Below are 56791 nucleotides of genomic sequence, written 5' to 3'. Positions count from 1 at the left end.
TGTGGTGGTCGCTGTCGCCGAGCGGCAGTTCGACGTACTGGTGCCACCACTCCGACCAGTGCCGGACCCGGCCGTGGCGCAGCAGATGCTCCTCCAGTTCGGCGAAGCGCGGGCGCAGGTCGCCGATCTCCACACCCACGGCGTCTCCGTGCAGCGCGGCCTCCTCCTCCGGCTCCGGCGCGTCCGGCGCTGCCGGTTCGGCGGGGTCCGTGTCGCGTCTGTCCCACTGGAAGACGTGGTCGGAGGAGCGGTCTACCAGGACCAGTTCGACGCCGGGGGTGTCCAGGGCGTACGCGATCGCCTGGTACTCGGCGGACGCCTCGGTGATCGGGGCGACCACCGACAGCGGCGACCAGTCGGCGGGGAAGCCCTCGACCTCGCTGGCGAAGGCCTGGACGGCCACCGGGAGGCGGCAGTTGCGCAGCTCGGACAGGAGCGGAGCCATGTCCTCGCACAGCTCCAGGTAGACCACCTTCGGCTGCTTCTCGCGCAGCCGGCGGGCCATGGCGAGCGCGGAGGCGGGTGAGTGGTGGCAGACCGGGAAGATCTCCAGCGGCTCGCCCACCGCGCGGTCGACGTCGTCGACGATGCCGAGCAGGATCTCCGCCAGCGCGTCGGGTCCTTCGGCGAACGTGGCGGCGGCCTCCTGGAGTTGGCCGCGCAGCCCGGTGAAGGTTCCCTCGTCCACGGCGGTCACGACAGGGTGGCGATCGCGTCGCGGCCGCCCTCGAGGAACTCGGGCCAGGAGCCGCCCTCCTCCTTGCTGCGCGGCTCGACCACTCCGTGCAGGTACTTGTTGAGGATGGCGAGGTCCTCCGGCTCGCGCCGGGCCAGTGAACCGACGAGTGAGGAGGCCAGGTTGTGGGCGGTCAGGGAACGCTCGCCGAAGAAGTTGCTGTGCAGGATCGCGTCCTCCAGCACGCCGATCTGCTCGGCGGTGGACAGCGCGGACTCCAGCTTCTCGTCGTCGCTGGCGGCCGCCGCGGCGGAGGCGCGCAGGTCGGCGAAGCTCTGAAGCAGCACGTCCAGCAGGGTCGGCGGCACGTCCAGCTCTATCCGGTGGCGGCGCAGCAGTTCCTCGGTGCGGAACCGGACGATCTCCGCCTCGCTCTTCTTGTTGGTCACGACCGGGATGCGGACGAAGTTGAAGCGGCGCTTGAGCGCCGAGGAGAGGTCGTTGACGCCCCGGTCGCGGCTGTTGGCGGTGGCGATGATGGAGAAGCCGGGCTGCGCGAACACGATGTTGTCGCTGTTGTCGCTGTCGAGTTCGGGGACGGAGATGTACTTCTCCGAGAGGATCGAGATCAGCGCGTCCTGGACGTCACTGGTCGAGCGGGTGAGCTCCTCGAAGCGGCCGATGGCACCGGTCTCCATCGCCGTCATGATCGGCGAGGGGATCATCGACTCCCGGGACTGGCCCTTGGCGATCACCATGGACACGTTCCACGAGTACTTGATGTGGTCCTCGGTGGTGCCGGCCGTGCCCTGCACCACCAGGGTGGAGTTGCGGGAGATCGCGGCGGACAGCAGCTCGGCCAGCCAGCTCTTGCCGGTGCCCGGGTCGCCGATGAGCAGCAGTCCGCGGTCGGAGGCGAGGGTGACGATGGAGCGCTCGACGAAACTGCGGTCGCCGAACCACTTCTGGGCGATCTCGCGGTCGAGCCCGTCGGCACGCTCGGAGCCCAGGACGAACAGCCGGACCATCTTCGGCGAAAGGCGCCACGAGAACGGCTTGGGGTTGTCGTCGATCGACTCCAGCCAGTCCAGCTCCTCGGCGTACTTGAGCTCGGCGGGGGCGCGCAGCACTTCGGACATGTCAGGCCTTTCTGAGAACACGGCGGACGAAGCCGATAAGGGAGAGGGAGCCAAGGGGTTCGCGCCGGGGCGCGAAAGGGTCCGCGCCGGGGCGCGGCGAAGCCGGGCGGGGGCACGGCCGGCGGCTCAGCCCAGGAACGTCTTGAGCTCCTGGACGAGCTTGCGGATGTGGCCGGACAGCACCGGGGTGCCGAGATCCTTGAACCGCTCGCGGAACCACGGGTTGACGCTGCCGCGACCGGAGCTGGTCACCGAGCCGACCGGTATGAACTTGGCCCCGGAGCGGTGGATCGCCGCCATGGACTCGAACAGCGGCTCGCTGCGCCATTCGTAGAAGTCGGAGATCCACACCACCACGGTGTTGCGCGGCTCGGCGATCTTCGGCTGGGCCAGGGTCATGGCGACCGTGCCGTCGGTGCCGCCGCCGAGGTTGGTGCGCAGCAGCGTCTCGAACGGGTCGTGCACCCACGGGGTGAGGTCGAGCGCCTGGGTGTCGTACGCGATGAGGTGTACGTCCACCTTCGGCAGCCCGGCGAAGATGGACGCCAGGATGGTGCAGTTGACCATGGAGTCGACCATCGAGCCGGACTGGTCGACGACGACGATCAGCCGCTGCGGTGTCGTCTTGCGGGCGGTGTGCCGGTAGAAGAGGCGGTCGACGTAGAGCCGCTCCTCCTCCGGGCTCCAGTTGGTGAGGTTCTTCCAGATCGTGCGGTCGATGTCGAGGTTGCGGAACACCCGCTTGGGCGGGATGGACCGGTCGATCGCACCGACGGTGGCCTTCTCGACCTGGGTGCGCAGCACCTCGGCGACCTCGTCGACGAAGCGGCGGATCAGGTCCTTGGCGTTGGTGAGGGCCACACCGGAGAGGTTGTTCTTGTCGCGCAGTAGCTGCTCGATGAGCGACATGCTGGGGGTGAGCTGCGCGGCGAGCCGGGGGTCGGCCAGCACCTCGCGCAGATGCATCCGCTTGACGAGGTCGGCTTCCAGGTCGCCGAGTTCGGGCCCGATGGCCGGGATCAGTGTGCTCAGGTCGGGGTTGATGCCGCCGCCGCCCGAGCCGGTCGGGCTCGCTCCCGTCCCGGCTCCGCCCAGCCTGGTCCGGCCGCCGCGCAGGTCACCGGGTGTGCAGCCGAGCGCGCGCTCCAGCCAGCCGGCGTCGGACTGCCAGCGGGCCAGCTGTCCCGCGGTCACGGTTCCGGAGCCGGTGGCGAAGACGTTGAGCAGCACCTTGGAGACGAGGGCGGCCCGTCGCACTTCGGCGGCGCGGTCCCGGGTGTCGCGGTCCTGATGCTGTTCTTGGTCCTGATCCGGCTCCGGGCCCGAGTCCTGATCCGTGTCCGGGACCATCAGCCCGTCGAACTCGGCGGCCAGCTCCGGGTGGCGCTGCACGATCGAGTCGACGGACGCCCCGGGGTCGAGCAGCGCGGGCGGCAGCCCGATGTCCTCGACGACGGCGAGGCTCGCCGACTCCAGGGTGGCCTGCTCGTCGTGGGCGAAGAGCCGGGACAGCAGCCGCCAGTAGAGGACCTGCCGGCGGTTGTCGTGTGCCGCCTCGTGCGCGGTCCGCGCGGTCCGCGCGATTCCGTGGTCCTGGTCCGTCATTTGCGCAGCAGCCTTCCCGCGCGCTCGCGCAGGGCGGCGACGGCGTCGGTGGCCGCCTTCTCCGCCTTCACGCCGGCCTTGTCGGTGGTTCCGCCGGCCCAGCCGCCCGCGTGCACCGCGACGCTCTTCTTCCGTACGGTCGTCTCCACTGCCAGGGGCTGGACGCGGAACGCGCCCGCGTCCCAGCGCAGCAGCCCTATGCAGGCCTTAGAGGCGGCGACGGCGGCGGGCGTCAGCGGTCCCGCGGTGGGGATGCGGTCCGTCTCGACGGCGATCGGTGTGCCGGCGACCGTGAAGACCACGGTCGCCTCGCCGCCGCCCTCCGGCGTATTGCGCTCGGTGGCGTACCCCTCCAGGAAGACCGGTACGGCGATCCGGGCCGGGTGGCGGTCCAGGGGTGCGGTGGCCGGCACGGTGGCGGTGGGGAGGGCTACGCGCGCGGTGGCGAAGGCGTCGGCGGGTGCGCCCGCGCTCGCGTGTTCGTCGCTCCAGATCAGGTCGCCGTCGGCGGTGACCGGCATGGCGGTGAGCTCCATGGCGCGGCCCTCGCTCACGGCGGCCAGCAGGGACATGTGCGGGCGCAGCAGCTGCCACACGCCCACTCCGACGACCGTGTCCGGCTTGGGCACCGAGACGGCGGCCCGGACGAGCCGGGGTGTGGTGCCGTCGGCGGGCTCGAACACGGCGTGCACCTGGGCCTGTGCGGCGGTGGCGTGTTCCTGGAGGTCGACGCCGAGGGGCAGCAGCCGGCCGGTCGCCGTGCCGGTCACGGTCCGGGCCACGGCGCCGGGGACGGTCAGGAGCATGGCGCGCGACCACAGGTCGGCCCAGCGGCGGGCCGGGATCCGGTCGAGGGTGGCGCCGGGGCAGGACGCGGCGAGTTCGGCGGCGAAGCCGTCCAGCAGGGTGGCGAGCCGGCGCAGCGCCGGGTCCGGGAGCATGGCGGAGACGACCTGGGCCGATCCGGAGATCATCTCGTGGTCGATGCCCTGCCAGCCGGCGCGGGCCAGGTCGCCGAGCCAGGAGCGCGCGGCCGCGAGGACGTTCGCCCCGGTGGCCTCGGTCGGATCCGGTGCCGGGTCCGTCGTGGCCGTGGGGCGGCCGGAGATCTCGTCCGCGCGGATCAGGAGCGCGTCGTGGACGGAGCCGACGAGTGCGGTGCGGGCGGCGGCGAGGGTGAGGAAGTGCTCCTCGCTCGCGGCACCGGTCGCGGCCTTCTCGGCGGCCTCGGTGACGCGCGCAGCGAGCGGTGTGCCGGCGAGGGCCTGCGCGAACTCGGCGAGCGCGTCCGCCTCTTCGGGCCGGGGACGGAGCAGTCCGCCACGCAGGACGTGATCGAAGGCGTCGACGGCGACAAGCGCCTCACCCAGCCCGTCGATGTCCGGCCCGTCGATGTCCGGCCCGTCGATGTCCGGCCCGTCGATGTCCGGCCCGTCGATGTCCGGCCCGGCGCTGTCCAGCCCGTCGACGCCCCCACCGTCGCCGGATTCACCGGATGCGCCGACGCCCTCCCGCACCTCGCCCCTCGCCGTGACCGCGGCCTCACGCGTCGGCGGGAACCACTGCATCTCCGGCAACGGCGTGGTGGCCGGGGCGAGTTCGAGGTAGGCGAGGTGGCGCAGGAAGCGGCTGAAGACGGCGGCGGCGGCCTTGGCGTCCGCCTGGCCGGGGCGGGTGCTCGTCATGGCGTGGGCGATCGCGGCCTCGCCGAACCCGGCGTCGTCCAGCTCCACGCGGAGATAGCGGGCGACGCGCTCACCGCCGTACTGGAGCGCGGACTCCTTGACCAGCGCCAGGATGTGGTTGCAGAACGTGCCCCGGGCGCCGCCGCAGGGCCGGTTGTTGTTGGTGCTGCACGCGAACGCGAAGCTGCCCGCCGCGACGGACGAGACGTAGACCCGCTCGATGTCCGAGCCGCTGGACACCACCCCTTGCAGGCGCCCGTCGGCCAGTTCCACGAACGGAACCTTCGCGAGCCTGCGTGGTCGCGCGGGTGGCACAACCCGCGCGATGCTCGACTTCTCCCAAGCCGACAACGCACCATCTCCTTTGCGCACACGGGGACTTCCCCACCAGACCGGCGGGAACAAGAACGAACCTACCGGGGGGCACTGACAACACCCCTCACCTGCGGGTTCTCCGGTGTGCGAGCAGAGCTGCGCGCGGGCCTACGCGTTTTCGACGAGGCGGGCCAGGTTGTCGAGGGCCATGCGGGTGCCCGTCTCGTTGTCCGCGGCGGGGACGGCGTCCGGCAGGCCCTCGTGGACGACGACCACGTCGGTCCCGTCTCCCACCGGGATCAGCGTGGTCGTCATCGTCATCTCCCCCTGCATCGCGGGGTCGTCGGTCTCGAACTCCAGGACCTCCACGACCCGCTCGTCGCGCACGAGGCGGGCGAAGCGGCCGTGGTAGGTGTCGGTGTGCGCACCGGACTTGCCTTCCGCGTCCGGGGCCTCGTACGTGAGCGACACGCGGAACGTGCCGCCCTCGCGCGCCTCGAACTCGTGCACCTCGCTGGTCATGCCCTCCGGCACTCGCCAGCGCGCGATGGCCTCCGGGTCGAGCAGCACCCGGTACACGGCCGGGGGCGCGGCCTTCACATGGCGGGAGACACGTGTCGTCTGCATCCCGCCAACATAGTCCCGGCCCCCGATCAGCGCCTGCCGCGCAGCAGCGCGCAGACGAACTCCTCCTGCACGGACCGCAGATCCCGCAGCCTGTCGGGCGTCAGCGACTGGTTGATCTGCGACGTCACACTGAAGGTCAGGGAGTCCCGGCCGTCCGGCGTCGCGGCGATCAGCTGTGTGTAGCCGGGGAAGTTCCCGGTGTGTCCCAGCATCACACCGCACGGCGTGTCGTACCGGAAAATCGCGAGCCCCGCGGTGTTTCGTCCCGGCCCGGCCGGCTCCGAGGCGCCGTTGATCCACGCGCGCTGCTCGCGCAGGACGCGCTTGCCGTACAGCGCGCCCGACGCGTAGCCCCGGATGAAGCGGGTCATGTCGGCGGGTGTGGACACGATGCCGCCGGACGCCCAGACCCCGGACGCGCCGATGATCTCGCTGACGTCCTCCGGCGGGGCGGGCGGGCTGACGTCGTAGCCGTGCAGATAGGGCTCGGGCAGCCGGTAGCCCGAGGGGAGGCTGGTGTTCCGCAGGCCGAGCGGCTCGTGGACCAGCTCGCGCAGCAGCCGTTCGTACGGGGTTCCGGTCACGGCCTCCGCCATGAGGGCGACGGCGATGTTGTCGGAGTTGGAGTACTGGTAGCGCGAGCCCGGCCGGAAGTTCAGCCGTTCCTTCGCCACGTAGTCGAGGAGTTTGCGCGAGTCGAAGCGGTGCCGTGGGTCGGCCGTGAGGACCTCCAGGAACGCGGGTGCCCGCGAGTAGTCCGGCAGTCCGCTGGTGTGGTTGAGCAGTTGCCGCAGGGTGACCGAGCCCCACACGCGCGGGAGCTGCGGCAGGCGCTTGCGCAGCGTGTCGTCCAGGCTCAGGGCGTGCCGGTCGACGAGGGAGAGCGCGACGGCCCCGCTGAAGGCCTTGGCCGTACTGGCGATCCGCATGTGGTCGTTGGGCTGCGGCGCGCGGCCGGTCGTGACGTCGGCGACTCCGGCCCGTACGACACGGGTGTCTCCGCCCCGCTGGAGCACGGCGATGGCTCCGGGCGGGCCGCCGGGCGCCCGCACCAGCTGTTCGAGCCGGCGCTGAAGCGGGTCGTCGTCGTGTCGGGCGTGGGTCGCATGGGTGGCCGCGACGGCGGGCGCGGCCGGGAAGAGCATCGTCAGACAGAGCGCGGCGAGCCGGGCGGTCCGCAGCCGCGGTCTCAGCCGGGCGGGGCGGGAGGGAACGGGAACGGGAACGGTACGAGGGGGCATGGGTGCTCCTGGAGCTGGGCGGTACGGCAGACCCAGCCTCGCCGCGGGTCCACCCACGGGCCGCCGGAGCTGCTGCATCCGGGCCAACGCGCGCCTCGGCCGGCGCCGGCGCCGGACGCCCGGACGCAGGGCCCGCGAGGCCGTTGGACCGTCCCGCCCTTGAAGCACCCCGCCCCACGAACCCACCCGCTTCCGGACCCCGCGCCCTACGGCCGCGCCACCAATGGCCGCGCCACCAATGGCCGCGCCACCTATGGCCGCGCCCCCCTACGGCCGCGCGCCCTCCAGCGGCTCGGACTTCTTCCACGGGCCCACGCCCAGGCGGCCCGTGGTGCCCAGGTCCAGCTCGGGCGTCACCGTCACGGGATCCGCTCCGGACTTGGCCCGTACGGTCACGTAGGGCACGTTCACGGCCTCGCCGAACTCGGTGGTGTTGCGCCACACCAGCGTGGCGTGGGCGCGCTCACCGCGCTTGAGGGTGACGGGCTGCGGAGGGCCGTCGGCTCCGGTGCCCGTGGAGATCTCGCTGCCGCCGTGGAGGATGTCGATGCCGTCGACCGGTTCATGGTCGGCGTTGGCCAGTTCGAGGTCGGGGTAGCCGTTGAGCCGGTACTCGTCGGTGCCGCAGTTCTCCAGGTTGAGCCCGACCACCCGCAGTCCCATGGCGGCGTCCCCTTGGTCCGCGTACACCCGTACCCCCGAGGGCGGGCAGGCGCCGCCCTCGGAAGGGGCCTCGTCGGTGCGGACGCTGCGCACGGTGAGGATGCGGGCCCGCGCGGACGCGTCGGCCTGCTGCATTCCGCCGAGCGGCAGGGTGCGGTGCACCGTGCTGCCGGGCGCCACGGACGGCACGGTCTCCTCCGGGTTCGACAACGCGCCGCCGGACTCGGTGCCGACACTGAACGTGACCGTGTAAGTCCTCGTCTCGTCCGAGGAGTTGGCGATCTCGTACGCCAGGCACTCCTGGGCCGCGTCGAAGCCGGTGATCGTGACACCGTCCGCCGAGAGCCGCGACGGATCGCCGGCCGGTGGCGCGGACGAGGCGCCGGAGCCGCCCGCCCCACACGCCCCCGCACCGGACGCACCCGTCCCCGACGCCCCCACCCCGGACGTACCCGCCGGACCGCCCGCCTCCCCACCCGTCCGCTGCGTTCCGCACGCCGTGAGGAACAGCGCACCGGAGAGGAGCACGACCGGAAGGGTGTACGCGGATCTCTGCATCCACCGAGTCGATCAACACGACACGGCGAACGGCTGTGACGGAAGCCACAGTTCCGGCCACAGAACCGTCACAGACGGCGCTCACGCGTCCGACCGCATCCGGGCCCGATCCGCTCGCGGAGGCCCTCACATCTCCCGCACCGATGCCGTGAAACCACCCCCTAGGGTGATCCCATGACCCGCTGGATCCTCGACCGCTACTGCTCCGAAATCCTCTCCCAGACCGAACTGCTGCGTGCCCTGCTGCGCGACGGCGATCCGCGCGCGCCCGTCCCCACCTGCCCGGAGTGGAACCTGGGCCGGCTCGTACGGCATGTCGGCGGGACCCACCGGTGGGCCGAGGAGGTGGTCCGCACCCGTGCCACCGAGCCCGTCCCGGACGACCTCGTCAACAACGTCTTCGGCTACGGCGACGAGGACCCGGCCGCGCTCGACGAGTGGCTCGGCGCCGGGGCGCGCCTGCTGACCACCGCGCTGATGGACGCCGGGCCCGACGCACGGGTCTGGACACCCCCGGAGCCCGATCAGCCGGTGGTGTTCTGGGCGCGCCGCATGCTGCACGAGACGTCCCTGCACCGGGCCGACGCCGCCTGGACGGTGGGTGTCCCGTACGAGGTCGACACGGCGGTGGCGCGGGACGCGCTGGACGAGTGGATGGCCTTCGGGACCGTTCCCGAGGCGTACGACGAGGAGGACGCGGAGCCGCTGCTCGGCCCCGGCCGCACCCTGCGCTTCCGGGCCGTGGACAGCCCGACCGAGGTCTGGGGGGTGGACCTCACCGGCGCCGCACCGACCTGGTCGCACTCCGGCCGCGGCGACGCCGCCGTCACCGTGACCGGCACGCTGACCGACCTGATGCTGCTTGTCTACGGGCGTCCCGTCGCTCCCCGGATCGAGGTGGACGGCGACGGTGCGCTGCTCGACCTGTGGCTGCGGCGGACCCGGTTCTGGCTGAACTGAGGCCGCGCGGCCCCGCCCGGCCGGTGAGGTCACGGGCGGAGAAGACCGGCGTGGCGCCGGCCCTGTCAGCGGCCCGCGCGGGCGGCAAGGCGAGTTCCGCCGGGGCCGGTGGACAGGTCTTACGGACCCGTGACGTGCGGGGCGCGTCCGGCCGCGGGCGGGGCGTGCCGATCTAGCGTGGGTGCATGCGTGTACTGGTCACCGGCGGTGCCGGGTTCATCGGATCCCATGTCGTGGAGGCGCTCGCGGCGCACGGACACGATCCGGTCGTGTTCGACGTACGGCGGGACGAGCGCGCCGACGTCCGGGACCGCGAGGCGGTCGCGCGGGCCCTGGCCGGCGTGGACGCCGTCTGTCACCAGGCGGCGATGGTCGGCCTCGGCACGGGCTTCTCCGACGCTGCGGACTACGTCTCCCACAACGACCTCGGGACGGCCGTGCTGCTCACCGCGATGGCGGAGGCCGGTGTCGGGCGGCTGGTGCTGGCCGGGTCGATGGTCGTGTACGGGGAGGGGCGCTACGTGTGCCGGCGCCACGGTGTGGTGCGGCCTGGCCCGCGGGCCGTCGCCGATCTCGCGGCCGGGCGTTTCGAGCCGCCCTGCCCGGTGTGCGGCGCGGAGTTGGCGCCGGACCTGGTCGGCGAGGACGCGCCCGTCGACCCGCGCAACGTGTACGCCACGACCAAACTGGCGCAGGAACACCTGGCGGCGGCCTGGGCGCGCGCGACCGGCGGTTCGGCGATCGCGCTGCGCTACCACAACGTGTACGGACCCCGGATGCCGCGCGACACCCCGTACGCCGGGGTGGCGTCCTTCTTCCGCTCGTCGCTGGCCCGCGGCGAGGCACCGACCGTGTACGAGGACGGCGGCCAGCGCCGGGACTTCGTGCACGTACGGGACGTCGCCGCGGCCAACGTGGCGGCGCTGGAGGCCGGTCCGGCCGGAGGCGTGCTCGCCGTCTACAACACCGGGAGCGGCGAGCCGCACACCGTGGGCGGCATGGCGCGGGCGCTGGCATCGGCGTACGGCGGCCCCGAGCCCGTCGTCACCGGGCAGTACCGGCTGGGGGACGTACGGCACATCACGGCGGACTCGTCCCGGCTGCGGGCGGAGCTGGGGTGGAAGCCGGAGGTCGGATTCGAGGCGGGGATGCGGGAGTTCGCGCGCAGCCGCCTGCGCGGGGAGTGAACCCGCCCCTCCCCGGGCCGGTGAACCCCGCTCCGTTCCCCGGGCCGGGGAACCCCGCTCCGTTCCCCAGGCCAGGGAACCCCGCTCCGTTCCCCAGGCCAGGGAACCCCGCTCCGAACGGGAACCCGCTCAGGCCTCCGCCGCCGCCGGAAGGGTCACCTCGAAGCGGCAGCCGCCCGGGATGTTCCGTACGGTCGCCCGGCCCTGGTGCGCCTCGACGATGCCGCGGACGATGGCGAGCCCCAGACCCGCGCCCGCCGGAGGTGTGCGGGCGTGGGTGCCGCGCCAGCCGGTGTCGAAGACACGCGGCAGATCCTCCTCGGGGATGCCTCCGCAGCCGTCGGTGACGGTCAGGACCACACCCTCGGCGCGGCGTTCGGCGGCGACGGCGACCGTGCCGTCGGCCGGGGTCCGGCGGATCGCGTTGACCAGGAGGTTGCCCAGGACGCGGCTCATCTCCTTGCCGTCCACCTCCACGGGCACCGCCTCGATCCGGTCGCCGACCAGCCTTACGCCGTGTTCCCTGGCCAGCGGATCGGCGCCGGCCAGGGCGTCGCCGACCAGGTCGTAGACGGAGATCCGGGTCGGGGTGAGGGCAAGAGCACCGGCGTGTATGCGGGAGAGTTCGAAGAGGTCGCCGACCATGTCGTTGAGGCGTTCCACCTCGGTGCGGATCTGCTTGAGGTAGCGGTCGGGGTCGGTGGCGACGCCGTCCTCCAGCGCCTCCGACATGGCACGCAGACCGGCCAGCGGGGTGCGCAGGTCGTGCGAGATCCAGGCGACGAGTTCGCGGCGCGAGGACTCCAACGCCCGCTCCCGTTCCCGGGATTCGGCGAGCTTGGCACTGGTGGCCGCCAACTCACCGCTGAGCGCCGCGAGTTCGGCCGTGGCCGCGCCCACCGGGGCCGCGAAGTCGCCGCCGTCGCCGAACGAGCGGGCGGCGAGCTGGAGTGCGCGGCTGCGGGCCACGACCCAGCGGCCGAGCAGCAGCGAGGTGGCGAGCGAGACCACGGCGGCCATCGCGACGACGGTGGTGACGACGGTCAGGTCGTGCGAGGAGAGGAACATCGCCCACGCGACGACGAGGGTGCCGGCGAGCATGGCGGTGACCGCGACGGCGGAGACGACCGCGAGCGACGCGGTGAGCGAGCGGCGGCGCAGCAGCCACAGCGCGAGGGCGCCGAACAGTCCGGCACCCGCGGCGCCGAGGAACGCGTACAGGGCGATGAGCAGGTTGTCCCGCACGGTCACACCTCCGTGGCGGCCGGGTCGAAGCGGTAGCCGACGCCCCACACGGTCTGGATCAGCCGGGGCCGGGCGGGGTCGTCCTCGACCTTGCCGCGCAGCCGGCGCACATGGACGGTGACGGTGGACAGGTCGCCGAAGTCCCAGCCCCACACCTCGCGCATCAGGTCCTCGCGGCTGTAGGCGTGGCCGGGGTTGCGCAGGAAGAACGCGAGCAGGTCGAACTCGCGCAGGGTGAGGGCGAGTTCGGTGCCGTTCTTGGCGGCGCGGCGGCCCGCGGGGTCGACGGTGAGTCCGGCGGCGGTCAGCGGGCGGACACCGGCCGCGGGGCGGGTGCGGCGCAGTACGGACTCGACGCGCAGCACGAGTTCGCGGGGGCTGAACGGCTTGGTGACGTAGTCGTCGGCGCCGACCTCCAGGCCGAGGATCCGGTCGTCCTCGTCGCCGCGGGCGGTGAGCATGATGACCGGCACCGGGCCGCGTGCGCGCAGTCGGCGGCAGACCTCCAGGCCGTCCATCCCCGGCAGCATCAGATCGAGGACGACCAGGTCTGGCCAGTCGGCGGCGGCCCGGGCGAGGGCGCTCGGCCCGTCGTCGGCCCGGTCCACCACGTATCCCGCCCGCTCCAGATACCCGGAGACCACCTCGGCGACGGTGGGGTCGTCGTCGACGACGAGCACACGGGCGCCGTCGGGGGCCGGGCCGTCTACGGGGGCCGGCCCGCCGACCGGGGCCGGACCTTCGACGGGCGCCGGACCTTCCACGAGGGTCGGACCTTCCACGGGGGTCGGACTGTCGACGGGGTGGTCCTCGTCCGGTCCGGTGTCGTGCGTATGGTGCGGTTGCTGCATGGCACCAGCCTCGCACCGTCGGCCCCGCGCGCGGGGTGCGAGGCTCTGACGTCCGTGTTTCGTAAGGAGCCCGCGTCCGAAATGTCGGTTTCTCGTTCGTAGGGTGAGTGCCGTGACGCCCTCCCCCGACTCTCCGGACGCCGAGCCACCGGCCGAGCACCCGGACACCTCGCTCACCGGCCCCGCCGACCCACCGCTCCCCCGGTTGACCGAAGCCGACCCGCTCCCCCCACACCCCGCCCCTCCGTCACCACCCGTCGCCGACGTCGTCCTGCCCTGTCTCGACGAGGTCGAGGCGCTGCCCTGGGTGCTGGCCCGCATCCCGCGCGGCTGGCGGGCGATCGTCGTGGACAACGGCTCCACCGACGGCTCCGCGGAACTCGCCCGCGACCTCGGCGCGACCGTCGTCCACGAGCCGCGCCGCGGCTTCGGCGCCGCCTGCCACGCCGGGCTCACCGCGGCCCGCGCGGACATCGTCTGCTTCTGCGACTGCGACGCCTCGCTGGACCCGGCGCTCCTGGTGCCGTTCGTCCACGAGGTGCACGACGGCACGGCCGATCTCGTACTGGGCCGGCGCAGGCCACGGGGCCGGGGTGCCTGGCCCGCCCACGCGCGTGCCGGAAATCTGGCGCTCGCGCGGATGCTGCGCCGCAGGACCGGTCTGCGACTGCACGACCTGGGTCCGCTGCGCGCCGCCCGCCGCGAGGCACTCCTCGCCCTGGACCTCGCCGACCGGCGCAGCGGCTACCCGCTCCAGATGGTCGTACGGGCCGCCGACGCGGGCTGGCGGATCACCGAGCACGATGTGCCGTATCTCCCGCGCGCCGGCGCCTCGAAGGTGACCGGCACCTGGCGGGGCACCTGGCAGGCGGTCCACGACATGAGCCGCGTCCTCACCGAACCGCCCCCAAGCTCCGAGCCGACTCCAAGCACCGAACCGTCTCCGAGCACCCAACCGCCCTCGGGCACCCAACGGCCCCCGGGCACGCAACCGCCCCCAGGCACGCAACCGCCCCCGAACACCGAACCGCCCCCAAGCGCCGCCGAGCCATCCCACCGCGCCGGACCATCCCACCGCACCGAGCCGTCCCAAGGCGCCGCCCACGCCCCCCACACCCCCCAAGGAGGGACCAGGTGACCACGAGCACGGCCCCCGGGACGACCACCCTGCTCGTCATCGCCAAGGAGCCCCGCCCCGGGCGGGTCAAGACCCGGCTGACCCCGCCGTTCACCCCGAGGGAGGCGGCGGCGCTCGCCGAGGCGTCCCTCGCCGACACCCTGCTCGCGGTGGCCGCGACACCCGCGCGCCGACGGGTCCTGGTGCTGGAGGGGGCCCCGGGCCCCTGGCTTCCGCCGGGCTTCGACGTGGTGCCGCAGTGCCCGGGCGGCCTGGACGAACGGCTCGCCGCGGCCTTCGCCGGCTGCGCCGGACCGGCCCTCCTGATCGGCATGGACACCCCGCAGGTGACACCCGAGCTGCTCACCCTGGACTTCACGGCCCGGGACGCCGGCTACGACGCCTGCTTCGGTCCCGCCGAGGACGGCGGCTTCTGGGCGCTGGGCCTCGCCCGCCCCGACCCGGAACTGCTGCGCGGGGTCCCGATGTCCACGCCGCACACCGGGGCCGTACAGCGGGAGCGGCTGGTCCGGGCGGGCCTGCGGGTGCGCGATCTGCCGCCGCTGCGGGACGTGGACACGGCCGCCGACGCGGAGGCGGTCGCGGCTGCGGTGCCGCACGGCCGGTTCGCCGCCGAACTGGCCCGGCTGCGGGCGGTCGCGGGCCGATGAGCACCCTGCACAGGACCGTGTCCGTACGGTCCGCCGATCGGCCGTGGTCCGCGGATCCGTACGCCGACGCCCTGCGGTCCGGCCACGGGCCGCTGTTCCTGAGCCGCGGCGACGGCTGGCTGCTGCCCCTCGAGGTCGAGCGCTGGTGCGGGCCCGCGGACGCGGCCGACCAGGAGGTGCTGGCCCGCTGCGAGGGCGCCGTGCTGGACGTGGGCTGCGGGCCCGGCCGGCTGGTCGCGGCGCTCGCCGCCCACGGCCGGCCGGTGCTCGGCATCGACGTCAGTGAGGCGGCCGTCGCCCGCACGGCACGCCTCGGCGGCCACGCGCTGCACCGCTCCGTCTTCGAACGGCTCCCCCGCGAGGGCCACTGGGGCACGGCCCTGCTGATCGACGGCAACCTGGGTATCGGCGGCGATCCGGCCGCGCTCCTCGCCCGGATGGGCGCGCTACTCGCCCCCGGCGGTCTGCTGATCGCCGAGACGGTACCCGTGGACGTGGACGAGCGCGCCCACGTCCGGGTCACCGACGCGCGGGGCAGCGCGAGCGGACCGTTTCCGTGGGCGCGCCTCGGCACCTCGGCGCTGCTGCGGTACGCCGAGCCGCTCGGCTGGCGCAGCGAGGGTCAGTGGACGGCGGGCGGCCGCTGCTTCGTCTCCCTGCGCGGCCGGGCCGGCAGCGCGAGCCGGACCAGCAGCACCAGCGCGGAGCTGGCGAACAGCGCGGCCGTGATCAGCAGCCAGCGGGCGAGGAAGCCGTCGCCGGACAGCGCGGTCGCCGACCGGTAGCGGTCGGCGACCTGCCCGCTGATCAGCGGGAACCACACGAGCAGCAGCAGGGCGGAGAACGCGGCGGGCACGCGCACGTAGAGCGCCCGCCGCCGTCGGCCGACCGCGCCGAACGTCCGCACGAGCGCGCGGTCGGCCACCGCGTACACCGGCAGCAGCACCAGGTCGTGCACCAGCGCCGCGCCCACGAACCACAGCGCCACCTGGAACCAGTCGCCCGCCAGCAGCCGTACGCCCGCATAGCCGGCGAGCGCGAACGAGCAGGCCAGCAGCAGGATCTGCCAGGGGCTGCCCACCTTGGGCCGGGGCACCCCGGGCCATGTCACCGAGCGCATCACAGGTCTCCGAAGGTCATCCGGGCCACCCACTTGGTGTTGAGCACACCGGGTGCGGCGGGCACGATCACGCGCGCCGGGTAGCCGTGGTCGGGGGTCAGGGGCGCGCCGTTGACGTGCAGGGCGAGCAGGGAGCGCGGGTCGGCGACCTGGTTGGCGCGCAGGGCGGTCCGCCGGAAGGCGCCGCGCTGCTGGAGCGACTCGACGAACACGTCCGTCGGCTCCTCGTGGCCGACGAGCGCCGCGAGGTCGCGCAGCCGTACGCCGCGCCACCGCTGGTCGGAGGTGGACCAGCCCTCGACGCAGGCGATGGGCAGGGCCGCGCCGTGCTGTTCCATCGCGAGCAGCTGCGCCCGGGTGAGCCGGACCGTGCCGGTGCGGCCGGTGAGCACCAGCCGCCACGCCTCGTCGCTGGTGTCGACGGCGCGGATCCCGGCGTAGGCGGCGGTCTTGTTGATCTGGAAGGCGCCGGGTCCGCTGCCCGGTTCGGGGCCGCCGTGCGGGGCGAGTACGGCGGTCCTGCGCAGGAAGCCGTCGAAGCCGCGTCCGGCGGTGGTGCCGAACAGCAGCAGTGACGCGCCGCCGACCAGCCAGAGCGCGCCGCGCCGGGAGACGGTGGGCGGCTCGGGCCGCGGCGACACGAGTGCGTCGGCCTCCTCCTGGCCTCCCTGGCCGCCTCGGCGTTCCTCCCGCATCTGCCGCACATTGCGCACCACGGTCGGCGTCTTGAGCACGGTGTGCGCCACGAATGCGCCGAAGAACACCCACGCCCCGTAGAAGTGCAGCGGGTAGAACGAGCCGGGGAAGATGTAGTCGAGCTGGACGTTGAGCACACCGGTGACGAACTCGAACAGCGCGCCGCCGACCAGCAGGAGCAGCGAGATCCGCTCCAGGGCGTGCGCGAGCGACCGGGCTGGCGGCAGTGTGAACAGCTTCGGCACGACCGACCAGAGCTTGGCGAGCAGCACCGGGATCAGGGTGATGCCGAGGGTGACGTGGACGCCCTGGGTGAGCCGGTACAGCCAGTACGGGTGCGTCGGCCAGGAGAAGAGGTAGAAGCCCAGGAGGCCCTTGTCCGGCGTCTTGTCGTTCACCGACGCCAGACCGGGGTTGTAGGCGGCGTACGACAGCAGTCCGGTCACGAAGAGCACGGTGATGCCGACGAGCAGGACGAGCCCGAGTACGGACGTGAACCGGGTGCCGCGCACGGGGCTGCGCCAGAAGCCGGGCGAGGTGGGGAGGGGAAGGTCTCGCATGCCCCGACCGTAGGCCGGAAGAGGGGCTGTGAAGGGGCCGCGAACCATGACGAAACTCTGACGTCCGCGCTCCGTAAGGCCTGGTGAGGCGCCCGGCGCCCTAGCGTGCCCAGTGTGATCCGCTCAGTCCGCACCTCACCCCGGTCCTCGGCCCCCACCCCTCCCCGCAGCTCGCTCCGTGACGCCGCCGCCGTCCTGGCCGCCGGGCTCCTCGTGGTGGCCGCCGTCCTCGTCGGCCGGCACATCGAGGACACCGACGGCACCCTCTTCGTCGGCTGGCCACCGCTCCTCGCCGACTGGGACCCGCACGTCGGCCCCGGCACACCCGCGGCGATCGTCTTCGCCGTCGCCCTGATCGCGTACGGTCCCCCGCTGGCCGCCCGGTTGCCCTGGCGGACGCTGCTCGCGACGGCCTGGGGCGGCGGCATGGCCTGGATCTGGTCGCTGGCGCTGATCGACGGCTGGCACCGGGGTGTCGCCGCCCGGCTCACCACCCGCTACGAGTACCTCCAGGTCATCGACCGCTTCCACAACATCCCGGCCACCCTGCGGGACTTCACCGGACACATCCTGATCGGCACCCCCGACCACTGGCCCGCGCATGTCGCCGGACACCCCCCGGCGGCCACCGTGACCTTCGTCCTGCTGGACCGGATCGGACTCGGCGGCGGCGCCTGGGCGGCCGTCTGGTGCATCACGCTCGGCGCGACGGCCGGTGTCGCGGTGCTGGTGACGGTACGGGCGCTGGCCTCGGAGGAACTCGCCCGCCGCGCGGCCCCGTTCCTGGTGCTGGCGCCCGGCGCGGTCTGGATGGGCGTGTCCGCCGACGCCTACTTCGCCGCGGTCGCCGCCTGGTCGGTGGCGTTGCTCGCCCTCGCGCTCACCGGACGCTCCGCGTGGTGCGCCACGGGCTCCGGGCTGCTCTTCGGCCTGACCTGCTATCTGTCTTACGGGCTCACGCTGATGGCGTGCGTCGGGCTCGCGGTGCTGGTGCTCGGGCGGCGCGAAGCGCGCGGGCGGCCGGTGCTCCTGGTGTACTTCCTGCCCGGACTGGCCGTGGTTCCGGCGGTGTTCACGGCGCTCGGGTTCAACTGGTGGGAGGCGTACCACCTGTTGGTGGACCGCTACGACCAGGGTGCGGGCGGTGTGCGGCCCTACTGGTACTGGATCTGGGCGAACCCGGCCTGCACGGTCCTGGTCGTCGGCCTCGCCACGGCGGCGGGCCTGTGGCGGGCGGGCGCCGCGCTCGCCCGGGACCGGCGCCTCGGTACGGCGGACGCGCGGCTGGCGTTGCTGGTGGCGGGCGGAGTGCTCGCGATCCTCGCGGCCGATCTGTCGGGCATGAGCAAGGCGGAGACGGAACGCATCTGGCTGCCGTTCGCACTGTGGATGCTCCCCGCGTGTGCGTTTCTGCCGCGCCCGCGGCTGTGGCTGGCCGGACAGGCGGTGCTGGCCCTGCTGGTCAACCACCTGCTGGCCACCGGCTGGTGAGGTGCCGGTGCGTGGGACTCCACTGAGCGGGGTGCCGGGCCCCTGACCGTGGGGGAGTCTGCCAGGGGCCCGGCGGGAGACCGGGCAGCCGGCCGGCGACGGCTGCCCGGCGGGTCGTCAGGACGTCAGGTCTTCGCCGCCGTACGGCCCCGCAGCGGGATCCGCCGCACCAGCGGCCAGGCCAGCAGCACGGCGACGATCGCGTACACCGTCACCGAGAACGGGGTGTTGACCAGTCCGCCGACGCTGCCGTCGCTGATCTGGAGGGCGCGCCGCAGCTGCTGTTCGGCGTTGGGGCCGAGGATGACGCCGATGACGGCGGGCAGCACGGGCAGCCCGTAGCGGCGCATACCGAAGCCGATCAGGCCGATGACGAGCAGGATCACCAGGTCGATCACCTCGCCGCCGACCGCGTACGCGCCGACCGCGGCGAAGAACAGGATGCCCGCGTAGAGGTACGGCCGCGGAATGCGCAGCAGTTTCGCCCAGACCGGCGCGAGCGGCAGGTTGAGCGCGAGCAGCAGCACCATGCCGACGAAGAGGGAGGCGATCAGGCCCCAGACCAGGTCGGGTTCGCGTTCGAAGAGCAGCGGGCCCGGCTGGATGCCGTACTGCTGGAAGGCGGCCAGCATGACCGCGGCGACGGCCGTGGTGGGCAGGCCGAGGGTCAGCATCGACACCAGGGTGCCGGCGGCCGACGCGGACGCGGCGGACTCCGGTCCGGCGACGCCCTCGATGGCGCCCTTGCCCCACTCGTCCTTGTGCTTCGACAGCCGCTTCTCGGTGACATAGGACAGGAAGGTGGGGATCTCGGCGCCGCCCGCGGGGATCGCGCCGAAGGGGAAGCCGATGAGCGGGCCGCGCAGCCAGGACTTCCAGGTGCGGCGCACGTCGTCGCGGCCCAGCCAGGGCCGTCCTACGGGGATCGCCTCGCCGGGGTTGCGCCGCAGGTGCGCGGCGACCCACAGGGCCTCGCCGATCGCGAACAGGCCGACCGCGACGATCACCACGTCGATGCCGTCGGCGAGTTGGAGCGAGCCGAACGTCAGCCGCTGCTGCCCGGTCATCTGGTCGAGGCCGACCAGTCCGATGGTGAGGCCGATCAGCAGCGAGGCCAGTCCGCGGATCCGGGACGAGCCGAGGACGGAGGTGACGGCGATGAACGCGAGGACCATGATGGCGAAGTAGTCGGGCGCGCCGATGTCGACCGCGAGGTCGGCGACCACGGGGGCGAGCGCGACGAGCAGGATCGTGCCGACCAGGCCGCCCGTGAAGTGCCCGATGGCGGCGGCCGCGAGCGCCTGGGCGCCCCGGCCGGACTTGGCCATCGGGTTGCCCTCCATGGCGGCGACCACGGCGGCGCTCTCGCCGGGTGTGTTGAGCAGGATCGAGGTCGTCGAGCCGCCGAACATCGCGCCGTAGTAGATGCCGGCGAACATGATGAACGCGCCGATCGGGTCGAGCCCGTACGTCACCGGCAGCAGCAGGGCGACGGCCATGGCGGGGCCGATGCCGGGGAGTACACCGATGGCGGTGCCGAGCAGTACACCGAGGACGGCCCAGAGCAGGTTCATCGGTGTGAGGGCCGTACCGAAGCCGTCGAGCAGGGAGTTGAGGGCGTTCATCTCACAGCGCTCCCATCAGCGGACCGCCGGGCAGGGGCACTCCGAGCAGGTTGTTGAACAGGACGTAGGTGACCAGGGAGAGTCCGGCGGCGATCAGCGGATCCCGGTCGAAGCGCCTGCTGCCGAGGGCGAAGGCCGCACCCCAGAACAGCAGGGCGCCCGCGATCGGGAAGCCGAGCGGCTCGATGAGGACGGCGGCGCCGAGGAAGACGCCGGCGAGCAGGACGACGGTGCGCCAGTCGGCGGGTTCGGACAGGTCGACGTCCTCGCCGCTCTCGGCCTCGCCGCGGCCGCCGCGCAGCACGTCGACGGCGAGCAGTGCGGCGATGACCAGCAGTCCGGCGCCGACGACGATCGGCACGGTCCTGGGGCCGACGGGTCCGCGCTGGGTGATGTCGACGTCCATGGTGAGCGCGTCGGTGAGGACGAGGACGCCGAGCGCCAGCAGCAGGACGCAGACGCCGAGTTCGGAGCGGTCGCGCCACCAGGAGCGCGGTTCGCCGGCGGGCGGCGGGGTGATGTCGGTGGTCTGTGTCGTCACAGTCCCAGCTCCTTCAGGACCGAGACGACCCGCTTGTCCTGGGCGTCCAGGAAGTCGCCGAACTTCTCGCCGGTGAGGAACGCGTCGTCCCAGCCGTTCTGTTTCATGGACGCCTGCCACTCCTCGGAGTCGTGCAGTTCCTGGACCAGCCGGACGAGCTTGTCGCGTTCGGCGTCGGAGAGGCCGGGCGGGGCGACGATGCCGCGCCAGTTGGTGAAGTTCACCTCGTAGCCGGCCTCCATGAGCGTGGGCGCGTCGAGTCCGTCCACCCGCTCGGGGCCGGTCACGGCGAGCAGCCGCAGTTCGCCCGCCTTGATCTGGTCGAGGTACTCGCCGACGCCGGACACCCCGAAGGCGACCTTGTTGCCGAGGATGGAGGCGAGCAGTTCGCCGCCGCCGTCGAACGGGATGTAGTTGACGTCCTTCGGCGCGATCCCGGCGGCCTGCGCCATCAGCATCGGGGCGAGGTGGTCGGGGCCGCCGGGCGAGGATCCGCCGCCGACGGGCAGCTTGCCGGGGTCGGCCTTCCAGGCGTCGACCAGCTCCTCGATCGTCTTGTACGGGGAGTCCTTGGCGACGACGACCACGTCCTGCTCCTCGGTGAGCCGGGCGATCGGGGTGGTGTCGGCGAGCGTCTTGGGCGCGTCGTTGGAGCGGGCGGCGCCGACCACGCCGAGCCCCATGGACATCGCGAGCTTGCCGTTGCCGTGCTCGCCGACCAGGCGGGTCAGTCCGACGGTGCCGCCGGCGCCGGGCAGGTTGAACACCTCGATGCCGGAGGTGAGTCCGGCGTCCTCGGCGTTCTTCGCCGCCGTGCGGGCGGTGATGTCGTACCCGCCTCCGGGCGTGTTGGGGACCATGAAGCGCAGGCCGGGGATCTGGGTGCCGGTCTCGGCGCCGCTGCCGGTGGTCAGCAGCGGCGGCCCGAGGAGGACGAGCACGGCGGCCCCGAGCAGGGCCAGGGGAGTGCGCAGGCGCACGAGTGCCACCACCTGTCGGTTGCATCGTTGCGGAACGGAAGGGGCCCTGTGGGGGGAGGGTGACGTGGGCCACATGCTGCACGTGCGCTCTCCCCGTGTCTCGCTTCCGGAACCAACGGAGGTTCTGGTCTTTGTGTCAGTGGACGCTCATGAGGAGTACCGTCACCAGGCGTTACCGACCGATGCCTTTCCCCGGGCGTGGGTGACGGCCATCATGAGGCGTCCCGCAGACGACCGGCGCAGGAGACTGAGTACGTCATGGCCGCCACCTTCCGCCGTCAGACCCTCGCGGGCGAGATGCTGGTGCTTCAGCTCGCCATCGTCGTGATGGTGCTGCTGGCGGTCGCGGCCGTCTCGCTCGCCCAGTCGGAGGCGACGTTCGACCGCGTCGAGGGCCGCCGGGTGACCGCGCTCGCCGAGCAGCTCGCGGCGACTCCGCTGATCCGCGGCCAGCTGGTGCAGCCGATGCCCCGCGAGGCGCTGGCCCCCCTGGTGAACTCGACACAGACCCAGTCCGGGGTGTCGTCGGTGACGGTCGCCGACGCCGACGGCACGATCGTCGGCTCCACCGACCCGACGGCGATCGGCCGCGCGCTGCCACGCGCCGAGGACGCAGTCCCGGGGCGCGGCTGGTCCGGCGAACTGACCCTGGACGGCCGCCGGGAGCGCGTCGCGCAGGTGCCCGTGCTGGGCGCCGGTCAGGAGAACCTCGGCCGGATGCTGGGCACGGTGATGATCGGCGAGGCCTCCCCCACCGTGTGGCAGCGCCTCAGCAACGCCTCCTCCTATCTGATCGCCTACCTCGGTGTCGCCAGCGGTCTGGGCCTGGCCGGTTCCTGGCTCCTCGCCCGGCGGGTCAAACGCCAGACCCTGGGCCTGGAGCCGCGCGAGATCGCCGGTCTGGCCGAGCACCGCGAGGCGCTGCTGTACGGCATCGCCGAGGGGGTCGTCGCGCTCGACCCGCAGTCCCGGCTGACGCTGGTCAACGAGATGGGCCGCCGGCTGCTCGACCTGCCGGCGGACTGTGTGGGCCGGAGCCTGGAGTCGCTGGGCATCGACGGGCGGCTGCGGGACGTGCTGACCGGCGGGCACGTGGAGCCGCCGGACCGGCGTGACGAGGTGGTGGTCCGGGGCGGCCGGGTCCTGGTGATGAACCGGATGACCGTGACCAAGGACGGCCGGCTCCTCGGCTCGGTCACCACCCTGCGCGACCGCACCGAACTGGCCCGGCTGGAACGGGAGATCGGCTCCTTCCGTTCCTCCTCGGAGCTGCTGCGGGCCCAGGCGCACGAGTTCGCCAACCAGCTGCACACCATTTCCGGGCTGATCCAGATCGGTGAGCAGGACGAGGTGGTGCACTACATCCGCGCCCTCACCCGGCGCCGCCAGTCCCTCGACGTCACCCTGAGCCGCCGGGTCCGTGACACCACGGTCGCCGCGCTGCTCACGGCCAAGACGTCGCTGGCCGCCGAGCGCCGGGTCAGTCTGCGCATCTCCGACGGCACGGCCCTCGGCCGGCTCGCCCCGGAGGACGCGGCCGACGTGGCGACGGTGGTGGGCAATCTCGTCGACAACGCCGTCGACGCGGCCTCGGCAGGCGGTGCCGGCGGTGCCGACGGCGAGGAGGAGGCCTGGGTGGAGGTCGGCATCCGCCAGGACGCCTCCGGTGTGGAGATCGTCGTACGGGACTCGGGTCCGGGTGTGGCGCCCGAACTGGCCCTGGAGGTATTCGAGCACGGCTTCACCACCAAGGTCGCCCGCGAGGGCGAGCGCGGCATCGGGCTGGCCCTGACGCGGCTGGTCTGCGAACGTCACGGCGGGGAGATCGCGGTGACGAACACGCCGGACGGCGCCGAGTTCACCGCGCGCATGACCGTCAGCCACCTCACCGACGCGGTGGCGGAAGGAGCGAACCGATGAGCGCGACGCCCGAGCCGAACGGCACGGCGGGTGCCCTGGACGTCCTCGTGGTCGACGACGACTTCATGGTGGCGCGTGTGCACCGCGCCTTCGTGGAGCGTGTACGGCCCTTCCGGGTCGTCGGGGTCGCCAGCACCGGCGAGCAGGCGGTGACGGCCGTCGACGAACTCCGCCCCGATCTGGTCCTGCTCGACCTGTATCTGCCGGACGTGTTCGGTCTGGACGTCATACCTCGGCTGCGCGCCGCCGGACACGACTGCGACGTCATGGTGATCAGCGCGGCCCGCGAGGCGGACACCGTCCGGGGTGCCGTACGGCACGGTGTGGTCGACTACCTGCTGAAGCCCTTCGAGTTCGAGGACCTGCGGTCCCGTCTTGAGCGGTACGCGATCCAGCGCGGGCGGCTGCTCACCACCGTCGTACGCAGTCAGGCCGATGTGGACCGGGTGCTGTCCGGGGGTTCGGGCCCGGCGTCGGGCGGACTGCCCAAGGGGATGAGCGTGGAGACGGCCGACCTGGTCGAACGCGCCCTGCGCGACACCGACGGAACGCTCTCCGCGACCGAGTGCGCCACCCTGACCGGGGTGTCCCGGGTCAGCGCCCGCCGCTATCTGGAGCACTTCCACAGCACGGGGAGCGCGGACGTGGCCCTGCGGTACGGGGTGGCGGGGCGGCCGGAGCGGCGGTACAGCTGGCGGGCGTGAACCGCCGCGTACGGCAGGTCAGTCCATCAGGCCGGCGGCCACCGTGCCGCCCAGCTCCCGGCAGGCCTCCAGGTCGCCCTTCGTGGGCTCGCCGGTGACACTCACCGCGTCGGCGACCCGCCGCCAGCCGAGTCCGGTGGTGAACGACTCGATCGCGCGCACGGCACCGGTGACGTCGTTGCCGCCGTGGACGTAGTAGCCGAAGGGCCGTCCGCGGGTGCTGTCCAGGCACGGGTAGTAGATCTGGTCGAAGAAGTGCTTGAGGGCTCCGGACATGTAGCCGAGGTTCGCCGGGGTGCCGAGCAGGAGGCCGTCGGCACCGAGCACGTCGGAGGCGGTCGCGGAGAGCGCGGCACGCCGTACGACCTTGACGTTCTCGATGTCGGGATCGGTCGCGCCGGAGACCACTGCCTCGAAGATTGCCTGGCAGTTGGGCGACGGTGTGTGATGCACGATCAGGAGGGTGGCCACGCAGGCACCCTGCCGCGAGGCGCGGCCGGCCCGCAACCCGGTGGCGGCGGACGGAGGCGATGACCGGCGGATGGAGCCGATGGCCGGCGCCCGTTGTCCCGCGCCGGTCGCGCTGGAACGATACGCACTGTCCGCCGGCCGACGATCCGGGCGACGGACGAGCCGACGATCCAGCCGACGAAGAGGAACCCCGCCGTGACCGAGGGACTGCACCGGGCGCCCGCCGCCGTGACGTTCGACGCGATCGGGGCCGCCTACGAGAAGGCGTTCGCCTCGTGCGAGCCGCATCTGCGGTCGCTGGAGTGGCTGCTCGACCGGCTCGCGCCCGGCAGCCGGGTCCTGGACGTGGGCAGCGGCACGGGACGGCCGACGGCCGCGACACTCGCCGCGGCGGGCCACGACGTACGGGGCGTCGACGTCTCCCCGGTCATGGTCGGCCTCGCCGTCCGGCAGGTCCCCGGGGCGGTCTTCGACTGCGCCGACGTGCGCGAACTCCCGCTCCCTGAGGAGTCCCTGGACGCGGTCTGTGTGTACTTCTCCCTGCTCCAGATGACCCGCGCCGAGCAGTCCGAGGTGGTCGGACGGCTGGTGCGGGCGCTGAAGCCGTCGGGCCACATGGTGCTGGCGACCGTGTCGCTGGACGTCGAGGACGTCGACGTGGTCTTCATGGGTCAGCCGGTGCGCGCCACGGCCTACTCGGCCGAGCAGTTCGCGAAGCTCGCGGCCGACGCTGGGCTCACTGTGGTGTACCAGGACGAGTGTGACTTCACTCCGTCCTACCCGGACGCCGTCCCGGAACCGCACGTCTACCTCTACTGCCGGCGCGACAAGTAGCCCCGCGCCGCACGGCGTTCGGGCCGCCTGCGAGACTGCCGGGATGATCGTCAGACTCGCGCGGGAAGCGGACTTCCCCGGTTTCCTCGGCCTGGCAGCGCAGGTCGAGCACTGGTTCGGCCCGATGGTCGACGAGCCCGGCTTCCACGGTGCCGTGCGCCACCACATCGGCCGGTCCACGGCGCTCGTCGCCGTCTCCCCCGGGCCGGAACTCCTCGGCGGTCTGCTGTTCGGCGGGGAGGCTCCCGTCCACCACCTCGACTGGCTCGTCGTCTCCGAGGAGGCACGCGGAAAGGGCGTCGGGCGGGCGCTGCTGGCGGACGCGACCCGGAGGTTCGTGACCGGTCCGGGCACCCTGGAGGTGGTCACGTTCGGCGCCGACCACCCGGGCGCCACCGAGGGCGGCGCCCGCGTCTTCTACGAGCGTCTCGGCTTCACCCCGGGCGAGGCCACCGACCCGGGCCCGGAGGGCGGTTCACGCCAGATCTACCGCCGGCCGGTGGACCCGGCCGCATTCGGAACGACCCCTCGCACCCCGTAACAACGACCAATGCGTCGCTACGTCAGCTCCGCGGCCAGCAGGTCCATCAGCAGCCCGTCGTGCCAGGTGCCGTCCGGGCCGCGTTCGTACTGGCGCAGGACGCCGACGGGCCGGAAGCCGACCTTGGTGTAGCAGCGGATGGCCGGCGCGTTGTCGGCCGCCGGGTCGATGACGAGCCGGTGGAAGCCGAGGTCGTGCACGAGATGGCGGGCCAGCGTACGGACGGCGTCGGTGCCGAGGCCCGCGTTGTGCACGTCCGGGTCGAGGAAGACGTCGATGCCCGCGTGCCGGTAGTGCGGTTCCGTCTCCTCGTACCACTGGATCATTCCGACGATCCGGTCCTGGAGGCGGACCGTCAGACAGGTGGTCTCCGGGTCGGCCAGCTCCTCGGCGAGTTCGGCGGCCGGGTCGGGGCCGCCGAGCCAGCGCAGGGCGACCTCGGGCTTGGCGCGGACGGCCGCGAGGGCGGGGATGTCTTCGGAGCACGCCGGGCGCAGGACCACCCGGGTGCCGTGCAGTGCGGTCACCCGGGTCACGATAGTCACCGAGGGGCAGGATCTGGCGTCGGACGCCCGCGCTCAGTCGCCGAGGCGCACGGTCTTCTTGGCGAGTTCGTACGCCGGGAGCATCGCCTCGTGCTCCTCCGTGTCCAGCCCGCCGAGGTGGACGACGACGGGACCGCTCGGCGTGGTCACGGCGAACGCCCGCTCCTTCTTGGTCTCGTCGAGCAGCTTGCTCGTGTGGAGGTAGGTGACCTCGGTACCGGTGAGGCCGTCGGTGGTGAAGGAGCTGTACCGCTCGTCGCTGTTCCGCGCGCCCTCCTCCGCGGCGACGAACTCCGCGAGGACGCCGCGCTCGTCGGCCTCGCCCGGTTCGCCGGTCCAGACCCGGATGAAGCCGAGGTGCCCGGCCGGCTTGGCGTCGATCTCGCAGACGGCGGTGACCGGACCCTGGGTGAGCAGCAGCTCCGCCAGCTCCGCGGCGTCACCCGTCGCGTCGTCACCGGTGCCGGACTCGATGGCCTCGGGCTCCCAGTCCTCGGCGACGTCGAAGGTGACGGGCAACTCGCAGGCGGAGCCGGACGCGCCGATGGTGGCGCCCTTCGCCTCGGCGTTCCGCGCCGGCGACTTCGTGGCCAAAGTCGCCGTGGCGACGGGTTCCGGCTCCGTCGCGAGGGAGCACCCCGTCAGCACCGTCGCGAGTACGGCCGTCACGACCGGCCCACGCCACATGTGTCCCACCCCTGTGCGCACTGTCCCCACTCCCCCGCTGAACGTCGACGGGGCACTGTATCCGCAGGCAGGAGCCGTCCGCGCGGCGGGCCCCACTCACCGATGTGACCGGGGCCACACGGGAAAGTTTTGGACACCACGATCCGGACTCCACTGCGATAACCGAATACCGGACACCGGAAGCTCACTCTTCGGAAGCCGCCAATCCATGCCGCACATGACCTTGAAAAGGAAGGCGTATACGCCAGTACGCACCGCAATCGATGGGCGAGATGCGTCCAGGCCGGTTACTCCCGGGAACCGTCACCACGGAAACCGCAGGATTTAACGTCCTGTTCATGACTCAGCTGGACGTTCGGACCCGGCCCACCGACCCGGGCGACGGGCCCCCCGCCGACGGCATACGCACCAAGGGCCTGAACGGGAACTCCGTCGGTCTGCTGGGCAGCGCGGTCATCGGCGTCTCCACCGTGGCCCCGGTCTACTGCCTCACCTCGACCCTCGGCTCCACGGCCGGCGAGGTCGGGCTACAGATGCCGGCCGTGTTCCTCGCGGGGTTCCTGCCGATGCTGCTCGTCGCGTTCGCCTACCGCGAGCTGAACAAGGCGATGCCCGACTGCGGCACCTCGTTCACCTGGACGGTGAAGGCGTTCGGTCCGCGGCTCGGCTGGATGTGCGGCTGGGGTCTGGTGATCGCCACGATCATCGTGCTGTCGAATCTGGCCGGTGTGGCGACGTCGTACTTCTGGCTGCTCGCGGGCGAGTTCACCGGCAGTGGGGCGGTGGCGGACCTCGACGGGAACAAGGCGGTGCACATCGTCACCTGCCTGGCGCTGATCGCCGCCGCGACGGTGATCAGCTACCGGGGCATGACGGCGACGAAGGGCGTGCAGTACACCCTGGTCGCATTGCAGCTGCTGGTGCTCGCGGTCTTTGTCGTGATGGCCTTCACCAAGGCGGGCAGCGCCGACTTCCCGACGTCGGCGGACTTCTCCTGGTCGTGGCTGAACCCGTTCGCCGTGCAGTCGTTCGCCGCGTTCACCGCGGGCCTGTCGCTGTCGATCTTCATGTACTGGGGCTGGGACGCCTGTCTGACCGCCAACGAGGAGACCAGCGGCAGCGAGCGCACGCCGGGCCGCGCGGCGCTGGTCGCCATGGTGGTGCTGGTCGGCTCGTACCTGGCGACGGGCGTGGCCGCGCAGATGATCGTCGGCTCCGGCGAGCGGGGGCTCGGGCTCGCGAACCCCGAGACGTCCGACAACGTCTTCGCGGCGCTCGCCGGGCCGGTGATGGGCCCCGCCCTCGGCATCCTGCTGTTCGTCGCGGTCCTCGCCTCGGCCGCGGCCAGCCTCCAGACGACGTTCATCCCGGTCGCCCGCACGGTCCTCGCCATGTCGGCGTACGAGGCGCTGCCCGCGTCGTACGCGAAGGTCCATCCGCGGTTCCGGACGCCGGGCCGGGCCACCGTCACCGCGGGCATCGCGACCGGTGTCTTCTACACCGTGATGACACTGGTCAGCGAGCATGTGCTGGTCGACACGGTCTACGCGCTCGGCCTGATGATCTGCTTCTACTACGCGCTGACCGCGTTCGCGTGCGCCTGGTACTTCCGCGCCGAGCTGCTGAGGTCCGGCCGGGACCTGCTGTTCAAGGGCGTGTTCCCGGTCGTCGGCGGGGCGCTGCTCGCGGCCGTGTTCGCGAAGACACTGGTCGACATGTGGGACCCGGCGTACGGCAGCGGCTCGTCGGTGTTCGGAGTGGGCTCGGTGTTCGTGATCGGCGTGGGCCTGCTCGCGCTCGGCCTGGTGATCATGCTGGTGATGCGGCGGAAGAGCCCCGCGTTCTTCCGCGGCGAGGTCCTGACGAAGTCGACGCCCGCGCTGGTCGCCGAGGGCTGAGGCACCTGCGCGGGCGGAAATGAGGTGCCCGCGCAGGCGGAAATTCCGTTGCGGCGGCACCCCGCCGCCCCCGACTCTGACGGCATGCCCACGCCTGCCATACGGCCCGCCACGCTCGCCGACGCCCCCGTGATCACCGCGCTCCTCAACGAGGTCGACCTCATCGAGATCGGCCGCCCCGAGACCGACCAGCACACGGTCGAGGCCGATCTGAAGCACCCCGAGGCGGACCTGGACCGCAACTCCTGGCTGGCCTTCGACGGCGAACGGCTGGTGGCCTACGGGCTGTTGTGGGACGAGTCCGGCGGCGAGCGCGTCGACATCGACCACTACGTCCTGCCCGACCACCAGGAGGCGGGGCAGCGGATCCTGGCGGCGATGGAGGAGCGGGCGCTGGGCAGGGCGCGGGAGAACGGGGCCGGGCGGGCGGTGGTCCATCTGCACCTCAACAGCAGCCCGACCACGGACACGGCCCTGCTCACGGCTCGCGGCTGGACCGTCGTACGGCGCTATCACGTGCTGACGCGGCCCGTGGACGCGCGGCAGGACCTGGCGCCGGAGCCGCCCGCGGGGGTGCGGGTGCGGGCCTGTGCCACGGAGGCGGACCGGGCGGTCGTGCACAAGCTGGCCCAGGAGACGTTCGCCGACCACTTCGACTTCCAGCCCCGCGACTACGACCACTGGATGGCCGACATCGACGCCGACCGGCTCGACTGGTCGCTGGTCTGGATCCTGAGCGTGGACGGTGTGGGCGACGCCGGGTTCCTGCTGTCCCGCGACGACCGTGAGGCCATGGGCTGGATCCGCACCCTCGGCGTCGTGCGGGAGGCCCGTGGCCGCGGCCTGGGCGGCTTCCTCCTGCAACACGCCTTCGCGGTGTTCGCCGCCCGCGGCCGGGACACGGTGGGTCTGGGCGTCGACACGTCCAACACGACCGGCGCCCCGCAGCTGTACGGCCGCAACGGCATGACGGTCCACTACGCCGTCGACACCTGGGAGGCTGTGATCGGCTGAGCCGCGGGCCGGGCGCGCACCGGGCCGGGCCGGCCCATCCGTCACCGGGCCGGCCGGGGCACTCACCGGGTCGACCTGGCCACTCACCGGGTCGGCCTGGCCACTTACCGGGTCGGCTCGGGTACGGCCGCCCGTTCCGGGGCCGGGGTCCGGGGCAGCAGGAGCGGGGTCGCGAGGAGCAGGACACCCGCGACGGCGAGCGCGGTGCGGGTGCCGAGGACGGCCGCCAGGACGCCCAGGAGCGCGGTGATGACGGCGATGCCGGTCCTGGTGGTGACCGACCAGGCGGCCAGCGTGCGGGCCACCTTGTCCTGCGGGGTCAGCTCCAGGCGGTAGGTGGCGAGGACCGGGTTGAAGACGCCCATACAGGTGATCAGGAAGAGTTCGACGGCCATCACGAGGAGCAGTCCCGAGGTGCCGGGTCCGACGAACGCCAGTCCCACCGGCGAGCAGGCCCGCAGCGTCCCCATGACCCGCAGTATCCGGTGGCGGCCGAACCTGGCCACCAGCGGGCGGGACAGCCGGGAGCCGATCAGCCCGCCCACGCAGGGCAGCGCGAAGGCCAGGCCGTAGGCCCAGGGCGCGAAGCCGAGCGGGCCGAGCATCAGTACCGCGAGGAGCGGCGAGGCGGCCATGATCAGGCCGTTGACGAAGACCGAGTTCAGCAGCAGCGGACGCAGTACCGGGTGGGTCCCGATGTGACGCCAGCCGTCGAGGAGGTCCCCGGCGCGCGGTCCGGCGGAGCGTGCCGGGGCGGGTTCCTTGTCGCGGATCGCGCGGATGCCGAGCGCGGACAGCAGATAGCTCGCGGCGTCCGCCGTGACCGTGGCCATGGGGCCGAGGATGCCGACCGCGGCGCCGCCGAGCGGCGGTCCGAGCATGGTGGCCGTCCAGGCGGTCGACTCGAACCGGGCGTTCGCGACGAGCAGTTGGTCCTGGGCGAGCATCGCCTTCAGACAGGCGCCGGACGCGGCGACGAACGCGATGTCGGCCGCCGCGACGACCACCGACACCACCAGCAGCTGGACGAACCCGAGCAGCCCGAGCGCGTACGCGACCGGCACACTCACCACCGCCGCGCACCGTACGAGGTCCATGGCGATCATCACCGGCCGCTTGTACCGGAACTCCACCCAGGGCCCGAGCGGCACCGCCACCACCGCCCCGACGGCCGCCCCCGCCGCCGCCAGCGCCGAGACCTGCGTCGGCCCGGCGTGCAGCACCAGGACGGCGATCATCGGGAAGGCGTCGAAGGCGAGCCGCGTACCGAAAGAGCTGACGGCGTACGACGTCCAGAGCCACCCGAACGACCTGCCCAGCGAACGCCGTTCGCCCGCCCCGAACCAGCCCACTCCACACGCCTCCCGCCGCACCGTGCCGCCGCGCTCCCGCACCGGCGACACGTCATCCAAACGAGCGGGCGCGCCCCGCACAAACAACCGCCGGACCACGGCACACAACCGAGAGTTGTACGCCGAGCCCGGCGGTCGTCCCCGCACCGGGGGAGGTTCAGACGGCGGCCGTGTACAAGTCCCGCAGCGGCTGCGCCGAGTCGGTGCCGGACTGGCCGTACGGCGCGTCGAAGCTCCACACCAGGAAGAGCAGGAAGACGACGAGCGCGGTGAAGGCGCTGGCTAGCATCAACTCCCTTACGGAGCGCCGAATCTGAAGGGCGAACAGCAGCCCCAGGGTGACCGCGCCGCCCGCCACGAGCCCGAACCAGACCACCCCGGGCAGTGTCGTCCCGGCGCCGTCCAGCCGCTCGTGCCGGGCCACGTCCGCTGCGGCCACCTCGTCGAGGAGCGGCTGGTACGCCTGCGCCTGGAGTTCGTCGGCCGGGGTGCGGTGCGCCAGCTCGGTACGGATCCGGTCCAGCAACTCGGCGCCGGCGGCGCCCGGTTCCTCGTCCTGCTGGATGGCGGGCCACTCGGCGGTCACGGCATGCCGGGCGTAGGCGTCGATGTGGCCACGGACCTCGGTACGGAAGGACGTCGGATACACGTCGAGCCGCCGGTCGATCTCGTACAGCGCCTGCGCCTCCCGCCGCACGGTGTCCTCGGCCGCGCCGCGCGCCTCCCACACTCCGGCGATGGCGAGTCCGAGGACGATCGCGTACACGACGCCGACCATCATGACCATGTACTCCAGCACGTCCGGCGTCTCGGACGTGTCCTCGTCGACGTCCACCCGGCGGTGCCTCATCACGGTGGCACTGACGACGAGGGCGCAGACCAGGACGGAGGCCAGGGTGTAGATCAGCCATTCCGGCACAGTGGGGCTCCAGAAACGGTTCGGGGGTCGGGGAGGATCAGGCGCGGCGGCGCCGGGAGCCGGGCCGCAGGGCGACCGCGGCGAGGATCGCGGGGGTGGTGACGACGGTCGTGGTGGTCACCACGGACAGATCACCGGGAACGGCCCGGGCGCCGGCGGCACCGCGATACCGGTACCGCGGCACCCAGCGAAACGCCTCCGGCGGCGCGGCGACCCGCGCGACCACCCGCTCCTCGACCGCCCTTGGCGGGCCCGGCAAGGGCGCAGCCACGGAACCGCCCGGCGCCGGCACATCGGCCGTCACGCGCGGCTTCGGCCAGGAGGACACGGGAGCCGGCGAGGAGGGCACCGGAGCCGGTGCCCGACTCGGCGCGGCAGATGCCACAGCGGACGGCGCGACAGGAGCCGGCTCCGCCGCCGACACCGCTGCGGGAGCCTCCTCCACGACCGCCCCGATCTCGACCCAGGCGTCCGGCGCGCACACCACCACATGCGCCTCACCCGCCTGCCGGTCGATCACCACACCCGCTCCGGCGTCCGGCGAGAGCGGACACATCGCGGCCACCGCACCCAGCCCGACAGTGACCCAGCCACCCACCGACCACGCCTCCCACCACGTTGACCAGGAGCGCAAGCAAGCACCCCCGCCCGAAGAACGACCACCCCGCCCCCCGGTCACGCCCGAACACCCACGGGCCGGCCCACGCCCCGACCTGTGCCCGGACAGCGGTGAGGTGCCGCACCCCGACGACATCCGGGGTACGGCACCTCGATCGGTGTGTCAGCAGTCGCAGGGATCGACACCCATGCCCATCTGGATGATGGCGGTGTCACTCAGCACCCCGGCGTACGCGTGGACCTCGTCGACGTCGCCCCGCAGATACTCGCCCCAGCCGTCTCCGGCCTTCGCGCGGCCGACCTGAAGCGGGCCGGTGCTCTCCAGGCCCGCCGGGAAGGAGGCGGTGGCGTCGGCGCTGAGGGAGCCGTCCACGTACAGCCTGATCCGGTCGGCGGCGTCGTCGTACACCACGGCCAGTCGCTGCCCCGGTCCCGCACCGCCGTCCGGCCACGCGAAGTCCGCAACCACCGTCTCCGGCGCACCTGCCTCGTCCCGCAGCGGCATGACCAGCTGCCATGCGTTTTCGGCGGGCGCGTAGCGGACCTTGAAGACGTCGGTGTGCTCACCCGCCTGGGACAGCACGGTCATCGGGTGATCCGGCTCCGTGTCGGCGAGCCGGACGACGGCACCGACGGTGAAGCTGTCCGTGGTGTCCACCACCGGACCGGCGGTGGCCCCGTAGCCGGTCTCGCCGTCCAGGTGGAGGTGCCCGTCGCCCACGAGGATCCCGGGGTCCGGCGGGCAGTCGGGGTCGATGTCGGGCAGGCACGAGCCGTCCGGCCCCCGCTGGACCGAGGCTCCTGGTCCCAGGGCGAGCGGTGCGCCGCCCCTCGTCTCCGGGCTCGCGCCGTCCGTGGCGGTCTCCAGCTGCCAGCGCCCGAGCGGTGTCGGCCTGCGCTTCGCGAACTCCTTGACCTCGTCCGGGACCACGACCCGGTCGTGCACCCGGACGCCTCCGATCTCGCCCTGCCAGGCACCGCGGTATCCGTCGCCGTCACGCGCCCGGCCGATCTGGAAGTCACCGGCGGTCGCGACCGGGGCGGCCTCGGCCGCGCTGCCCGCCTCGACGCCGTTGACGTACAGCCGCGCCTGGCCCGTCTTCGCGTCGTACAGGCCCAGCAGGTGGGCCCATTCACCGGTCTCGGGCGCGCCGCCCGAGACCCGGGCGCCGCCGACGGCGAACGACCACGCGGGTCCGCTCTCCTCGACGTGCAGGCCGAGGTCGAGGCCCGCGGCTCCGCCCGCGTCCTGGCCGGCCGCGGTCATGGACCGGTCCGTCCGCCCGGGACGCACCCAGGCGCTGACGGCGAAGGTCTTCCCGGCGGCCACGACGGAGGTGTCCGGGGTGAGGAACGCCTGATCACCACCGTCGAGGGAGGCCGTGGACGCCGGGGACACGCCGCGCGGACCGTCGGCACCGAAGGTCACCCCCGTGCCGGCCCGGGAGGCGGGGCCGTTCTCGGGCGCGGCGGTGGTGGAACCCGCCGGATCGGCGAGCGGCCAGTGGGCGACCGGGGCGCGGCCGCTCTGCACACGGAACGTGTAGTCGGTGCGCGCACTGGTGTTTCCCGCACGGTCCAAGGCGTTGACACTGAGGCCGGCCACGCCGCTTCTGTCGGGCAGATGGCTGATGGTGACCGGCCCGCCGGGCTGGTCGGGGCGTGCGGTCCGTTGCGGTCCGCCGATGAAGTTGTAGACGTACGAAACGACGTCGTCGGCGGGCGAGTCGATGGTGAAGTCGCCGTACACGCCGACGCCGTCGTGCCACGTGTGGTCGTCCGGGTAGTCGGCGGAGGTGACGACCGGGGCGGCGGGAGCCGTGTTGTCGTAGAGGAACTCGCAGAAGGAGCCGCCGCCCTCGGAGCTCCAGGGGGAGGCCGAGGTGGTGTCGTGGGCGCGTGCCTGCCAGGAGATCACCGTGTGCGGCGGGATGTCCTGCGGCACCTGGACCCGGAACACACTGCCCGAGGCCTTCGCGGTCGTCTCAAGGGTCAGCCGCTGCTCGGTGCCGGACGCGTCGGTCCACCGCACCTCGAACTCGCCGCTGACCCGTGACTGCGCCTCCCCGTCGTACAGCACCGCGTCGAGCGTCGGCCGGGAGCGCACGTACGCCCGATCCTCCCCCATCGCGCACGGCGCCGATCCCGTCTTGAGATCGTTGACCAGTGGTTGCCGCGGCGGCAGGTTCTCGGCGGCCTGGGCCGCGCCGGGTGCCGTCAGGACCACGGCGGCGGCCAGCAGGCTCGCCGAAAGGGTCTTGGGTCTCGCCCAACTCCCCGTGTTTTCAGGTTTTTTCACGCACTTCCGCCCCTGTGTGGCCCGTGGATCACACGGGCGGGAGGAGGCTAGCAACGGCCGCCGACACGGGCCTCGGAATTTTCCCGGCCACCGGCCGGTCCAAGTCCCACCGCATGCCGGGTGAGGGAGTCCTCGATCACACGGGCGCGGTGATCAACCGCGGATCGTCGTCGTATAACCTGGTGGACGGCACGCCATAAGTTCGGCTTATGAGCCCATAGATCGGACCCGCGTACCAGGTTAGGCTTGCCTTAGTTTAGGCTTCCCGTTCGAGTCGCCTGTCCTCGCTCGAAGGGAACCTGATCATGTCCCGCCCTCTGCGGGTAGCCATCGTCGGAGCCGGCCCCGCCGGCATCTACGCCGCCGACGCACTGCTCAAGTCCGACGTGGCCGCCGACCCCGGTGTGTCCATCGACCTCTTCGAGCGGATGCCGGCCCCCTTCGGGCTGATCCGCTACGGCGTGGCCCCCGACCACCCCCGGATCAAGGGCATCATCACGGCCCTGCACCAGGTGCTGGACAAGCCGCAGATCCGGTTGTTCGGCAACGTCGACTACCCGACGGACATCAGCCTGGACGATCTGCGTTCGTTCTACGACGGCGTGATCTTCTCCACCGGCGCGACGGCCGACCGCCCGCTGTCCGTGCCGGGGGTCGAGCTGGACGGCTCCTACGGCGCCGCGGACTTCGTGTCCTGGTACGACGGGCACCCGGACGTGCCGCGCACCTGGCCGCTGGAGGCGGAGAAGGTCGCCGTGCTCGGTGTCGGCAACGTCGCCCTCGACATCGCCCGCATCCTCGCCAAGACCGCGGAAGAGCTGCTGCCGACCGAGATCCCGCCGAACGTCCACGAGGGCCTCAAGGCCAACAAGGCGCTGGAGGTGCACGTCTTCGGGCGGCGCGGCCCGGCGCAGGCGAAGTTCAGCCCGCTGGAGCTGCGCGAGTTGGACCACTCCCCCAACATCGAGGTCATCGTCGACCCCGAGGACATCGACTACGACGAGGGCTCGATCGAGACCCGGCGCGGCAACAAGCAGGCCGACATGGTCTCCAAGACCCTGGAGAACTGGGCCATCCGCGACGTCGGCGACCGGCAGCACAAGCTGTTCCTGCACTTCTTCGAGTCGCCCACCGAGATCCTCGGCGAGGACGGCAGGGTCGTCGGCCTGCGCACCGAGCGCACCGCCCTCGACGGCACCGGCAACGTCAAGGGCACCGGCGAGTTCAAGGACTGGGACGTCACCGCCGTCTACCGCGCGGTCGGCTACCTCTCCGACAAGCTGCCCAAGCTGCCCTGGGACCTCGACTCGGGCACCGTCCCCGACGAGGGCGGCCGGGTCATCCAGGAGAGCGGCGAGCACCTTCAGTCCGTGTACGTCACCGGCTGGATCCGGCGGGGCCCCGTGGGCCTCATCGGCCACACCAAGGGCGACGCCAACGAGACGGTCGCCAACCTGCTCGACGACTTCGCCCACAGCCGGCTGCTCACCCCGTCGGCGCCCGAGCCGGAGGCCGTGGACGCGTTCCTCGCGGAGCGCGAGGTCCGCTTCACCACGTGGGACGGCTGGTACAGGCTCGACGCCGCCGAGAAGGCGCTGGGCGAGCCGCAGGGCCGGGAGCGCGTGAAGCTCGTGGAGCGCGAGGACATGCTCCGGGAGAGCGGCGCGTAGTCGCGCCGGCCTCCGACGTGAAGGGCTCCGGGGCGGCGCTGCCCCGGGGCCCCTCACGTTCCCGGAACGGACACCGCGGGCCGACGCCCACCAGTACAAGACGCCAGTACAAGACGGCAGTACGAGACGAGCGGAACCGTCCCAATGCGGATGGAGGACGGTCCCGCTCGTCCACCGGATTGTGACGGGACGGCACGGCCGGGGCCACGGGTGCGCGACGGTCACTTGTTGCGCCCCGAGTGCGCCCCGTACGCGCCGCGCACTCCCCGTGTGTGCGACACGGGTACGCGCGACGGACGGCGCACCGGACGCCCGTGCCCTACGGGAGGATCGAGTCGACGTACCCGCCGTCGACGCGGACCGCCCCGCCGGTCGTCGCGGACGCGTGGGACGAGCTGAGGTAGACCACGAGGTTGGCGATCTCCTCGGGTTCGATGAGCCGCTGGAGCAGGGACTGCGGGCGGTGCTCCCGCATGAAGATCCGCTGCGCCTCGTCCCAGGGCACCGAGGGATCCACCAGCTGACGGACGAACTCCTCGACTCCGCCCGTGTGGGTGGGCCCGGCGATGACCGAGTTCACGGTGACCCCGCTGCCGGCGGCCTCCTTGGCGAAACCCCGGCTGACCGCGAGCGTGGCGGTCTTGGTCATGCCGTAATGGATCATCTCCGTGGGGATGACGACCGCCGAGTCGCTCGCGACGAACTGCACCCTGCCCCAGCCGCGCTCCATCATCCGGGGCAGGTGCGCGCGGGTCAGCCGGACGCCCGCGAGGACGTTGATCTCGAAGTAGCGGCGCCACTCGTCGTCGGTGATCTCGAGCGCGGGCGTGGCACCGAAGATGCCGAGGTTGTTGATCAGGATGTCCACCTCCGGCAGCTCCGCGACGGCCGCGTCCGCGCCCTCCGCGGTGCCGACGTCCGCGACGACGGGCACGAACTGCCCGTCCGGGACCGCCGCCCGCAGTTTCTCGATGCCCCGGTCCAGCCGGTCGGCGTCCCGCCCGTTGACCCCGACCCGGGCCCCGGACCGGGCGAGACCGGCCGCGATGGCCGCGCCGATGCCCTGGGACGAGCCCGTCACGAGCGCGGTCTTCCCTTCGAGGTTCACGATCATCAGTCACTCCTGCTCACGAGAGGTGGTCGACCGGTGTGCTCCTGCCCACCCTCGCCGAGGATGCACGTGCCCGCAGGCGGGGGCCGGTCGATCCGTTCACAGGGTCTGTGGCGATACTGGGAAGTCGCACTGAATGCCCTTCCTCACAGATGGACCCATGCCGAGCTCCTCCACGATTCCCCCGACCGTGTGGCCGGCCCGCGGCCACCACACCGGCGCCGACGCAGCGGACGTCCTGCGGCACACCCTGAAACTGCGGAAGGAGTCGGGGACACTCGACGACTTCCGTGAGCTGCCCGGGTCCGAGACACCCGGCGAGTCCGTCTTCGAGGCCCGCTGGCAGGTGCCGGGACCGGTGACCGTACGGGCCCGGCTCGCCCTCGCCGACGGCGGCCGGTGGACGCTGGTCGCCGAGGCCGAGGGCCCCTGGGACCTGCGCTGGCCGTCCCCGGCGACGATGTTCTGGCCGGAGGACGACGACTCCTGGGCCCACGAGTTCGGTACGGGGCTCAGCCTGGCGGCGATCAACCCGCTGCCGTCCGACGAGCGGGACCTCCGGCGGGCGCTCAGGAGCGCCGCACAGGACGCCTGGACCGTCCATGTCGTCGTCCACGAGGCGATGACCACCGACGAGCGCGGCCACCGGCCGCTCGCCGCCGCGCTGCCCCCCGGGCTGCGCCACCGGGTCGTGGAGCACCGCGCCGCACCCCAGCAGCTGCGCCCGCTGAACTGGGCCCTGCGCGACACCGGTCTCGAAGTGCCGCGCGGCGGTGCCGTCGTCCTGCCGGGCGATCCCGCCCCCGCGGGCCACACGGCCGACGAGTTCACCGTACGGACCGTGTTCCTCGACGGGTCCGAGCCCGCCGAGCTGATCACGGCCGTGACCCGTTTCGCCGCGCTGCCCCGGCCGCTGCCGGACGGCGCCGAGGCGGCGCTCACCGCCCTGCGGGACGACTGGCGGCTGCTGACCCAGGAGGAGGAACTCGACCGCGAGCGGCGGCTGGTGGCGATGTACGCCGACGCGCTCGACGCCATGACCAAGTCCCGCGACCTCTACCGGGAGGCCGCCGAGTCCGCCCACGAGGCGCTCGCCGTCTACCGCGAGACGTACGGCGATCTCCCGGAACCCGGCCGTCCCGCCGAGCCGGCCGCCTCGCCGCTGCGCCAACTGACCCAGACGTTCGGCCGTCTGCGCATCGGCGCCCGGCGCCCCGACGGCGACGACGGCACCCCGACCGACGGCACCGGCGGGGCCTGACGCGCCTGCTGTGCACCGGGCATGCCCTCGCTATGAGTGACAACAAGACATTCTCGTGAGCCGGAACGCGTCCTCCCGATTGCAGCTTCCGGTGTGACTTATGCCGCCAAGCAGCAATAGAGCCTGCGTTTGGGGGAATTCATGCTGGGCGCGCGCTTTTAGGCGTCCGGATCGAGGAGGGCCCGTGGAGTCGACGACCGTGTTGCTGATCGCCGTCGCCGTGACCCTCGCGGCGCTTCTGCTCGCCGCCGCCGTGGGGCTCCTGGTACGGCTGGTGCGGGCGCGGCGCGGACTGCGCCGGGCGGGGCTCCCGACCGGCCCACGCTGGGTTTTCTGGGGCGCGGTCCTGTACTTCGTACTACCGACCGATCTCGTACCCGATCCGGTGTACCTCGACGACATCGGCGTACTTCTGCTGGCTCTGCGCACCGTGCGGGGACAGGCTTCGGCCGCCCGGCCGGGCGATCCCGCCTGATATCCGCGCCACACATCCGGTCCACGGGTCAACCGACCGGGCGCCCCGGCCGTCTCTGGTTCAGGGCGGCTCAACTCGCCTGTGACTACGGAGTGTAAGGAAACCATTCACTCGTTCGATTCGTATAAGTGCATGGGGCCCAGAGATCCACGGGGCAAAGCAATGAAGCGGCATGCCGACGGCCTGATCGGAGCGGCACCGACGAGGGAGAGACGATGCAACCGTTCACGCTCAACTACGCACGCCCGGCGGCGAAGTTGGACGTCACCACTCCGTACGCCTACGACTCCGGACTGCAATTGAACGTGACCCGGGACGGCCGGATCGCCGCCTCGGACCTGGCCCTGCTCAGAGAGCTGGGCACCACGACCTCCACCGCGGGGTCGAAGACGCACTTCGACGACTGACCCGCGGGCCTTCGTCGATGACCGTGCTGATCCTGACGTCCGAGCAGGACGTGACGGCGGACATGGTGGTCGTCCACCTGAACGCCTCCGGGGTGCCCGTGGTGCGCCTCGACCCCGCCGACCTCACCGGTGGGGTGGCCCTCTCGGGCGAGTATGTCCATGGCGCCTTCCGCGGCCACCTGTGGGCCGCGGGGCGCCTCGTGAGCATGGACGGCCTCAGGTCCGTCTGGATCCGCAGGCCGGGCACGCCTGCCACCCGGGTGCCGGAGCCGTCCGACTGGCTGACCGAGGAGTCCTCCCAGGCGCTGTACGGCATGCTGCGGGGGCTGGACGCGCGCTGGATGAACCATCCGGACGCGGCCCGCCGGGCCCGGCACAAGCCCTGGCAGCTGCGGCTCGCCCAGCGCAGCGGGCTGCCCGTACCGGCCACCCTGATCACCACGTTTCCGCAGGCCGCCCGCGACTTCGCCGAGCGGTTCCCGGACCTGGTGGTCAAGCCGGTGTCCGGCGCGCATCCGCAGGAGCCGCCGCGTGCGGTGCCCACCAGCAGGGTGGCACCGGGCACCGACTTCGCCGCCGTGGCCTTCGGGCCGACGCTGCTCCAGCGGCGGGTCACCAAGCGGGCCGACATCCGGCTCACGGTGGTGGGCGACCGGATGCTCGCGGCCCGCAAGCCGACCCCGCCGGACGCCGATCCGCAGGAGGTGGACGTACGGTTCGCCGAGTCCACCGGCCCGTGGGAGGAGTCCGAGGTGCCGGCGCGCGTCGCCGACGGTGTGCGCACGTATCTGCGGGAGGCGGAACTGTCGTACGGCGCCTTCGACTTCGCGGAGGACGGTGACGGCACCTGGTGGTTCCTGGAGTGCAACCAGTCGGGGCAGTTCGGCTTCGTGGAGGTCGACACCGGGCAGCCGATCGCCCGCACCATCGCCGAGTGGCTGGCCAGGCCGACACGGATCCCGCATCAGGTGCGGGGCGCGGACACCACGGTCCACTGACGGACCGGTGCGCCGTACGCGGTCGCCGTGAGCGTCATACGGCGACCGGGAGACCGTTGTCCGTCTCGGTGGCACTGCGCGAGCGGGTGCCCACGGTCAGTAGGACGTCCGCCCGGACGATGGCCTCCCGCAGGTCGGCGGTGCCCATGCGCTCGCACAGCAGACGGCTCACGTCCGCCAACTCCCTGGTCACGATCGGGCGTTCCCGCTCGGCCTGCGCGATCCGCAGCGCCGCGTAGCGGGTCAACAGCTCTCTGACGGCCTTGGGATCCGGTACCGGCACCTGGTGGCCCCTCTCTCGGTTGTGTGCTGCGTATGCCCGGATAATGGCGAACCATTCCTGGCACTCGGGGTATACCGCGCCGTCGACGCTGTGTGAACCGGCGTGCACGCCCCGTGGCCCGCACGCGGTCGGTCCGGGCCGTGCGCGGTCCTCGGAGGGCGCGTGCCTCGGTCGCCGCCGGTCCGGGCCCGCACCGGGCTTGCGCGGATCACCGGTTCATATGACACGCTCCCCCTGGCCGGCGGACCCGGCCGTTCGGGGCTCGGAACAGGGATCGACCAGGGGAGAAGCGGCGCTATGCGGATCGGACTGCTCGGAACCGGCCCGTGGGCACAGATGGCCCACGCGCCCGCGCTGGAGGAACACGGCGACCTGGACTTCGTCGGTGTGTGGGGGCGGCGCCCGGACGCCGCGAAGGACCTGGCCGGCCGCCACGGCGTGCGGGCCTACGACGACGTGGACGCCCTCCTCGCCGACGTGGACGCCGTCGCCGTGGCCCTGCCGCCGCGGGTACAGGCGGAGCTGGCGGTACGGGCCGCGCGGGCCGGCCGCCACCTGCTGCTCGACAAGCCGCTCGCGGCGACGGTCGACGAGGCGCGGGCGGTCGCCGACGCGGCGCGCGAGGCCCGGGTGGCGTCCGTGGTCTTCTTCACCTCCCGGTTCCAGACCGAGACCGAGACGTGGATCGCCGAACAGGCCGCCGAGGACGGCTGGTTCACGGCACGCGCGCAGTGGCTCGGGTCCGTCTTCACCAGCGACAGCCCGTTCGCCGCGTCGGCGTGGCGGCGGGAGAAGGGCGCGCTGTGGGACGTCGGTCCGCACGCCCTGTCGGTGCTGCTGCCCGTGCTCGGGGACGCACTGCGGGTGGCGGCCGCGGCGCACGGCCCCGGGGACACCGTGCAGCTGGTCCTCGACCACGCGGGCGGCGCGTCGAGCACACTGACGCTGAGCCTCACCGCGCCGCCCGCCGCGGCCGGTGCCGACGTGGAGCTGCGCGGCGCGGCGGGCGTGACCCGGCTGCCGCGCAGCCCCGAGGGCGCGGTGCCACCGCTCATGCGGGCCGCGGACGCGCTGCTCTCCTCCGCCGCCACGGGGCGTCCGCATCCCTGCGACGCGACGTTCGGGCTGCGGGTGACGGAGATCCTCGCGGAGGCGGAGGGACTGCTGGGCGAGCGGGAGGGCTGACCCCCGCCCCCTCCCTCACCGGTCCTCGGCGTCCTCGTCGAAACTAGTCCTCGCCATCCTCGTCGAAGGGCTCGTCGCTCCACCGGAACCAGGCCTCGTCCCCCTCGATGTGCAGCAGGAACTCGGGGACGGGGCCGTCGGGCGAGGACAGGGTGACCCGGCGGCGGATCTCGTCGTAGGCCTGGTCCCAGCCCTCCTCCTGCACCCCGTCGACCTGTTTCACCAGGGCGATCTCACGGGCGAACAGCTCGCGCACCCCCTCGTAGGCCGGACCCGGCGTGAAGGTGCCGGAGAGCCACGGGAAGTCGGCCTCCGTGATCAGGATCTCCCCGACCTCACCCTCGTCGCCGCGCACCCGCCAGATCCCGCCCTCGAACCCCATGCCCGTCTCCTCGGTCCGCTCAGTCCTCGACCGGTCCGCCGTTGTGTGGTGTGCCGGCACGGAAGTGGACGCGTTCCCGCGCCACCGGGTAGCCGGCCTTGCGGAAGTTCGCCGCCATCGGGAAGTTGCCCCGGTCGGTGGCGGCCGCGATGAACTCGGCGCCCTGCTCGGCGAGGAAGTGCGTGCACTGGGCCAGCAGGTCGTAGGCGTAGCCGTGTCCGCGCTGTTCGGGCAGGACTCCGATGAAGCCGATACACGGTCCCGAGGGGTTGTGTGCCGGGATGTGGATGCCGACGGGCTCGCCCCCGGGTGTGTACGCGACCTGCCACCACTCGCGCGGCGACGGGCACCAGTGGAAGAAGTCGAGTTCCTCCTGGGCGGCCTGGTCGATGCCGCCCTCCTCGATGGCGAGGCGGGCGTGCGCGTCGAGGGTGCCGGACTGGATGCGCCGCAGCGCGTCGAGGAAGACCCCGTCGTCGGGTTCGGCGCGGAAGTCGAGCCGGGCGGGGCGCTCGGGGAGGCCGTGCTCCGGCGTCCAGCGGTAGAGATAGCGGTCGACCAGGAACTCGTATCCGGCCGCCTCGGCCGCGGCGAATCGGGTCTCGGCCGCCGCGCGCAGGGCCGGGTCCTCGCGCCAGCCGCTGGGCAGGGTCAGTTCGAGATCGACCTGCCAGGGGGCGGTACGCAGGAGCGCGGCGCCGGCCGCCTCCTCGCCGTCGGCCACGTCGAACCAGTTCAGATTGACCGGGGTGGTGTCGTCGGGGCCGCCCCACCAGGCGCCGCGGGCGACGACGCGGCCGTCGCGCAAGGCCACCCGCTTCCAGTCGGGGCGGTGGCGGGTGCGGCGGTGGGTGTCGGCGGCGCCGAGGGGGTCGGGCAGGGTGTCGAAGAGGTGTGTGTGCTGCTCGTCGAGCGAGCGGATGACCGGTTCGGTCACGGAGGTCCTCCGGGATGCGTGCTGCGGGGTGCGCTCCCGGTCGGATCAGACGTCGCACGCCGGGGCGACGCGACGGGAGCGCTGTGGTCGTGTGAACTGCACGGCACTCACCTCCTCCGTCGGTCTCGGGGCGTGCCGGGTCACGTTATCGGGACGGCCCCGGACCCGTCCACGGATTTACGCCCGTACCCGGAGTCCGCGCCTCCGCGGCCCCACCCCCGCCCCCGTACCCCTTCGTTGCCGGTCCGCCCTTTCGTCCGGCCCTCCCGTGCTGTCAGACTCCGGAGGTGCCCGACTTCGACATGCTTGTCATCGGATCAGGTCCCGGCGGCCAGAAGGCCGCCATCGCCGCGGCCAAGCTCGGCCGCCGCGTGGCCGTCATCGATCGCCCCGACATGGTCGGCGGCGTCTCCATCCACACCGGCACCATCCCCTCCAAGACCCTCCGGGAGGCGGTGCTCTACCTCACCGGGCTCACGCAGCGCGATCTGTACGGCCAGAGCTACCGCGTCAAGGAGGACATCACCGTCGCCGACCTGACGGCCCGCACCCAGCACGTGGTGAGCCGCGAGGTCGACGTCGTCCGCAGCCAGCTGTCCCGCAACCACGTGTCGCTCTACGCCGGCACGGCCCGCTTCGTCGACCCGCACACCATCGCGCTGGAGGAGGTCAACGGGCAGGAGCGGCAGCTCACCGCCGAGCACATCGTGATCGCCACCGGCACCCGGCCGGCCCGCCCGGACAGCGTCGAGTTCGACGGCCGTACGATCATGGACTCCGACAACGTGCTCGAACTGGAGCGGGTGCCGCGCTCCATGGTGATCGTGGGTGCCGGTGTGATCGGCATGGAGTACGCGTCGATGTTCGCCGCCCTCGGCAGCAAGATCACCGTGGTGGAGCGGCGGGCCGGGATGCTCGACATGTGTGACGTCGAGGTCGTGGAGTCGCTCAAGTACCACCTGCGGGACCTCGCCGTGACCTTCCGCTTCGGGGAGACCGTGGCGGCCGTCGAGCGGCATCCCCGGGGCACGCTGACCATCCTGGAGAGCGGTAAGAAGATCCCGGCGGACGCCGTGATGTACTCCGCGGGCCGGCAGGGCATGACCGACGAACTCGCTCTCGACAAGGCCGGGTTGACCGCGGACCGGCGCGGCCGGATCACCGTGGACGAGAACTACCGCACCGAGGTGCCGCACATCTACGCCGTCGGTGACGTCATCGGCTTCCCGGCGCTCGCGGCCACCTCGATGGAGCAGGGCCGGTCGGCGGCGTACCACGCGTGCGGTGAGCCGGTGGGCCGGATGCACAACCTCCAGCCGATCGGCATCTACACCATCCCGGAGATCAGTTTCGTCGGGCGGACCGAGGACCAGCTCACCGAGGAGAGCGTGCCGTTCGAGGTCGGGGTCTCCCGCTACCGGGAGCTGGCCCGGGGTCAGATCATCGGCGACTCGCACGGTGTGCTGAAGCTGCTGGTGTCGCCGGTGGACCGCACCCTCCTCGGGGTGCACTGCTTCGGTTCCGGTGCCACCGAGCTGATCCATATCGGCCAGTCGGTGATGGGGCTCGGCGGCACGGTCGACTATCTGGTCGACGCCGTCTTCAACTACCCGACGCTCGCCGAGTCCTACAAGGTGGCCGCCCTGGACGCCACCAACAAACTCCGTCTGATCGACCGTATAGCGGACTGACCGACGGACCGGCCGACGGACCGGACCGAGCAGCCGAACGGAACCGGCCTACCGGGCAACAGCGCCCCGGGACGGCCGGTTCCGTCGTTTCCGCAGGCCGGCGCGGTGCGAGTGACCGTCCCGCACATCCGTCAAGGTCCTTTTCGAGGACCGGAATTGACCACTCCGCAGTCGGCCGAGATTACCTGCTGATCAATCTTGCAAGGTCGGCGCCTGGGGCTATCATCACTCGCACACACGGTGTGACCGGCTGTCGACACAACGACAGGACGGAGTCCCTCCACGCCTGCCGCCGCCCCGACCCGGAGGCCAACCCTCTCCGGTGGGAGGCGGGTTACCCCCCACCCCCCTACGCCGTCGGGGCCCAGGCAGCCCTCGCGTCGTGCAAGTCGGAAAGCAGCACTTCATGAGCAACAGCAGCGCCAGAGGGCTGCAACCCGGCGCCCTCGGCATGTTCGACACAGTGGTGATGGCCATCGCCGGCAGCGCGCCGGCCTACTCCCTCGGTGCGACCACGGCCGTCCTGGTCGCGGCGGTCGGACTGGCCAGCCCGGCGGCGCTGCTGTACTGCGCGATCCCCATGCTGGGCATCGCCCTGGCGTTCAGCCACCTCAGCCGGATCGACGTCAACGCGGGCGCGAGCTACTCGTGGGTGGGCCGTACGCTCCACCCGTTCCTCGGGTTCATCAGCGGCTGGGCGCTGGTGATGTCGGCGACGATCTTCATGGTGGCCGGTTCGCTGCCCGCCGGAGCCCTGACCCTCTCGCTGTTCGACGAGTCCCTCGCGGACAACACCGCGCTCGCCACGCTGGTCGGCGCCGGCTGGTTCGTCGCGATGCTGCTGGTGGTGCTCGGCGGCGCCCGGCTCACCGTACGGGCCCAGTTGCTGATGTCCGGTGTGGAACTGGTCATCCTGGCCCTGTTCCTGGCGCTCGCCGCGGTCCGCTCCGACCACGCCCGCCCCTTCGACTGGTCCTGGCTCGGCTTCGGGCACTTCGACGGCGCCGCGGGCTTCGCGGCGGGCGCACTGGTGGCCGCGTTCTACTACTGGGGCTGGGACGTCACCTGCAATCTCAGCGAGGAGACCCGCAACAGCCGCCGGACGACCGGGCTCGCCGGGATCGTCGGACTGGGCGTCGTCTTCCTGCTGTTCGAGGCGTTCACGATCACCGTGAACATGTATCTGTCGGACCGGCAGATCACCGAGAACGGCGGCAACGTGATGGGGGTGCTCGGCCAGGAGATCTGGCCGGGGTGGGGCGGCAGACTGCTGATCCTCGCCGTGATGCTGTCCACGATCGCCACCCTGGAGACCACGCTCATCCAGGTCACCCGCTCGCTCTTCGCGATGGGCCGGGACCGTACGATGCCGGCCGCGCTCGGCCGGGTGCACCCCCGCTGGAACACACCGTGGGTGGCGATCGCGGTGGTCGGCGCGGTGGCGCTGGCGATGTTCATCGCGTCCAACGCGCTGGGCACGGTGGGCGAGATCCTGGAGGACGCGATCTCGGCGATGGGTCTTCAGATCGCCCTCTACTACGGTCTGGCGGGCCTCGCGGCCGTCGTCGCGTACCGCAAGATGCTGCTGAGCTCGCCGAAGCGGTTCGTGCTGGGCGGGCTGTGGCCGCTGCTGGGGTCGCTGTTCATGTTCTGGATCTTCGCCGAGTCGCTCGGCGAACTCAGCGCGCCGGCTGTCGGGATCGGGATCGGCGGTCTCGCCGTCGGGCTGGTCCCGATGTTCTGGTACTGGCGGCGGGGCAGCGACTACTACCGGCCGGCGGGCCTCGACGCGAGCCGGGTGGTCGAGACGGAGTACGTCCCGCACGACCGTGTGCCCGCCCAGTCCCGTGTCCATGAGGGTCTCCCCACCGACTTCTGAGCGAGCTCCCCATGGCACGAGTCCGCTTCACTCCCGACTTCGACCCCGACTGCGGCGACCGGGAACTCACCGCGGCCCGCCACGACATCGTCATCGGCCGGTGGCAGGGCCTGCGGGAACTGCTGCGCGAGACCGGCCCCGACTGGGCCGTGCGCGGCCACCGTGTCCGGCTGCTCGCCCAGGCCTGTGCGGGCAGTTCCACGGTCGAGTCGTGGCTCGCGGCGGAGTCCCACTCCCCCGACGCGCTGGTGCTGCACGCCGCGACCGACACGGCCCGCGCGTTCAACCTGGCGATCGCCGCGGGCCGTGGCTCCCCCATCGACCAGGCCCGCACGGACGCCGCGGTGCTGGCCTGTCTGGCCGCGGCGGACGCGTATCCACAGGATCCGACGCCGTGGATCTCGCTGATCTCGGTCGCCCGGCTCTACCCCAGCGGGGTGCGGCGGCGCGAACTGGCCCGCTGGTGGGACGAGTTGCACCGCCGGGATCCGTACAGCGTCGAGGGTCACCTCCAGGTGCTGCACTACTACTCGTCCCGCTGGCACGGCACGCACGGGCTGATGTACGACTTCGCGCGCGACGCGGCCGGTGCGGCGCCGCCCGGCTGCCCGCTGCCGGTGCTGGTGCAGTACGCGCGCGTCGAGGAGTTCCGGTACGTCCTGGACGGCGCCCAGGGCCGGCGCTCCGCGGTCGGTCTCGGCCAGCACTGGGACCACGACGGCGCCGTGAGCGACGTACGCCGGACCTGGGAGCGGTGGATCCTGGGCCGGGCCGACGACGGCATCACCCCCGCCGAGCTGCGCGACTTCAACTACCTCGCCCATGCGGCCTGTTACGCGGGGACGCCGGAGATCGCCGGCGCGCTGCTGGGCATGCTGGGCCGGCGGGCCACGCGCACTCCGTGGTCGTACACCGGCGATCCCGCCCAGGAGATCGTCAAGTGGCGTGGCCAGGTGCGGGTGTGAGGGCGCGGACGCCGGTCCCCGGTTGACCGCTACAGGGCCTTGCGGCGGATCAGCAGTCCCAGGACCAGCAGGCCCGGGACGAGCGGCAGCCACACCGTCAGCAGCCGGTAGCCGAGGACCGCGGACGCGGCGAGCGAGCCGGGCGCTCCGGCGAGGGTGAGCGCGAGGACGAGCGCGGCGTCCAGGGAGCCGAGTCCGCCGGGGGTGGGCAGCAGCACGGCGGCGGTGCTCGCCGCGAGGTAGAGCAGCGCCACGCGGGCCGGGGGCAACGGCAGTTCAACGGCCTGGGTGACGGCGATCAGCACCACGGCGTGCAGCGCGGCGAAGGCGAGCGATCCGCCCCACAGGGCCGCCGCCCGCCGCGGCCGGACGTGCACGGCCCGGATGTCGGTCACCACCGCCACGAGCGCCCGTCGGCACCGCGCCCACAGCGGAGTGAACGGTACGGCGGCCACCAGGGCCGTCACCGCGGCCGCGAGGGCGACGGCCGTGCCGGACACGTGAGGGAGCCGCAGCACACCGGGACACGCCAGTGTCAGTACGGCGATCAGGGCGCCGCGGCCGATGCCGCCCGCCGTCGCCTTGACGGCCAGGGCGGTCGCGGAGCGGGCGGTGGGGATGCCGCAGCGGATGAGGAAGCGCAGGTTCACCAGGCCCGCGCCGAGCCCGGCGGGCAGTACGTGGTTGGCGGCCGACGCGGCGAACTGGGCCGCCAGCAGCCGGCGCGGGGGCAGGGCCCGCGCCACCGCGCCCTGCTGGGCGAGGGCCGAGCAGACCCAGGTCAGGGCCGTGGCCGTCGCCCCGACCAGCAGCCAGCCCCGGTCCGCGGCGGCCAGCCGGACGGCGCCGCGCTCCAGCACCGGCCAGTGCCGCCAGACCACCCACGCGGCGGCGGCCAGTACGACGATACTCAGCACCGTGTGCCACCAGGCCGGCCTGCGCGTCGGTACACCGGCGACCGGCTCCGGTGGCGCGGGGATCAGGGTGGCACGGGCGCTGTCCGTCATCGTCGCGCCCCTCCCCGGCACTCGCAGGTCCCGGGCGCTCCGTGCCACGACGGGTCGGGGCACAAGCCGGGAGAACATGCCGAAACTAACCCACGGCGGCGCCGGGCGCAGCTCCCGGTACGGCCAACCGCCGCACCCCGGAACGGACAAGAGCGCCGTACGGCCCGTGGAAAACGGTCCGTACGGCGCTCCGTGCCGGGTGGCTCAGCGCCCGTTCGGGGCGCGGTGCCGGGGCTGGGCCGGGGCCGGGCGGTCCACCGGTGCGGGGACGGGCCGCACCGAGGGGCCGTCACCGCTGACGGTGACGACCTCGCCGTGGTGGGAGATCCGCAGGGGTTCCCCGGACAGCAGGGCGTAGCTGGCCTTCTCGCGGGTGATCTCCACCCGCAGCCGGCGGCCGCGCACCTGGAGGTGGAAGGCGAGACGGGCGAACCGCTCCGGGAGCCGCGGCGCGAACCGCAGTACGCCGTTGTCGCCGCGCATCCCGCCGAACCCGGCGACCAGGGCCATCCAGGTGCCCGCGAGCGAGGCGATGTGGAGTCCGTCGCGGGTGTTGTGCTCCAGGTCGTGCAGGTCCATCAGCGCGGCCTCGGACGTGTAGTCGTAGGCGAGTCCGAGATGGCCGGCGCGGGCCGCGATCACGGCCTGGCAGCAGGCGGACAGGGAGGAGTCGCGGACGGTCAGCGGCTCGTAGTAGGCGAAGTTGCGGGCGATGTGCTCCTCGTCGAAGTAGCCGTCGCAGGTGTACATCGCGAGGACCAGGTCGGCCTGCTTGACGACCTGCTTCCGGTAGAGGTCGAAGTAGGGGAAGTTCAGCAGCAGCGGGTACTGCTCGGGGCTGGTGCCCTCGAAGTCCCAGCGCTGGTAGCGGGTGAAGCCCGCGTGCTGCTCGTGCACCCCGAGGTCGTGGTTGTACGGCACGTGCACGGTCTCGGCGGCGTCCCGCCAGGCCGCGCTCTCCTCGGCGTCGACACCCAGTTGCTCGGCCTCCTCGGGGTAGCGCTCGACGACGTCGGCGGCGGCACGCAGGTTCGCGCGGGCCATGAGGTTGGTGTACGTGTTGTCGTCGGCGACCGCGCTGTACTCGTCGGGGCCGGTGACGCCGTCGATGTGGAAGGCGCCGTGGGCGTCGTGATGGCCGAGCGAGCGCCACAGCCGGGCCGTCTCCACCAGCAGCTCCACCCCGGTGTTGCGCTCGAAGCGCTCGTCGCCGGTGACCGACACGTACCGCACCACGGCGTCGGCGATGTCGGCGTTGACGTGGAAGGCGGCGGTGCCTGCGGGCCAGTAGGCGGAGCCCTCCGAGCCCTCGATGGTCCGCCACGGGAAGGCGGCGCCGCTCAGGCCCAGCTGGGTGGCGCGCTCCCGGGCGGCCGGCAGGGTGTTCTGGCGCCAGCGCAGCGCCTCGGCGACCGCGTCGGGCGAGGTGTAGGTGAGCAGCGGCAGGACGAAGGTCTCGGTGTCCCAGAAGGCGTGTCCGTCGTAGCCGGAGCCGGTGAGGCCCTTCGCCGGGAGGGCCCGCTGCTCGGCGCGGGCGCCGGCCTGGAGGACGTGGAAGAGCGCGAACCGTACGGCCTGCTGGATCTCCTCGTCGCCGTCGACCTCGACGTCCGCGCGGGCCCAGAAGTCGTCGAGGAACGCGGCCTGTTCGGCGACCAGGCCGTCCCAGCCGCTGTGCGCGGCCGCCGCGAGGGCCGCCTCGACCTGGTCGCTCATGGCGGGGCGGGAGCGGGTGCCGGACCAGCCGTGCGCGACGGTCTTCTCCAGCCGCAGCCGCTGGCCGGGCTCCAGGACCGAGGTGACGGTCAGCCGGGCCATGTCGACGTTGCTCTCGCTGCTGGTGGTCATCGACTCGGGGCCGGTGACGACGTGGTCGGCGGCGACCGCGACCCGCAGGCCGCTGTTGCGGGTGCGGTGCACAAGGCGCAGCCGTGACCCGGCGGCGAAGTCCTCCTCCGGCTCCAGCGGCGACTTCAGGGTCCGCGCGGCGCGCGGGTCGCCGTTGGCGTCGGGCAGGCTCTCGTTGGCGACCAGTTCGGACTGGATCACCACGCGGGTGCGGCTGTCGACGGGCTCCACCTCGTACGCCACGGCGGCGATCGCCCGCTGGGTCAGCGAGACCAGCCGGGTGGAGCGGACCAGGACCGTGGAGCCGGCCGGGCTGGTCCACTCGCAGACCCGCTCCAGGACACCCCGGCGCAGGTCGAGGGTGCGCTCGTGGGCGACGAGGGTGCCGTAGCGCAGGTCGAAGGGCTCGTCGTCGATGAGCAGCCGGACGACCTTGCCGTTGGTGACGTTGATGACGGTCTGGCCGGACTCCGGATAGCCGTAGCCCGCCTCGGCGTAGGGCAGCGGGTGCACTTCGTGGACGCCGTTGAGGTAGGTGCCGGGCAGGCCGTGGGGCTCGCCCTCGTCGAGGTTGCCGCGCCAGCCGACATGGCCGTTGGACAGGGCGAACACGGACTCGCTCTGGGCCAGCACGTCGAGGTTGAGCGCGGTCTCGCGCACGGTCCACGGCTCGACGGTGTACGACCTTTGGGTGATCACGCGTTGTTCCCCTCGTTGGCTGCTGCCCCGCCGCCCAGTTCGGCGAGGTCCTTCACGACGATGTCGGCGCCGTGTGCGTACAGCGCGTCGCCCTGCCCGACGCGGTCGAGTCCGACGACGTACCCGAAGTGTCCTGACCGGCCGGCGTCCATGCCGGCCAGCGCGTCCTCGAAGACGGCGGCCTGCTTCGCCGGCACACCCAGGTCCTCGGCGGCGGCGAGGAAGGTGTCGGGGCGCGGCTTGCCCGGCAGCTTCCGCTCGGCGGCCACCACACCGTCGATCCGTACGTCGAACAGGTCCTCGGCGTCGATGGAGCGCAGCACGTCACGGGCGTTGGCGCTGGAGGAGACGATGGCCGTCTTCAGTCCCCGGGCGCGGGCCGCCTCGATGTAGCGCAGGGTGCCGTCGTAGGCCTCGACCCCGCCGGTGCGGATCTTCTCCAGGACGAGTTCGTTCTTCTTGTTCCCGACGCCGTTGACGGTCTGCGCGTCGGGTGGGTCGCCCGGGTCCCCGTCGGGCAGCTCGATGCCGCGGGAGGCGAGGAACGCGCGGACACCGTCGGCGCGCGGCAGCCCGTCGACGTACTCGCTGTAGTCGTGCGCGTCGAACGGCCGGAAGCCGTCGCCCTCACGGTCCCGCAGGAAGGCGTCGAAGGTGTCCTTCCAGGCGGCGGCGTGCACCACGGCCGTCTTGGTGACGACGCCGTCGAGATCGAAGAGGCAGGCCAGGGTGTCTTCGGGAAGACCGAGCTCCGTCATGGTCCCCATGCTCTCCCGGATCGGTGACCTGCGGTGGGTGTGCCGTGCCACACCAGGTGTACTTCAAGAACTTCCCGCCCGGATCGCGTCACGCGGGTGGCCCGGTTCAGTCGTGCGGGAACGAGTGGTGTTCGTGGGCCACGAGCCAGCGCCCGCGCTCCTTGCGCAGTCCGAACGAGACCCGGAGCCGCAGGGTGGGCCGGGCGGCGAGTTCCTCGGGGGTGCCGCAGCGCAGCAGGGCGTGCGCGTAGGAGACGTAGGCACCGGGTGTGACGTCCAGCGTGTCGATCTCGAAGGTCGCGCCCTGGGCGAGCCACTCGAAGAACGGCGGCCAGATCGCGCGGTAGGCGGCCGTTCCCCGGACGCCCTCGTGCGGTGGCGGTACGTCGAACATCACGAGGTCGTCGGTGTGGTCCGCAACCACCGCCTCCAGGTCGCCGCGGTGCACGGCGTCGGCCCAGCGGGTGATCACTGCACGGATCTGTACCTCGTCGTCGGGCACGGCGGTACGCCCTTCCCTGTTGCTGCCCCCGCCCGGTCGGCCGGGGCCGTTCGGTATTCCTTTCGAGTGTCACACTCACCGTGTGCCCAAGACTTTCGACGACCTGCTCGCCCGCGCGCGTGACCTGACCGGACCCGGCAGGCGGACCGTGCTGGGGATCGCCGGCAGCCCCGGCGCCGGCAAGACGACCCTCGCCGAGCATCTGGTGCGGGCGCTGAACGGGACCGGTGCTCCCTGGGTCGCGCATGTGCCGATGGACGGCTTCCATCTGGCCGATGTCGAGCTGGACCGGCTGGGCCGCCGGGACCGCAAGGGCGCGCCGGACACGTTCGACGCCGCCGGGTACGCGGCGCTGCTGCGCCGGCTGCGTGAGACCGACGGGGGCGGCGGAGACGCCGGGGATGCAGGGGACGGCAGGGATACCGGGGACGGCGGGGAGACGGTGTACGCGCCGGGCTTTGAACGCGTTCTGGAGCAGCCGATCGCGGGCGCGATTCCGGTGCCGTCAACGGCCCGGCTGGTGGTGACCGAGGGCAACTACCTGCTGGTGGACACCGGTGCGTGGGCGCGGGTACGGCCGCAGCTGGACGAGGTGTGGTTCTGCGAGCTGGAGGAGGCGGAACGGATCGCGCGGCTGGTCGCCCGGCACGAGGAGTTCGGCAAGGCCCACGACGAGGCCGTCGCCTGGGTCCGGCGCACGGACCAGCGCAACGCCGAGCTGATCGAGCGGACGCGGGGGCGGGCGGACCTGCTGGTGCCGGCGTCGGCGATGCCGGGCCCGGATCGGGTGCCGGACGTGGATCCGGTGCGGGGCCCCGGTCTATAGCGGGGTCAGCGTCAGCTCCGGCTCGCCGTGCTCGTCGCCCGCCGGTTCCCCCAGCACCGCCGTGAACGCCTCCGTCCGTACGAGCAGTCCCGCCGGATCCCGGGCGAAGACGGGCGCGAAGTCGTCGCCGGGCCCGTACCGCACCGCGAACACGTGCAGTTCGTCGGGGGCGTCCGGCGCCGGGCCGGCCTCCAGGGCGGAGGAGGAGACGAGCCGGCGCCAGCTCTCGTCCGGGTTGCCGAAGACGCGCGGGTCGGCGGAGAGCGCGAACGCCGCCTGCTCCTGGGTCTGCCCGGAGCGGGCGTCGAAGTGGTCGGCGCCGGTCGCCGTGGGGTGTGTCAGCCGCAGTTCGCCCGCCGAGCGCACCGGCGCGGACGCGGTCCGGCGGACCCGGTCGGCGTCGTCGGCCGCGTAGGGCATCCCGGCGAGCAGATACGGCGTTCCCTCCAGGCGTTCCACGGCGACGACGGTCCACAGGCGGGTGCCGTCGGTGACGTACAGGGCACGCACGTGGCGCAGGACGTGTTCACGGTCCACGACCGGCCGGGTGACGAGCTTCGCCACAAGCCCGCCGGCCCGGACGTCCCCCTCCCGGACCCCTCCGGCCCGGACGTCCCCCTCCCGGACCTCTCCGGCCCGGACGTCCCTCACCCGGACCGCGCCGAACGGGCGGCTGAGCAGAAAGCCGTCGTAGACCGGCCCGAAGCCGTGCTGCCGGTTAACGGCGGCGGGCAGCAGATAGGTGCCGCCGGCCTCGATCAGGGCCGGGGTCATCCGGTCGTCGAAGGCCACCGACACGGTTCCGGCGCGCAGTTGGTGGCGCGCGGTCGCCGTGGACGGGGTGCGGTGCCAGCGGGTGCGGTCCTGGATCTGCCAGACCAGCATGAACGCGAAGTGGCCGTCGAGCCCGCCGTCCCGCCCGGTCGCGTGCCGGGCCCAGCGGGTGTCACCCCGGTAGCGGCCGAGGTCGGCGCCGATCCGGGCCCCGAAGTGGCGCAGCCCGAGGACGGCCTCGAAGCCGCAGTGCTGTTCGCTGTAACGGGGGCCGCCGAGGTCGAAGCCGCCGTTGGTGAGCCGGGCGTCGAGGTAGCGGGCGAGCGCGTCACCGTCCTCGGCGAACACCCGCTCGCCGCTGGTCCGGTACGCCTGGGCGAGAAAGGACAGCGAGACGGGGCCGTAGTTGTTGTCGTACGCGCCGCCGTGCTCCGGGGGCAGCAGCGCGCCCCGGTCGCGCACCCGGCGGTCCCGGATCTCCTCCTCGTACAGCCGCAGCGCGAGCGTGCCGATCAACGCGCCCTGCGGGTGCGGGACATGGCGGGCCAGCATCAGTCCGCCGACGACACAGCCGATGGCCTGGTTGGCGGCGTCCTGCGGGTTGAAGAAGGTCGCCTCGGTGAGCCACCGCCAGTAGCCCCGGGCCAGTTCGAGGGTGGCCGCGCGCTGCTCGTCCGTCAGCAGCCCGTCCGCCGCGTCGAGCAGGTTCACCGTCTGGAGCAGGGCCCACACCGTGCTCGGCCAGTCGCCGTGCGGGTGCGCGCCGGGCGCGAGGGCGAACCGGGCGTACGGCAGCCCCGAGTCGCGGATCCTCAGGTTCGGGTAGCCGGGGTTGTCGGTGCGGTGGACGCGCTCGCGCAGATGGAAGGCGAGGCTGTCGCGCACGGCGTCCGGCAGCCGGGGGTCGCCGCCGCGCTGCCAGGCCAGGGCCAGCAGGGAGGTGACCCCGAGGGAGGTGTCGCCGACGTCGAGGACGGCCGCCGGGTGCTCCAGGCCGCCGTGGGGCGTGATCCGGGCCAGCGCCTGCTCGGTGACGTCGGCGAGGACCGCGTCGTAGGCCTCCTCGGTGTCCGGCAGGTGGTGCAACGGGCCACGCTGGTACGGGAGATGCACGGTCCGGCCTTCCTGCCGAAGCGGTGAGCGCGTCGCCGGAGATCCTCACATGTGCGGGTGCGTGGCCGTGGCCCGCGTCCCGGTGCGCATTCCCGTCAGCAGGGCGGAGAGGACGCGCACGAGGCGCGGTCCGACGTCCACCAGGGCGTGCGACAGCTCGGGGTGGGTCTCGTAGAGGGAGCGCAGGCCGGTGCCGGGCGCGGCCATCTGGTGGAGCGCACCGGCCATGCCGGTGGCGGTGGCGACCACGTCGACCGCCTGCTCCTCGGTGATCGCGAGCAGCTCGCACAGCACGGTCCGCACCGCGTCGACCTCGGCGAGGGCGGCCTTCTTGAACGCGACGGCCGCGTCGGGCGAGACGTTGCGCTCCAGGTTCAGCGGCGCCTGGGCGAGCAGGTCGCAGAAGAAGGGGCGGACGACAAGCGTCTCGGCGAGAACGGCCGCGACCGGGCCGGGACCGATGTCTTCGACTTCCCCGAGCCGGGTCCGGACGTCCCGCGACCAGTCCCGCCAGCCCTCGGCCGTCAGGGCCAGGAAGATCTGCTCGCGTGTCTCGAAGTACCGGAGCATCGCGGACTTGTGCATCCCTACGGCGGCGGCGATGTCCGTGAGGGTCACCTCGCGCACACTGCGCTCGCCGCCCAGGGACCGGGCGGCGTCGAGGA

The 56791-nt window shown here is 72.6% G+C and carries 51 protein-coding genes and 2 pseudogenes (2 of these 53 only partly in view); 22 read left to right on the top strand and 31 right to left on the bottom strand.

Features of this window, described 5'->3' with window-relative positions; translation table 11 throughout:
* From ACIQAC_RS17960 to ACIQAC_RS17925, 8 genes and pseudogenes are all read right to left on the bottom strand, one after another.
* Window positions 1-697, bottom strand: the 5' portion of a protein-coding gene (locus ACIQAC_RS17960) for a hypothetical protein (RefSeq protein ID WP_402192029.1). Its footprint begins 2177 nt before the window's first position; 697 of the gene's 2874 nt are visible here — the first part of the coding sequence; it begins with the start codon at window positions 695-697; the stop codon falls past the left edge of the window.
* Window positions 694-1815, bottom strand: coding sequence for an AAA family ATPase (locus ACIQAC_RS17955; RefSeq protein WP_402192026.1), 1122 nt, complete (start codon window positions 1813-1815; stop codon window positions 694-696). Before ACIQAC_RS17955 ends, ACIQAC_RS17960 begins: the two co-directional genes overlap by 4 nt.
* Before the next feature lie 126 nt (window positions 1816-1941).
* A complete protein-coding gene (locus ACIQAC_RS17950) occupies window positions 1942-3420 on the bottom strand; it encodes a VWA domain-containing protein (protein WP_402192024.1) in 1479 nt (492 codons plus the stop codon).
* A complete protein-coding gene (locus ACIQAC_RS17945; protein WP_402192667.1) occupies window positions 3417-4829 on the bottom strand; it encodes a hypothetical protein in 1413 nt (470 codons plus the stop codon). Before ACIQAC_RS17945 ends, ACIQAC_RS17950 begins: the two co-directional genes overlap by 4 nt.
* Before the next feature lie 126 nt (window positions 4830-4955).
* Window positions 4956-5477 (bottom strand): annotated as a pseudogene (locus ACIQAC_RS17940) (hypothetical protein); the annotation flags it as partial.
* 111 nt (window positions 5478-5588) lie between these two features.
* A complete protein-coding gene (locus tag ACIQAC_RS17935; RefSeq protein WP_402192022.1) occupies window positions 5589-6047 on the bottom strand; it encodes an SRPBCC domain-containing protein in 459 nt (152 codons plus the stop codon).
* 26 nt (window positions 6048-6073) lie between these two features.
* On the bottom strand, window positions 6074-7288 hold the full coding sequence (locus ACIQAC_RS17930; protein WP_402192019.1) for a serine hydrolase domain-containing protein: 1215 nt from the start codon (window positions 7286-7288) through the stop codon (window positions 6074-6076).
* A gap of 267 nt (window positions 7289-7555) precedes the next feature.
* Entirely contained in the window at window positions 7556-8509 is a 954-nt protein-coding gene (locus ACIQAC_RS17925; RefSeq protein WP_402192017.1) for a DUF4232 domain-containing protein, read from the bottom strand.
* 174 nt (window positions 8510-8683) lie between these two features.
* Between ACIQAC_RS17925 and ACIQAC_RS17920 the strand changes: the two genes are divergently transcribed.
* Together ACIQAC_RS17920 and ACIQAC_RS17915 are read left to right on the top strand one after the other, a co-directional pair.
* Window positions 8684-9469 carry a maleylpyruvate isomerase family mycothiol-dependent enzyme gene (locus tag ACIQAC_RS17920; protein ID WP_402192015.1) on the top strand — a complete coding sequence of 262 codons (786 nt, stop codon included), beginning with the start codon at window positions 8684-8686 and terminating at the stop codon, window positions 9467-9469.
* Between the two features lie 185 nt (window positions 9470-9654).
* Entirely contained in the window at window positions 9655-10656 is a 1002-nt protein-coding gene (locus tag ACIQAC_RS17915) for an NAD-dependent epimerase/dehydratase family protein (protein WP_402192013.1), read from the top strand.
* 129 nt (window positions 10657-10785) lie between these two features.
* Here ACIQAC_RS17915 and ACIQAC_RS17910 read toward each other — a convergent pair whose 3' ends face one another.
* Complete coding sequence (locus ACIQAC_RS17910; protein ID WP_402192010.1) at window positions 10786-11901, bottom strand: sensor histidine kinase; 1116 nt, start codon at window positions 11899-11901, stop codon at window positions 10786-10788.
* A 2-nt stretch (window positions 11902-11903) separates the two neighbouring features.
* Window positions 11904-12752, bottom strand: a complete 849-nt coding sequence (locus tag ACIQAC_RS17905) for a response regulator (RefSeq protein WP_402192008.1) — start codon at window positions 12750-12752, stop codon at window positions 11904-11906.
* A 205-nt stretch (window positions 12753-12957) separates the two neighbouring features.
* Here ACIQAC_RS17905 and ACIQAC_RS17900 point away from each other — a divergent pair.
* The 3 genes and pseudogenes from ACIQAC_RS17900 to ACIQAC_RS17890 all read left to right on the top strand — a co-directional run.
* A pseudogene (locus ACIQAC_RS17900) lies at window positions 12958-13659 on the top strand (glycosyltransferase family 2 protein); the annotation flags it as partial.
* A 227-nt stretch (window positions 13660-13886) separates the two neighbouring features.
* Window positions 13887-14540, top strand: a complete 654-nt coding sequence (locus ACIQAC_RS17895; protein ID WP_402192006.1) for a DUF2064 domain-containing protein — start codon at window positions 13887-13889, stop codon at window positions 14538-14540.
* Window positions 14537-15325, top strand: coding sequence for a class I SAM-dependent DNA methyltransferase (locus tag ACIQAC_RS17890; protein WP_402192004.1), 789 nt, complete (start codon window positions 14537-14539; stop codon window positions 15323-15325). The genes ACIQAC_RS17895 and ACIQAC_RS17890 overlap by 4 nt, the downstream gene beginning before the upstream one ends.
* A gap of 334 nt (window positions 15326-15659) precedes the next feature.
* Here ACIQAC_RS17890 and ACIQAC_RS17885 read toward each other — a convergent pair whose 3' ends face one another.
* Window positions 15660-16916, bottom strand: coding sequence for a molybdopterin-dependent oxidoreductase (locus ACIQAC_RS17885; RefSeq protein WP_402192001.1), 1257 nt, complete (start codon window positions 16914-16916; stop codon window positions 15660-15662).
* Between the two features lie 117 nt (window positions 16917-17033).
* Here ACIQAC_RS17885 and ACIQAC_RS17880 point away from each other — a divergent pair, with 117 nt between their 5' ends.
* A complete protein-coding gene (locus ACIQAC_RS17880; RefSeq protein WP_402192665.1) occupies window positions 17034-18407 on the top strand; it encodes a hypothetical protein in 1374 nt (457 codons plus the stop codon).
* 125 nt (window positions 18408-18532) lie between these two features.
* Here the strand turns inward: ACIQAC_RS17880 and ACIQAC_RS17875 are convergent, their stop codons facing one another.
* Genes ACIQAC_RS17875 through ACIQAC_RS17865 form a run of 3 tightly spaced genes read right to left on the bottom strand, consistent with a single transcriptional unit; the run spans window position 18533 to window position 21553 of the window.
* On the bottom strand, window positions 18533-20032 hold the full coding sequence (locus ACIQAC_RS17875) for a tripartite tricarboxylate transporter permease (RefSeq protein WP_402191998.1): 1500 nt from the start codon (window positions 20030-20032) through the stop codon (window positions 18533-18535).
* Between the two features lies 1 nt (window position 20033).
* The gene (locus ACIQAC_RS17870; protein WP_402191995.1) at window positions 20034-20573 is read right to left on the bottom strand and encodes a tripartite tricarboxylate transporter TctB family protein; all 540 of its coding nucleotides are present in this window, start codon (window positions 20571-20573) and stop codon (window positions 20034-20036) included.
* Window positions 20570-21553 carry a Bug family tripartite tricarboxylate transporter substrate binding protein gene (locus ACIQAC_RS17865; RefSeq protein ID WP_402192663.1) on the bottom strand — a complete coding sequence of 328 codons (984 nt, stop codon included), beginning with the start codon at window positions 21551-21553 and terminating at the stop codon, window positions 20570-20572. The genes ACIQAC_RS17870 and ACIQAC_RS17865 overlap by 4 nt, the downstream gene beginning before the upstream one ends.
* 258 nt (window positions 21554-21811) lie before the next feature.
* Between ACIQAC_RS17865 and ACIQAC_RS17860 the strand changes: the two genes are divergently transcribed.
* Complete coding sequence (locus ACIQAC_RS17860; RefSeq protein WP_402191993.1) at window positions 21812-23473, top strand: ATP-binding protein; 1662 nt, start codon at window positions 21812-21814, stop codon at window positions 23471-23473.
* Window positions 23470-24177 carry a response regulator gene (locus tag ACIQAC_RS17855; RefSeq protein WP_402191991.1) on the top strand — a complete coding sequence of 236 codons (708 nt, stop codon included), beginning with the start codon at window positions 23470-23472 and terminating at the stop codon, window positions 24175-24177. The genes ACIQAC_RS17860 and ACIQAC_RS17855 overlap by 4 nt, the downstream gene beginning before the upstream one ends.
* Before the next feature lie 18 nt (window positions 24178-24195).
* Here ACIQAC_RS17855 and ACIQAC_RS17850 read toward each other — a convergent pair whose 3' ends face one another.
* The gene (locus ACIQAC_RS17850; protein WP_402191988.1) at window positions 24196-24648 is read right to left on the bottom strand and encodes a flavodoxin family protein; all 453 of its coding nucleotides are present in this window, start codon (window positions 24646-24648) and stop codon (window positions 24196-24198) included.
* Between the two features lie 195 nt (window positions 24649-24843).
* Here ACIQAC_RS17850 and ACIQAC_RS17845 point away from each other — a divergent pair, with 195 nt between their 5' ends.
* Both ACIQAC_RS17845 and ACIQAC_RS17840 read left to right on the top strand, forming a co-directional pair.
* Window positions 24844-25482, top strand: coding sequence for a class I SAM-dependent methyltransferase (locus ACIQAC_RS17845; protein ID WP_402191985.1), 639 nt, complete (start codon window positions 24844-24846; stop codon window positions 25480-25482).
* Between the two features lie 43 nt (window positions 25483-25525).
* Window positions 25526-26023 carry a GNAT family N-acetyltransferase gene (locus ACIQAC_RS17840; RefSeq protein ID WP_402191983.1) on the top strand — a complete coding sequence of 166 codons (498 nt, stop codon included), beginning with the start codon at window positions 25526-25528 and terminating at the stop codon, window positions 26021-26023.
* A gap of 17 nt (window positions 26024-26040) precedes the next feature.
* Here the strand turns inward: ACIQAC_RS17840 and ACIQAC_RS17835 are convergent, their stop codons facing one another.
* The gene (locus ACIQAC_RS17835; protein ID WP_402192661.1) at window positions 26041-26541 is read right to left on the bottom strand and encodes a GNAT family N-acetyltransferase; all 501 of its coding nucleotides are present in this window, start codon (window positions 26539-26541) and stop codon (window positions 26041-26043) included.
* A 60-nt stretch (window positions 26542-26601) separates the two neighbouring features.
* On the bottom strand, window positions 26602-27255 hold the full coding sequence (locus ACIQAC_RS17830; protein ID WP_402191982.1) for a lipoprotein: 654 nt from the start codon (window positions 27253-27255) through the stop codon (window positions 26602-26604).
* Between the two features lie 338 nt (window positions 27256-27593).
* Here ACIQAC_RS17830 and ACIQAC_RS17825 point away from each other — a divergent pair, with 338 nt between their 5' ends.
* A complete protein-coding gene (locus ACIQAC_RS17825; protein ID WP_402191980.1) occupies window positions 27594-29153 on the top strand; it encodes an APC family permease in 1560 nt (519 codons plus the stop codon).
* A gap of 84 nt (window positions 29154-29237) precedes the next feature.
* Complete coding sequence (locus ACIQAC_RS17820; RefSeq protein WP_402191978.1) at window positions 29238-30167, top strand: GNAT family N-acetyltransferase; 930 nt, start codon at window positions 29238-29240, stop codon at window positions 30165-30167.
* A 104-nt stretch (window positions 30168-30271) separates the two neighbouring features.
* On the opposite strand, the gene ACIQAC_RS17815 is transcribed toward ACIQAC_RS17820, so the two are convergent.
* From ACIQAC_RS17815 to ACIQAC_RS17800, 4 genes are all read right to left on the bottom strand, one after another.
* Window positions 30272-31519 carry an MFS transporter gene (locus ACIQAC_RS17815; protein ID WP_402192659.1) on the bottom strand — a complete coding sequence of 416 codons (1248 nt, stop codon included), beginning with the start codon at window positions 31517-31519 and terminating at the stop codon, window positions 30272-30274.
* Window positions 31520-31676: 157 nt separating this feature from the next.
* Entirely contained in the window at window positions 31677-32438 is a 762-nt protein-coding gene (locus ACIQAC_RS17810; protein ID WP_402191976.1) for a hypothetical protein, read from the bottom strand.
* Between the two features lie 37 nt (window positions 32439-32475).
* Window positions 32476-32994 carry a hypothetical protein gene (locus tag ACIQAC_RS17805; protein ID WP_402191975.1) on the bottom strand — a complete coding sequence of 173 codons (519 nt, stop codon included), beginning with the start codon at window positions 32992-32994 and terminating at the stop codon, window positions 32476-32478.
* A 225-nt stretch (window positions 32995-33219) separates the two neighbouring features.
* Entirely contained in the window at window positions 33220-35184 is a 1965-nt protein-coding gene (locus ACIQAC_RS17800; protein WP_402192658.1) for a LamG-like jellyroll fold domain-containing protein, read from the bottom strand.
* Window positions 35185-35660: 476 nt separating this feature from the next.
* On the opposite strand from ACIQAC_RS17800, the gene ACIQAC_RS17795 reads away from it, so the two are divergent.
* The gene (locus tag ACIQAC_RS17795) at window positions 35661-37025 is read left to right on the top strand and encodes an FAD-dependent oxidoreductase (RefSeq protein ID WP_402191973.1); all 1365 of its coding nucleotides are present in this window, start codon (window positions 35661-35663) and stop codon (window positions 37023-37025) included.
* Window positions 37026-37344: 319 nt separating this feature from the next.
* Here the strand turns inward: ACIQAC_RS17795 and ACIQAC_RS17790 are convergent, their stop codons facing one another.
* Complete coding sequence (locus ACIQAC_RS17790; RefSeq protein ID WP_402191970.1) at window positions 37345-38139, bottom strand: SDR family NAD(P)-dependent oxidoreductase; 795 nt, start codon at window positions 38137-38139, stop codon at window positions 37345-37347.
* Window positions 38140-38296: 157 nt separating this feature from the next.
* Here ACIQAC_RS17790 and ACIQAC_RS17785 point away from each other — a divergent pair, with 157 nt between their 5' ends.
* The 4 genes from ACIQAC_RS17785 to tgmB all read left to right on the top strand — a co-directional run bounded on the left by ACIQAC_RS17785 (window position 38297) and on the right by tgmB (window position 41277).
* Window positions 38297-39397, top strand: a complete 1101-nt coding sequence (locus tag ACIQAC_RS17785; protein ID WP_402191968.1) for a hypothetical protein — start codon at window positions 38297-38299, stop codon at window positions 39395-39397.
* A 184-nt stretch (window positions 39398-39581) separates the two neighbouring features.
* Window positions 39582-39872, top strand: a complete 291-nt coding sequence (locus tag ACIQAC_RS17780) for a YkvA family protein (RefSeq protein WP_402191966.1) — start codon at window positions 39582-39584, stop codon at window positions 39870-39872.
* 215 nt (window positions 39873-40087) lie between these two features.
* The gene (gene tgmA / locus ACIQAC_RS17775; protein ID WP_402191964.1) at window positions 40088-40279 is read left to right on the top strand and encodes a putative ATP-grasp-modified RiPP; all 192 of its coding nucleotides are present in this window, start codon (window positions 40088-40090) and stop codon (window positions 40277-40279) included.
* A 17-nt stretch (window positions 40280-40296) separates the two neighbouring features.
* Window positions 40297-41277, top strand: coding sequence for an ATP-grasp ribosomal peptide maturase (gene tgmB, locus ACIQAC_RS17770; protein ID WP_402191962.1), 981 nt, complete (start codon window positions 40297-40299; stop codon window positions 41275-41277).
* A 34-nt stretch (window positions 41278-41311) separates the two neighbouring features.
* On the opposite strand, the gene ACIQAC_RS17765 is transcribed toward tgmB, so the two are convergent.
* Complete coding sequence (locus tag ACIQAC_RS17765; protein ID WP_402191959.1) at window positions 41312-41560, bottom strand: DUF5133 domain-containing protein; 249 nt, start codon at window positions 41558-41560, stop codon at window positions 41312-41314.
* A gap of 297 nt (window positions 41561-41857) precedes the next feature.
* On the opposite strand from ACIQAC_RS17765, the gene ACIQAC_RS17760 reads away from it, so the two are divergent.
* Window positions 41858-42745, top strand: a complete 888-nt coding sequence (locus ACIQAC_RS17760) for a Gfo/Idh/MocA family protein (protein WP_402191957.1) — start codon at window positions 41858-41860, stop codon at window positions 42743-42745.
* A 43-nt stretch (window positions 42746-42788) separates the two neighbouring features.
* Here ACIQAC_RS17760 and ACIQAC_RS17755 read toward each other — a convergent pair whose 3' ends face one another.
* Both ACIQAC_RS17755 and ACIQAC_RS17750 read right to left on the bottom strand, forming a co-directional pair.
* Window positions 42789-43127, bottom strand: coding sequence for a hypothetical protein (locus ACIQAC_RS17755; protein WP_402191955.1), 339 nt, complete (start codon window positions 43125-43127; stop codon window positions 42789-42791).
* A 19-nt stretch (window positions 43128-43146) separates the two neighbouring features.
* A complete protein-coding gene (locus ACIQAC_RS17750; RefSeq protein WP_402191953.1) occupies window positions 43147-44064 on the bottom strand; it encodes a GNAT family N-acetyltransferase in 918 nt (305 codons plus the stop codon).
* A gap of 287 nt (window positions 44065-44351) precedes the next feature.
* Here ACIQAC_RS17750 and sthA point away from each other — a divergent pair, with 287 nt between their 5' ends.
* The 3 genes from sthA to ACIQAC_RS17735 all read left to right on the top strand — a co-directional run bounded on the left by sthA (window position 44352) and on the right by ACIQAC_RS17735 (window position 48599).
* Window positions 44352-45755, top strand: coding sequence for a Si-specific NAD(P)(+) transhydrogenase (gene sthA / locus ACIQAC_RS17745; RefSeq protein WP_402191952.1), 1404 nt, complete (start codon window positions 44352-44354; stop codon window positions 45753-45755).
* 406 nt (window positions 45756-46161) lie between these two features.
* Window positions 46162-47634 (top strand): APC family permease, encoded by a 1473-nt coding sequence (locus tag ACIQAC_RS17740; protein ID WP_402191950.1) that lies wholly within the window; start codon window positions 46162-46164, stop codon window positions 47632-47634.
* 11 nt (window positions 47635-47645) lie between these two features.
* Window positions 47646-48599, top strand: coding sequence for a hypothetical protein (locus tag ACIQAC_RS17735; protein WP_402191947.1), 954 nt, complete (start codon window positions 47646-47648; stop codon window positions 48597-48599).
* A gap of 29 nt (window positions 48600-48628) precedes the next feature.
* On the opposite strand, the gene ACIQAC_RS17730 is transcribed toward ACIQAC_RS17735, so the two are convergent.
* The 4 genes from ACIQAC_RS17730 to ACIQAC_RS17715 all read right to left on the bottom strand — a co-directional run bounded on the left by ACIQAC_RS17730 (window position 48629) and on the right by ACIQAC_RS17715 (window position 53413).
* Entirely contained in the window at window positions 48629-49606 is a 978-nt protein-coding gene (locus ACIQAC_RS17730) for a YbhN family protein (RefSeq protein ID WP_402191945.1), read from the bottom strand.
* Between the two features lie 204 nt (window positions 49607-49810).
* Window positions 49811-52153 (bottom strand): glycoside hydrolase family 65 protein, encoded by a 2343-nt coding sequence (locus ACIQAC_RS17725; RefSeq protein WP_402191942.1) that lies wholly within the window; start codon window positions 52151-52153, stop codon window positions 49811-49813.
* A complete protein-coding gene (locus ACIQAC_RS17720) occupies window positions 52150-52911 on the bottom strand; it encodes a beta-phosphoglucomutase family hydrolase (RefSeq protein WP_402191941.1) in 762 nt (253 codons plus the stop codon). Before ACIQAC_RS17720 ends, ACIQAC_RS17725 begins: the two co-directional genes overlap by 4 nt.
* Window positions 52912-53017: 106 nt before the next feature.
* Window positions 53018-53413, bottom strand: coding sequence for a nuclear transport factor 2 family protein (locus tag ACIQAC_RS17715; protein WP_402191938.1), 396 nt, complete (start codon window positions 53411-53413; stop codon window positions 53018-53020).
* 82 nt (window positions 53414-53495) lie between these two features.
* On the opposite strand from ACIQAC_RS17715, the gene ACIQAC_RS17710 reads away from it, so the two are divergent.
* Window positions 53496-54239: a nucleoside/nucleotide kinase family protein gene (locus ACIQAC_RS17710; protein WP_402191936.1), complete on the top strand. Its 744-nt coding sequence runs from the start codon at window positions 53496-53498 to the stop codon at window positions 54237-54239.
* Here the strand turns inward: ACIQAC_RS17710 and ACIQAC_RS17705 are convergent.
* On the bottom strand, window positions 54234-56126 hold the full coding sequence (locus ACIQAC_RS17705) for a hypothetical protein (RefSeq protein ID WP_402191934.1): 1893 nt from the start codon (window positions 56124-56126) through the stop codon (window positions 54234-54236). The two genes, ACIQAC_RS17710 and ACIQAC_RS17705, sit on opposite strands and share 6 nt — an antisense overlap.
* A 45-nt stretch (window positions 56127-56171) precedes the next feature.
* Window positions 56172-56791 carry the 3' portion of a TetR family transcriptional regulator gene (locus ACIQAC_RS17700; RefSeq protein WP_402191932.1) on the bottom strand. 64 nt of this gene lie beyond the right edge of the window, so the window shows 620 of its 684 coding nt (coding positions 65-684); its start codon lies beyond the right edge, outside the window — the gene reads right to left on this strand; the stop codon is at window positions 56172-56174.

The sequence above is a fragment of the Streptomyces sp. NPDC088387 genome, assembly GCF_044753385.1.
Lineage (GTDB): Bacteria > Actinomycetota > Actinomycetes > Streptomycetales > Streptomycetaceae > Streptomyces.
The sequence above is the reverse complement of the archived record's forward strand: the minus strand, read 5'-3'. Positions and strand labels throughout refer to the sequence as shown.

Coding starts and splice junctions, on each gene's coding strand:
- ACIQAC_RS17955 (WP_402192026.1), bottom strand. CDS start 1,815: ATGTCCGAAGTGCTGCGCGCCCCCGCCGAGCTCAAGTACGCCGAGGAG.
- ACIQAC_RS17950 (WP_402192024.1), bottom strand. CDS start 3,420: ATGACGGACCAGGACCACGGAATCGCGCGGACCGCGCGGACCGCGCAC.
- ACIQAC_RS17935 (WP_402192022.1), bottom strand. CDS start 6,047: ATGCAGACGACACGTGTCTCCCGCCATGTGAAGGCCGCGCCCCCGGCC.
- ACIQAC_RS17930 (WP_402192019.1), bottom strand. CDS start 7,288: ATGCCCCCTCGTACCGTTCCCGTTCCCGTTCCCTCCCGCCCCGCCCGG.
- ACIQAC_RS17925 (WP_402192017.1), bottom strand. CDS start 8,509: ATGCAGAGATCCGCGTACACCCTTCCGGTCGTGCTCCTCTCCGGTGCG.
- ACIQAC_RS17920 (WP_402192015.1), top strand. CDS start 8,684: ATGACCCGCTGGATCCTCGACCGCTACTGCTCCGAAATCCTCTCCCAG.
- ACIQAC_RS17915 (WP_402192013.1), top strand. CDS start 9,655: ATGCGTGTACTGGTCACCGGCGGTGCCGGGTTCATCGGATCCCATGTC.
- ACIQAC_RS17905 (WP_402192008.1), bottom strand. CDS start 12,752: ATGCAGCAACCGCACCATACGCACGACACCGGACCGGACGAGGACCAC.
- ACIQAC_RS17890 (WP_402192004.1), top strand. CDS start 14,537: ATGAGCACCCTGCACAGGACCGTGTCCGTACGGTCCGCCGATCGGCCG.
- ACIQAC_RS17885 (WP_402192001.1), bottom strand. CDS start 16,916: ATGCGAGACCTTCCCCTCCCCACCTCGCCCGGCTTCTGGCGCAGCCCC.
- ACIQAC_RS17875 (WP_402191998.1), bottom strand. CDS start 20,032: ATGAACGCCCTCAACTCCCTGCTCGACGGCTTCGGTACGGCCCTCACA.
- ACIQAC_RS17860 (WP_402191993.1), top strand. CDS start 21,812: ATGGCCGCCACCTTCCGCCGTCAGACCCTCGCGGGCGAGATGCTGGTG.
- ACIQAC_RS17855 (WP_402191991.1), top strand. CDS start 23,470: ATGAGCGCGACGCCCGAGCCGAACGGCACGGCGGGTGCCCTGGACGTC.
- ACIQAC_RS17840 (WP_402191983.1), top strand. CDS start 25,526: ATGATCGTCAGACTCGCGCGGGAAGCGGACTTCCCCGGTTTCCTCGGC.
- ACIQAC_RS17830 (WP_402191982.1), bottom strand. CDS start 27,255: ATGTGGCGTGGGCCGGTCGTGACGGCCGTACTCGCGACGGTGCTGACG.
- ACIQAC_RS17825 (WP_402191980.1), top strand. CDS start 27,594: ATGACTCAGCTGGACGTTCGGACCCGGCCCACCGACCCGGGCGACGGG.
- ACIQAC_RS17820 (WP_402191978.1), top strand. CDS start 29,238: ATGCCCACGCCTGCCATACGGCCCGCCACGCTCGCCGACGCCCCCGTG.
- ACIQAC_RS17805 (WP_402191975.1), bottom strand. CDS start 32,994: ATGTGTCCGCTCTCGCCGGACGCCGGAGCGGGTGTGGTGATCGACCGG.
- ACIQAC_RS17800 (WP_402192658.1), bottom strand. CDS start 35,184: ATGGGGGAGGATCGGGCGTACGTGCGCTCCCGGCCGACGCTCGACGCG.
- ACIQAC_RS17795 (WP_402191973.1), top strand. CDS start 35,661: ATGTCCCGCCCTCTGCGGGTAGCCATCGTCGGAGCCGGCCCCGCCGGC.
- ACIQAC_RS17790 (WP_402191970.1), bottom strand. CDS start 38,139: ATGATCGTGAACCTCGAAGGGAAGACCGCGCTCGTGACGGGCTCGTCC.
- ACIQAC_RS17785 (WP_402191968.1), top strand. CDS start 38,297: ATGCCGAGCTCCTCCACGATTCCCCCGACCGTGTGGCCGGCCCGCGGC.
- tgmA (WP_402191964.1), top strand. CDS start 40,088: ATGCAACCGTTCACGCTCAACTACGCACGCCCGGCGGCGAAGTTGGAC.
- tgmB (WP_402191962.1), top strand. CDS start 40,297: ATGACCGTGCTGATCCTGACGTCCGAGCAGGACGTGACGGCGGACATG.
- ACIQAC_RS17760 (WP_402191957.1), top strand. CDS start 41,858: ATGCGGATCGGACTGCTCGGAACCGGCCCGTGGGCACAGATGGCCCAC.
- ACIQAC_RS17755 (WP_402191955.1), bottom strand. CDS start 43,127: ATGGGGTTCGAGGGCGGGATCTGGCGGGTGCGCGGCGACGAGGGTGAG.
- ACIQAC_RS17740 (WP_402191950.1), top strand. CDS start 46,162: ATGAGCAACAGCAGCGCCAGAGGGCTGCAACCCGGCGCCCTCGGCATG.
- ACIQAC_RS17735 (WP_402191947.1), top strand. CDS start 47,646: ATGGCACGAGTCCGCTTCACTCCCGACTTCGACCCCGACTGCGGCGAC.
- ACIQAC_RS17730 (WP_402191945.1), bottom strand. CDS start 49,606: ATGACGGACAGCGCCCGTGCCACCCTGATCCCCGCGCCACCGGAGCCG.
- ACIQAC_RS17720 (WP_402191941.1), bottom strand. CDS start 52,911: ATGACGGAGCTCGGTCTTCCCGAAGACACCCTGGCCTGCCTCTTCGAT.